Origin of the sequence: Nocardia mexicana NBRC 108244, assembly GCF_001613165.1 — a bacterium.
Lineage (GTDB): Bacteria > Actinomycetota > Actinomycetes > Mycobacteriales > Mycobacteriaceae > Nocardia > Nocardia mexicana.
In genome coordinates this window covers 1-57,024 of sequence record NZ_BDBV01000096.1, presented here as the reverse complement: position 1 = coordinate 57,024, position 57,024 = coordinate 1, and the positions used below count along the sequence as shown (strand labels likewise).

At 68.9% G+C, this 57,024-nt stretch carries 54 protein-coding genes and 1 riboswitch (1 of these 55 only partly in view); of the genes, 32 read left to right on the top strand and 22 right to left on the bottom strand.

What is annotated here, in order from left to right; genetic code table 11:
- The 3 genes from NM1_RS33045 to crcB form a co-directional block, all read left to right on the top strand.
- A protein-coding gene (locus NM1_RS33045) for a tetratricopeptide repeat protein (protein WP_068029184.1) crosses the window boundary here: on the top strand, positions 1-87 show its final stretch. 1,740 nt of this gene lie to the left of the window's left edge; 87 of the gene's 1,827 nt are visible here — the last part of the coding sequence; the start codon falls outside the window, past its left edge; it ends in the stop codon at positions 85-87.
- Positions 88-244: 157 nt separating this feature from the next.
- Positions 245-703 carry a fluoride efflux transporter FluC gene (locus NM1_RS33040; RefSeq protein WP_068029180.1) on the top strand — a complete coding sequence of 153 codons (459 nt, stop codon included), beginning with the start codon at positions 245-247 and terminating at the stop codon, positions 701-703.
- Between the two features lie 103 nt (positions 704-806).
- Positions 807-1,169: a fluoride efflux transporter CrcB gene (gene crcB / locus NM1_RS33035; protein ID WP_068029177.1), complete on the top strand. Its 363-nt coding sequence runs from the start codon at positions 807-809 to the stop codon at positions 1,167-1,169.
- Positions 1,170-1,194: 25 nt separating this feature from the next.
- On the opposite strand, the gene NM1_RS33030 is transcribed toward crcB, so the two are convergent.
- The 3 genes from NM1_RS33030 to NM1_RS33020 are packed head-to-tail and all read right to left on the bottom strand — an operon-like array spanning position 1,195 to position 3,991.
- A complete protein-coding gene (locus tag NM1_RS33030; protein WP_068029174.1) occupies positions 1,195-1,989 on the bottom strand; it encodes an ABC transporter ATP-binding protein in 795 nt (264 codons plus the stop codon).
- Positions 1,986-3,056 (bottom strand): taurine ABC transporter substrate-binding protein, encoded by a 1,071-nt coding sequence (locus tag NM1_RS33025; RefSeq protein ID WP_246010696.1) that lies wholly within the window; start codon positions 3,054-3,056, stop codon positions 1,986-1,988. Before NM1_RS33025 ends, NM1_RS33030 begins: the two co-directional genes overlap by 4 nt.
- Positions 3,053-3,991 carry an ABC transporter permease gene (locus NM1_RS33020; RefSeq protein WP_084520279.1) on the bottom strand — a complete coding sequence of 313 codons (939 nt, stop codon included), beginning with the start codon at positions 3,989-3,991 and terminating at the stop codon, positions 3,053-3,055. The genes NM1_RS33025 and NM1_RS33020 overlap by 4 nt, the downstream gene beginning before the upstream one ends.
- A gap of 843 nt (positions 3,992-4,834) precedes the next feature.
- Between NM1_RS33020 and NM1_RS33015 the strand changes: the two genes are divergently transcribed.
- A complete protein-coding gene (locus NM1_RS33015) occupies positions 4,835-5,170 on the top strand; it encodes a transglycosylase family protein (protein ID WP_068029171.1) in 336 nt (111 codons plus the stop codon).
- Here NM1_RS33015 and NM1_RS33010 read toward each other — a convergent pair.
- Positions 5,161-5,826, bottom strand: a complete 666-nt coding sequence (locus NM1_RS33010) for a TetR/AcrR family transcriptional regulator (RefSeq protein WP_068029168.1) — start codon at positions 5,824-5,826, stop codon at positions 5,161-5,163. The genes NM1_RS33015 and NM1_RS33010 overlap by 10 nt on opposite strands.
- Before the next feature lie 98 nt (positions 5,827-5,924).
- On the opposite strand from NM1_RS33010, the gene NM1_RS33005 reads away from it, so the two are divergent.
- Positions 5,925-6,314, top strand: a complete 390-nt coding sequence (locus NM1_RS33005; RefSeq protein ID WP_084520278.1) for a nuclear transport factor 2 family protein — start codon at positions 5,925-5,927, stop codon at positions 6,312-6,314.
- 47 nt (positions 6,315-6,361) lie between these two features.
- Here NM1_RS33005 and NM1_RS33000 read toward each other — a convergent pair whose 3' ends face one another.
- Positions 6,362-7,090, bottom strand: a complete 729-nt coding sequence (locus NM1_RS33000; RefSeq protein ID WP_246010694.1) for an SDR family NAD(P)-dependent oxidoreductase — start codon at positions 7,088-7,090, stop codon at positions 6,362-6,364.
- Between the two features lie 77 nt (positions 7,091-7,167).
- Between NM1_RS33000 and NM1_RS32995 the strand changes: the two genes are divergently transcribed.
- Together NM1_RS32995 and NM1_RS32990 are read left to right on the top strand one after the other, a co-directional pair.
- Positions 7,168-7,710, top strand: a complete 543-nt coding sequence (locus tag NM1_RS32995) for a MarR family winged helix-turn-helix transcriptional regulator (protein WP_068029163.1) — start codon at positions 7,168-7,170, stop codon at positions 7,708-7,710.
- A 184-nt stretch (positions 7,711-7,894) separates the two neighbouring features.
- Positions 7,895-8,932, top strand: a complete 1,038-nt coding sequence (locus NM1_RS32990) for an alpha/beta hydrolase (protein ID WP_246010692.1) — start codon at positions 7,895-7,897, stop codon at positions 8,930-8,932.
- 5 nt (positions 8,933-8,937) lie between these two features.
- On the opposite strand, the gene NM1_RS32985 is transcribed toward NM1_RS32990, so the two are convergent.
- Complete coding sequence (locus NM1_RS32985; protein ID WP_068029156.1) at positions 8,938-9,789, bottom strand: SDR family oxidoreductase; 852 nt, start codon at positions 9,787-9,789, stop codon at positions 8,938-8,940.
- Between the two features lie 177 nt (positions 9,790-9,966).
- Positions 9,967-10,689 carry a TVP38/TMEM64 family protein gene (locus tag NM1_RS32980; RefSeq protein ID WP_084520272.1) on the bottom strand — a complete coding sequence of 241 codons (723 nt, stop codon included), beginning with the start codon at positions 10,687-10,689 and terminating at the stop codon, positions 9,967-9,969.
- A gap of 286 nt (positions 10,690-10,975) precedes the next feature.
- On the opposite strand from NM1_RS32980, the gene NM1_RS32975 reads away from it, so the two are divergent.
- The 6 genes from NM1_RS32975 to NM1_RS32950 all read left to right on the top strand — a co-directional run bounded on the left by NM1_RS32975 (position 10,976) and on the right by NM1_RS32950 (position 19,818).
- Entirely contained in the window at positions 10,976-12,853 is a 1,878-nt protein-coding gene (locus tag NM1_RS32975; RefSeq protein WP_068029153.1) for a methylmalonyl-CoA mutase family protein, read from the top strand.
- Positions 12,854-15,115, top strand: a complete 2,262-nt coding sequence (gene scpA, locus NM1_RS32970; protein ID WP_068029150.1) for a methylmalonyl-CoA mutase — start codon at positions 12,854-12,856, stop codon at positions 15,113-15,115.
- A 98-nt stretch (positions 15,116-15,213) separates the two neighbouring features.
- Positions 15,214-16,257 carry a methylmalonyl Co-A mutase-associated GTPase MeaB gene (gene meaB, locus NM1_RS32965; RefSeq protein ID WP_068029147.1) on the top strand — a complete coding sequence of 348 codons (1,044 nt, stop codon included), beginning with the start codon at positions 15,214-15,216 and terminating at the stop codon, positions 16,255-16,257.
- A gap of 188 nt (positions 16,258-16,445) precedes the next feature.
- Positions 16,446-17,120: an L-2-amino-thiazoline-4-carboxylic acid hydrolase gene (locus NM1_RS32960; RefSeq protein ID WP_068029143.1), complete on the top strand. Its 675-nt coding sequence runs from the start codon at positions 16,446-16,448 to the stop codon at positions 17,118-17,120.
- Between the two features lie 119 nt (positions 17,121-17,239).
- On the top strand, positions 17,240-18,079 hold the full coding sequence (locus NM1_RS32955) for an oxygenase MpaB family protein (protein WP_068029140.1): 840 nt from the start codon (positions 17,240-17,242) through the stop codon (positions 18,077-18,079).
- A 167-nt stretch (positions 18,080-18,246) separates the two neighbouring features.
- Positions 18,247-19,818, top strand: a complete 1,572-nt coding sequence (locus NM1_RS32950; protein ID WP_246010690.1) for an adenylate/guanylate cyclase domain-containing protein — start codon at positions 18,247-18,249, stop codon at positions 19,816-19,818.
- On the opposite strand, the gene NM1_RS32945 is transcribed toward NM1_RS32950, so the two are convergent.
- The 3 genes from NM1_RS32945 to NM1_RS32935 all read right to left on the bottom strand — a co-directional run bounded on the left by NM1_RS32945 (position 19,815) and on the right by NM1_RS32935 (position 23,039).
- Complete coding sequence (locus NM1_RS32945) at positions 19,815-20,705, bottom strand: amidohydrolase family protein (protein WP_068029135.1); 891 nt, start codon at positions 20,703-20,705, stop codon at positions 19,815-19,817. The genes NM1_RS32950 and NM1_RS32945 overlap by 4 nt on opposite strands.
- A 13-nt stretch (positions 20,706-20,718) precedes the next feature.
- Positions 20,719-21,756, bottom strand: coding sequence for a nucleoside hydrolase (locus tag NM1_RS32940; RefSeq protein WP_068029132.1), 1,038 nt, complete (start codon positions 21,754-21,756; stop codon positions 20,719-20,721).
- A gap of 68 nt (positions 21,757-21,824) precedes the next feature.
- Complete coding sequence (locus NM1_RS32935) at positions 21,825-23,039, bottom strand: FAD-dependent monooxygenase (protein WP_068029128.1); 1,215 nt, start codon at positions 23,037-23,039, stop codon at positions 21,825-21,827.
- A gap of 102 nt (positions 23,040-23,141) precedes the next feature.
- On the opposite strand from NM1_RS32935, the gene NM1_RS32930 reads away from it, so the two are divergent.
- Complete coding sequence (locus NM1_RS32930; RefSeq protein ID WP_068029125.1) at positions 23,142-23,714, top strand: TetR/AcrR family transcriptional regulator; 573 nt, start codon at positions 23,142-23,144, stop codon at positions 23,712-23,714.
- A 67-nt stretch (positions 23,715-23,781) separates the two neighbouring features.
- Positions 23,782-24,537 carry a thioesterase II family protein gene (locus NM1_RS32925; RefSeq protein WP_246010687.1) on the top strand — a complete coding sequence of 252 codons (756 nt, stop codon included), beginning with the start codon at positions 23,782-23,784 and terminating at the stop codon, positions 24,535-24,537.
- Between the two features lie 12 nt (positions 24,538-24,549).
- On the opposite strand, the gene NM1_RS32920 is transcribed toward NM1_RS32925, so the two are convergent.
- From NM1_RS32920 to NM1_RS32910, 3 genes are all read right to left on the bottom strand, one after another.
- The gene (locus tag NM1_RS32920; protein ID WP_373864087.1) at positions 24,550-24,930 is read right to left on the bottom strand and encodes a DUF2784 domain-containing protein; all 381 of its coding nucleotides are present in this window, start codon (positions 24,928-24,930) and stop codon (positions 24,550-24,552) included.
- A 471-nt stretch (positions 24,931-25,401) separates the two neighbouring features.
- Complete coding sequence (locus tag NM1_RS32915; protein WP_068029117.1) at positions 25,402-26,865, bottom strand: SDR family NAD(P)-dependent oxidoreductase; 1,464 nt, start codon at positions 26,863-26,865, stop codon at positions 25,402-25,404.
- Positions 26,866-26,953: 88 nt separating this feature from the next.
- Positions 26,954-27,835: an alpha/beta fold hydrolase gene (locus tag NM1_RS32910; RefSeq protein ID WP_084520271.1), complete on the bottom strand. Its 882-nt coding sequence runs from the start codon at positions 27,833-27,835 to the stop codon at positions 26,954-26,956.
- Positions 27,836-28,009: 174 nt separating this feature from the next.
- On the opposite strand from NM1_RS32910, the gene NM1_RS32905 reads away from it, so the two are divergent.
- From NM1_RS32905 to NM1_RS32895, 3 genes are all read left to right on the top strand, one after another.
- Positions 28,010-28,681, top strand: a complete 672-nt coding sequence (locus tag NM1_RS32905) for a TetR/AcrR family transcriptional regulator (RefSeq protein WP_246010685.1) — start codon at positions 28,010-28,012, stop codon at positions 28,679-28,681.
- Between the two features lie 91 nt (positions 28,682-28,772).
- Positions 28,773-29,918 carry an acyl-CoA dehydrogenase family protein gene (locus NM1_RS32900; protein ID WP_068029217.1) on the top strand — a complete coding sequence of 382 codons (1,146 nt, stop codon included), beginning with the start codon at positions 28,773-28,775 and terminating at the stop codon, positions 29,916-29,918.
- A 70-nt stretch (positions 29,919-29,988) separates the two neighbouring features.
- Positions 29,989-30,627, top strand: coding sequence for a TetR/AcrR family transcriptional regulator (locus tag NM1_RS32895; RefSeq protein WP_068029110.1), 639 nt, complete (start codon positions 29,989-29,991; stop codon positions 30,625-30,627).
- A 3-nt stretch (positions 30,628-30,630) separates the two neighbouring features.
- On the opposite strand, the gene NM1_RS32890 is transcribed toward NM1_RS32895, so the two are convergent.
- The 4 genes from NM1_RS32890 to NM1_RS32875 all read right to left on the bottom strand — a co-directional run bounded on the left by NM1_RS32890 (position 30,631) and on the right by NM1_RS32875 (position 34,983).
- Positions 30,631-31,686, bottom strand: coding sequence for a DNA polymerase domain-containing protein (locus tag NM1_RS32890; RefSeq protein ID WP_068029107.1), 1,056 nt, complete (start codon positions 31,684-31,686; stop codon positions 30,631-30,633).
- Positions 31,683-32,843 (bottom strand): ATP-dependent DNA ligase, encoded by a 1,161-nt coding sequence (locus NM1_RS32885; RefSeq protein WP_211339301.1) that lies wholly within the window; start codon positions 32,841-32,843, stop codon positions 31,683-31,685. The genes NM1_RS32890 and NM1_RS32885 overlap by 4 nt, the downstream gene beginning before the upstream one ends.
- 94 nt (positions 32,844-32,937) lie before the next feature.
- Complete coding sequence (locus NM1_RS32880; RefSeq protein ID WP_068029105.1) at positions 32,938-33,336, bottom strand: cold-shock protein; 399 nt, start codon at positions 33,334-33,336, stop codon at positions 32,938-32,940.
- Between the two features lie 90 nt (positions 33,337-33,426).
- Entirely contained in the window at positions 33,427-34,983 is a 1,557-nt protein-coding gene (locus NM1_RS32875) for an alpha/beta hydrolase (protein ID WP_084520274.1), read from the bottom strand.
- A gap of 194 nt (positions 34,984-35,177) precedes the next feature.
- On the opposite strand from NM1_RS32875, the gene NM1_RS32870 reads away from it, so the two are divergent.
- Complete coding sequence (locus NM1_RS32870; RefSeq protein WP_068029100.1) at positions 35,178-36,743, top strand: DHA2 family efflux MFS transporter permease subunit; 1,566 nt, start codon at positions 35,178-35,180, stop codon at positions 36,741-36,743.
- 59 nt (positions 36,744-36,802) lie between these two features.
- Here the strand turns inward: NM1_RS32870 and NM1_RS32865 are convergent, their stop codons facing one another.
- Together NM1_RS32865 and NM1_RS32860 are read right to left on the bottom strand one after the other, a co-directional pair.
- The gene (locus NM1_RS32865) at positions 36,803-37,351 is read right to left on the bottom strand and encodes a dihydrofolate reductase family protein (protein ID WP_068029097.1); all 549 of its coding nucleotides are present in this window, start codon (positions 37,349-37,351) and stop codon (positions 36,803-36,805) included.
- A gap of 134 nt (positions 37,352-37,485) precedes the next feature.
- Positions 37,486-38,967, bottom strand: a complete 1,482-nt coding sequence (locus NM1_RS32860; protein WP_068029094.1) for an MFS transporter — start codon at positions 38,965-38,967, stop codon at positions 37,486-37,488.
- 53 nt (positions 38,968-39,020) lie between these two features.
- Here NM1_RS32860 and NM1_RS32855 point away from each other — a divergent pair, with 53 nt between their 5' ends.
- Entirely contained in the window at positions 39,021-39,761 is a 741-nt protein-coding gene (locus tag NM1_RS32855) for a TetR/AcrR family transcriptional regulator C-terminal domain-containing protein (RefSeq protein ID WP_068029090.1), read from the top strand.
- 109 nt (positions 39,762-39,870) lie between these two features.
- On the opposite strand, the gene NM1_RS32850 is transcribed toward NM1_RS32855, so the two are convergent.
- From NM1_RS32850 to NM1_RS32840, 3 genes are read right to left on the bottom strand one after another with little or no spacing between them, the layout of a single operon-like run.
- Positions 39,871-41,208 carry an ABC transporter ATP-binding protein gene (locus NM1_RS32850; RefSeq protein WP_068029088.1) on the bottom strand — a complete coding sequence of 446 codons (1,338 nt, stop codon included), beginning with the start codon at positions 41,206-41,208 and terminating at the stop codon, positions 39,871-39,873.
- Between the two features lie 14 nt (positions 41,209-41,222).
- The gene (locus tag NM1_RS32845) at positions 41,223-42,959 is read right to left on the bottom strand and encodes an ABC transporter permease (RefSeq protein ID WP_068029085.1); all 1,737 of its coding nucleotides are present in this window, start codon (positions 42,957-42,959) and stop codon (positions 41,223-41,225) included.
- On the bottom strand, positions 42,956-43,711 hold the full coding sequence (locus NM1_RS32840; protein ID WP_068029082.1) for an MgtC/SapB family protein: 756 nt from the start codon (positions 43,709-43,711) through the stop codon (positions 42,956-42,958). The genes NM1_RS32845 and NM1_RS32840 overlap by 4 nt, the downstream gene beginning before the upstream one ends.
- A gap of 191 nt (positions 43,712-43,902) precedes the next feature.
- Positions 43,903-44,074, bottom strand: a riboswitch (M-box (ykoK) riboswitch).
- 243 nt (positions 44,075-44,317) lie between these two features.
- On the opposite strand from NM1_RS32840, the gene NM1_RS32835 reads away from it, so the two are divergent.
- From NM1_RS32835 to NM1_RS32780, 12 genes are all read left to right on the top strand, one after another.
- A complete protein-coding gene (locus NM1_RS32835; protein WP_211339300.1) occupies positions 44,318-45,286 on the top strand; it encodes a hydroxyacid dehydrogenase in 969 nt (322 codons plus the stop codon).
- Positions 45,280-46,341, top strand: coding sequence for a zinc-dependent alcohol dehydrogenase (locus NM1_RS32830; RefSeq protein WP_211339299.1), 1,062 nt, complete (start codon positions 45,280-45,282; stop codon positions 46,339-46,341). Before NM1_RS32835 ends, NM1_RS32830 begins: the two co-directional genes overlap by 7 nt.
- Positions 46,338-47,426 (top strand): N-acetyl-gamma-glutamyl-phosphate reductase, encoded by a 1,089-nt coding sequence (argC, locus tag NM1_RS32825; protein ID WP_068029077.1) that lies wholly within the window; start codon positions 46,338-46,340, stop codon positions 47,424-47,426. Before NM1_RS32830 ends, argC begins: the two co-directional genes overlap by 4 nt.
- Positions 47,416-48,618, top strand: coding sequence for a phosphoglycerate kinase (pgk, locus tag NM1_RS32820; RefSeq protein WP_068029074.1), 1,203 nt, complete (start codon positions 47,416-47,418; stop codon positions 48,616-48,618). The genes argC and pgk overlap by 11 nt, the downstream gene beginning before the upstream one ends.
- Entirely contained in the window at positions 48,615-49,730 is a 1,116-nt protein-coding gene (locus NM1_RS32815) for an iron-containing alcohol dehydrogenase (RefSeq protein WP_068029071.1), read from the top strand. Before pgk ends, NM1_RS32815 begins: the two co-directional genes overlap by 4 nt.
- A 110-nt stretch (positions 49,731-49,840) precedes the next feature.
- Positions 49,841-51,202, top strand: a complete 1,362-nt coding sequence (locus NM1_RS32810) for a cytochrome P450 (protein WP_068029069.1) — start codon at positions 49,841-49,843, stop codon at positions 51,200-51,202.
- Between the two features lie 12 nt (positions 51,203-51,214).
- Positions 51,215-52,033 (top strand): fatty acid desaturase CarF family protein, encoded by an 819-nt coding sequence (locus NM1_RS32805; RefSeq protein ID WP_084520270.1) that lies wholly within the window; start codon positions 51,215-51,217, stop codon positions 52,031-52,033.
- A gap of 19 nt (positions 52,034-52,052) precedes the next feature.
- On the top strand, positions 52,053-53,273 hold the full coding sequence (locus NM1_RS32800; RefSeq protein WP_068029065.1) for a class I SAM-dependent methyltransferase: 1,221 nt from the start codon (positions 52,053-52,055) through the stop codon (positions 53,271-53,273).
- Positions 53,270-53,989: an alpha/beta hydrolase family protein gene (locus NM1_RS32795; protein ID WP_068029062.1), complete on the top strand. Its 720-nt coding sequence runs from the start codon at positions 53,270-53,272 to the stop codon at positions 53,987-53,989. The genes NM1_RS32800 and NM1_RS32795 overlap by 4 nt, the downstream gene beginning before the upstream one ends.
- A 36-nt stretch (positions 53,990-54,025) precedes the next feature.
- Positions 54,026-54,802 (top strand): thioesterase family protein, encoded by a 777-nt coding sequence (locus NM1_RS32790; protein ID WP_068029060.1) that lies wholly within the window; start codon positions 54,026-54,028, stop codon positions 54,800-54,802.
- Positions 54,803-54,962: 160 nt separating this feature from the next.
- Entirely contained in the window at positions 54,963-56,249 is a 1,287-nt protein-coding gene (locus NM1_RS32785; protein WP_084520269.1) for a class-III pyridoxal-phosphate-dependent aminotransferase, read from the top strand.
- On the top strand, positions 56,246-57,024 hold a 779-nt coding region (locus NM1_RS32780; protein WP_169814358.1), incomplete at its 3' end, for an acyl-CoA dehydrogenase family protein. The genes NM1_RS32785 and NM1_RS32780, both read left to right, overlap by 4 nt.

Genomic DNA, 57,024 nt, shown 5'->3' with positions numbered 1-57,024 from the left:
GAGAACGACAGGATCCGCGCACTGCTGGGCGATCAAGGATCGCGGCGGATCCGGCATTGGCCGGAGACCGGAACCGACGACGGCTAGCGGGTCGTCGAGACGGCGGCGCCGGGTCTGGTTAACTGGACGATGGATGCGGCGGTGGGGCTCGCCGCTCCGGCCAGGTCCGGAACAACCGTGGCGCATGCGCCGCCAACAGTCCCTACCGATGTGAACCCGTGGGTTGATTCGTGTAGGAGCAGCTGTGACCAGCAGACAAACCGACCGTCCGGATCGTCGCGGATCGAACCGTTCGCAGGGAGCGGTGTTGCTCGCTGTCGCCCTCGGCGGTGGTCTGGGCGCGGTCGCCCGCTACGGCCTGGCGCAGTGGTGGCCGACGCCGCCGGGCGGGTTTCCGTGGGCCACGTTCGTCACCAATGTCACCGGCTGCTTTCTCATCGGTGTACTGATGGTGGCCGTCGCCGAAATCTGGATCGCGCACCCGCTGATCCGGCCGTTTCTGGGCGTGGGCGTCCTCGGCGGCTTCACCACCTTCTCCACCTATGCCAACGAGATCGGCGAGCTGCTTCGGCCCGGCGAGGCGATGGTCGCCTGCGTCTATCTCGTGGGGACGCTGGCGAGTGCCCTGCTGGCGACTGTCGCGGCGATGCGCCTCACCCGCGCCTGCTACGACAGTCTGCGGCACCGGCGGGCGGTCCGGTGACCGGCATCGGGCCGGGTCGCGCCGGGAAACGCGGTGCGTCGGAGCGACGCCGGGCGACCGGCGTGGGTCAGGTCGCGGATCGCGCTGGATCCGGGCGGCCGGTATGACTCCACTGCTGGTCTTCGCCGGTGCGATGGTCGGCGCACCGCTGCGGTACCTTGTCGACCGCGCCGTGCAGAAGCGCCACGAAGGCGTTTTCCCGTGGGGCACGCTTCTGGTCAATGTGACCGGCTGCCTGGTGCTCGGCGGCCTGGCCGGTGCGGCGGTCTCGACTCCTGTCTTCGCCGTGCTCGGCACCGGGTTCTGCGGCGCGCTCACCACTTACAGCACCTTCAGCTACGAGACCGTCCGGCTCGCCGAGGAGCGCAGCTACCTCTACGCTGCCGTGAACATCGTTGCCGGTGTCGTCGCCGGACTGGGCACGGCATTGCCGGCCTACGCCGTCGTCCACGCGATGACGGCCTGAACGCATTTCTGCAGGCGCGAGCAGGTCAACCGTGGGCGTCGTAGATCGCCTGTGCGAGTTCGGATTTCACGGCCTGGAACTCCGGCGTCGCGATCACCGCGAGGTCCCGGATGCCGTCACCGTCGCCGGGCAGTTCGATGCGGCGGTCCACGATGACGCGGCCGGGGCGGGCGCTCATCACCAGCACCCGCGTGGACAGGAAGACGGCCTCCTCCACCGAATGCGTCACGAACACGATGGTTTTGCCCGCCCGATGCCACAGCCGCAGCAGTTCGACCTGCAGCCGTTCCCGGGTGAGCTGGTCCAGTGCGCCGAACGGTTCGTCCATGAGGATGATGCGCGGATCGTTGATCAGCACCCGGGCGATCTGGGCGCGCTGCTGCATGCCGCCGGACAGCTCGTAGGGCCGCCGGTCGGCGAACTCGGCCAATCCGACCAGATCCAGCAGCCGATCGGCCTCGGCGCGACGGGTGGCGCGGTCCACGCCCCGGCATTTCGGCCCGAACTCGACATTGCCACGCACCGACAGCCACGGATACAGCGTCGGTGCCTGGAACACCACGCCCCGTTCGGGTCCCGGACCCGCGATGCGGTCGGCCCCGACCGTCAGGCTGCCGTCGCTGGGTTCGAGAAATCCGGCGAGCAGGTTCAGCAGCGTGGATTTGCCGCAGCCCGACGGCCCGACGACGCTGACGAACGCGCCGGGCTCGATGGCCAGATCCGTGGGGGACAGCGCGACGGTCCGTCCGGTCGCGGTGTCGTAGGTTTTCGAGACCCGGCTCAGCACCACGCGGTCCCGCTGATCGACCGCAACCGTCATTGCGCGCTCACTTTCGCCGCGGCCGTGGGATATACGGCTCCGGTATACGCCTCGGGCGCGGCGACGCCCTGGACTTCGCCCTGGTTCAGCAGGAATTCGGCGGTTCCGCGCAGGTCTCGGGCGAGGCTCCCGCCGAGATACGCGCTGCCGGACTGAGTTCCGGCGTCGAGGTATCCGTACCCGTCGAGCTGTTTGCGGGCGGCATCGACGGGAATGCCGAGCTGCGCGGCGATGTGCGTGGCAGCCTGTGCCCGGTCGTCGTTGATCCGGGTCACCGCCCAGTTCTGCGCCGCCGTCCAGATCTCGAGAAAGCTCGGGTTGGCGGCGGCGAAATCGGCGCGCGCACCCTCGAGGTCGTAGGTCGGCCTGCCGGATGCGGCGGTCTCGGCGGCGGAGGTCACCACGTGCCCGTCCCGCAGCAGCTGCGACAGGGTCGGCTCCCAGATGAACGCGGCGTCGATCTGGCCGCCCTTCCACGCGCCGAGTATCGCGTCGGGCGCCAGATTCACCAGCCGCACATCCCGCTCGATGCCGGCCGCCGCGAGCGCGCCGGTGAGGCTGTAGTGCGAGGTGCTGGCGAACGGCACCGCGATCCGCTTACCTCGCAGTCCCGCCACGGTGGTGATCGAAGGGTCCCTGGCGACAAGCGATTCCGCGCCCCGGATGACGTCGTGAATCCAGATCACCCGCATGTCCTGGCGCAGCGGCGCCGACAGTGCGCGGGCGGCCGGGGCGCTGCCCAGCAGCCCGATATCGAGCGACCCCGCGCCGAACGCCTGGATGACATCGCCGCCGGAGGCGAACTTCGACCAGGTGATCTTCCCGTTCGGCAGGCAGGTGTTCAACAGGCCGGTGTCCTTGACGATCAGGTCGCCGTTGGGGATGTCCTGGTAGCCGATGCGGACGCTGCCGGTGAACGATTCGTCGACCGGCGCCGGGCAGGCCACCCGCTCGCCGATGTAGCGCGAGGAATCGGTGCGCCCGGACTCCACGCAGCCGGTGAGCGCCAGGGCGAGCAGCCCGGCGAGCGCGGCGGCGAGAGTCCTTCTCGTCGTTGTGGATCTCACGCCCTGCCCTTCCACGGGGCGACGGCCGTGCCCAGCCCCTTGATCGCCGCGTCCAGGGTGAGCGCGGTCAGTCCGATGACGATGATGCAGGCCAGCGTGAGCGCCGTATCGAGGCGCTGGCCGGCGAAGTAGGCGAGCCCGCCGATTCCGGGGATGCCGTTGTTGAGTTCGGCCGCGACCACGGTCGTCCACGCGAAGCCGACCGCGACCCGGACACCCGAGAGGACTTCCGGCAGCGTGGCGGGCAGCAGCACCCGCGTGGTGACCTGCAGTCGATTCGCGCCGAGCGAGCGGGCGGCATTGACGCGATCGGCCGAGAACCCGTGCACCCCGGCCATCGTCGCGATCACCACCGGCGGGAACGCGGCCAGGAACAGCAGCCAGATCTTCGAGGTGTCGCCGATCCCGAACCACACGATCAGCAGGCCGATATATCCCAGCGGCGGCAGTGCGCGCAGGAAGTTGAGGTACGGCTCCACTATGGCCGCAACGGTTTTCGACGTCCCGAGGACGAATCCCACGATGGGTCCCAGAAGTACGGCGGCGCCGGCCCCGGCGGCGATGCGCTGCAGACTTGCGACCAGGTGCTCCCACAGGAAATAGTTCTGCTCGCCGCGCACCTCGCGCGGCACCCCCGGTGCGAGCCGATGCCAGCTGTTGGCCCGCACGAACGCGTCCCACACCGCGCCGGGCCCCGGCAGGAACTGCGGATCGATGAGCCTCGCCGCCGCGACCAGCCACCACAGCGCAAGGAATGCGGCGAGCGAAAGTACGCGCACCGCAATGCGTGTGAACCGCGTGCTCGGCCGACGGCCGCGCGTGCCGGGCGAAGCAGCCTGCGGCGGTGTGGAATCGGGCGGACTGCCCGATTCGGGCGCGGCCGGAGGTGGCGCGCCGCCCGGATGCGGCTCGACGGCCGTCGGTGGTTGGGGCACGCGATTCACCTTCCTGCTGAACTGATCTCGGCCGATCGGCGATTCCGGGAATCATGGCCACGACCGTCCGGTCCGATCCTGTCCCGCATCGTGCTCGCCGAACAGCGTCACAATCATCGTGATCGAAATGGGGCGGTCCCCGCGCGGCGTCCTCGTCGGACCATTCTGTACCGCAATGAATTTCACGACGCCTCGAAACGGGGGAATGTAATCCCGACTCGGAGTCCCGGGCGAATTGATTTGTTTCGAATGCGCAGCCGCATGATCAATCGTGTGCACGGTCCTTACCGCCGCCGATGTTCGCAGTCCCGGCGTGCCCGTTCTCCCGCGCCGTACACCCAGCAGCAGGGGCTGCCGAACGGCAGACAATGTCCGCGGTCGTTGATGCGTCGACCTGGAAACCAGGCGAGAACGGAGGAGCGCGGGCGTTGTCTGGACCGTAACCAAGATCGAATATGTGAGTCGGTCAAGTCCCCTACTAGGGACGTTGCGCGGCGCCGATCGATTGCCCTAAACGTGACCTGGTTCACAATATCGTAGTGATCTCGACCACATAACGAACGTATAACTACGCTTATGTAATCCATGTCGAGCACTTTTCAGCTGCGTAAACGCCGAGTTCCTCACGTGGTAGTCGAGACTATTTGGTTGTTACCGCAACGTGATCCATCGAGATTTGTTCGTTACCGTCGTCGGCGGCCCGGCAGTCCGGGCTGAAACTCGAATCGCCGAACACCGGCAACCCTGTCCCGCGGTTCGAGTTCGACCCCGACGTTCACTGGGGACAGGGACCCGGTTTCGCTACATCGACCGGGCCGGCTGGGCGCAGGCAGGAATTACTACATGTCTCGGAACCGTAAGTTCAGCACTCGTGCATTCGGTCTCGCCGGTGTCGCCGCCGCGCTCGTCGCGGTGCCGTTCGGCCTGACCTCCACCGCCTCCGCGGACAGCGGCCACAACTGGGACGCCGTCGCCGAGTGCGAGGCCAGCGGCAACTGGGGCGCCAACACCGGCAACGGCTTCTACGGCGGCCTGCAGTTCACCCAGAGCACCTGGAATGCGTACGGCGGCGAGGGCAACGCGGCGAACGCCAGCCGCGAGGAGCAGATCGCGGTCGCGGAGAACGTGCTCGCCGGCCAGGGCGCCGGTGCCTGGCCCACCTGCGGCGCCTACCTGTAAGGCTTCGCGGGTAATCCAGACCTCGACGACCCCGCCACCCCGGACATCGGGTGGCGGGGCCGTTCTGTCGGCGGATACAGGGTGCCGTCGAGGATCGCCTGCAGCCGCGTGCGCAATTCGGCGGCCGTCATGGTGGGGACGACGAACGCGACGGTGCAGACCTGTCGGAGCGCGAGGGTGAGGTCGGCGCACTGCTGCTCGGTGAGGGCCGGATGGACCAGCCGCACGAACTCGATCAGCCCGAGCAGCTCGGTCGTGAGCACCTGGTCCAGTCCCGTCCGGAACCGGTCCCGGCCGAGTTCGATCGCGGCCAGCGCCGACGGCTGTACGTAATGCGTGGCGGCCCAGGTCAGCGTGTCCAGGCTCGCCGCGAGGAGTCGCGCGGGGTCGGACTCGGCGAGGGCGATGTTCCGGTCCCGGAAGTCGGCGCAGATCCGCTGCAGATTGTCGGGGTGCATGCCGAACAGCACCAGCTCGAGCTTCGAGGGAAAGTAGTGGTAGAGGCCGCCTACGGAAAGGTGCGCGCTGCGGGCCGCCCGGGCCATGGAGAGTTCCTTGACCTGCCCGGCCCGCAGCAGCGGCCGGACCGCGGTGAAGATCTCCTGCTGCCGCGCGATCCGGTCCTCGCGCGGGCGCCCGGGTTTTCCGAATCCCATGGCCGGTTCCTCTCCGAAACTGCTTCGACTATGGCACGGTTCGGCCGCCCTGGCGACGATGAACGCACAGTTCGTCGACCGTCATGGAGGAGACCGTCATGTCACAGCAGAACCTGGAGATCATCGGGCAGGTGTACCGCGCCTTCGAGACCCGTGATTTCGGTGTCGTACCAAGGCTTTTCGATCCCGATATCGAGATCCGTCAGACCGACGAACTGCCGTGGGGTGGTCGGTACCTGGGCCACGACGGCGCGATCGCCTTCTTCCGGAAGCTGCTGGCCGTCGTCGACGGCCAGGCGGTGAGCGAGTACATGTTCCCGGCGGGGGACCGCGTGGTGCAGGTCGGCCGCACCAAGGGCGTCACGGTCGACGGCCGGGTGCCCTACGACGTCGCGGAGGTGCACGTGTGGCAACTGCGCGGCGATAAGATCGTCGCCTTCGAGGCCTACATCGACACGCCCGCGATGCTGACGACCCTGGGAAGCTGATCTGTACGGCAGCGCGCTCACCGCGCAGGCCGTCGTCGATGGCCGGGTCAGCGGGTGGTGCGTTCGCCGCCGTTGACCGCGAGTACCTGGCCCGTGATCTGGCGGGCCGCGGGTGAGGCCAGGAAACGCACGGTCGCGGCGATGTCGTCGGGCACACCGGGCCGGCCGGTGAACGTGGCGTCGATCAGGGAGGTGCGCCGCTCATCGGTGAGTTTGTCCCGGAAGAAGTCGGTGTCGGCGATGTAGCCGGGGGAGACGACGTTGGCGGTCAGGCCCAGCGGGCCGACCGTCCGAGCGAGATCGACGTTCCAGGAGGCGACGGCGGCCTTCGCCGCGCCGTAGGATCCGGAACCCTTGTCGGCCGCGATCGAGCCGATCGTGATGATCGATCCGCCCCGCTCCATCTTGTCCAGGCAGGCGACGGTCGGCAGCACCGCCGACATCAGGTTCGCGTCGAGGTTGGCCCGCCAGCTGTCGGCGACCTCCCGCAGTGAGCCGGGGGCGGCGCGGTCGAAGTCCGTCTGGCCGCCCGCGTTGTTGATCAGGATGTCGACCGGTCCGATCGCGGCGGCGAACGCCTCGACCTGCTCCGGATCCGTGGCATCGAAGCGGGCGCCACGGACGGTGTCGCCGAGTTCGGCCGCGGCGTCGTCGAGGACCTGCTGTCGCCGGCCGGTGATCACCACCGTGTCGCCGTCCTGGGAGAAGGCCCGCGCGATCGCCTTGCCGATGCCGGTTCCGCCGCCGGTTACCACCACGGTTCTGCCCACGTTCATCACCTCTCGTCGTGCTTGCGGTACTTTGTATAGGTCTAAACGTAGCAGATGTTTAGACCTAAACAAGGAGCTGTGGTGTGGATCTCGACGTGAACGATCCGGTCGATGCGATCGCCCTGGCGTGGGCGCGCGAACGTCCCGGTACGGAGGTGGAATCCATCGGCATCGTGACGCGCATCTGGCATGCGGCCAAGCTGCTGGGCGAGGAGCGCCGGCGCACGCTGGCGCGAGCGGGGGCCGACGCCGCGACGCTCGATCTGCTGTCGGTGTTGCGTCGCAGCGGCCCGCCGTATCGGCTGACGACGCGGGAACTGGCGGAGGCGACCCTGCTGACCGCGGGCGCGATCTCGCAGCGCGTGAACCGGGCCGTGCGCGAAGGGCTGGTCACCCGGACCACCCGCACCGACGGATCCCGCCGGGTCGATGTCGAATTGACCCCCGCGGGACACGAACTCGTCGAGGAGCTGGTGGACGGTGTGCTGGGCCGCGAGGCGGAACTGGTGTCCCGCCTCGACGAGCGGCAGCAGCGCGAACTCACCGAACTGCTCCGGGTGCTGCTCGCGGGCCTGCACGCCGAACTCGGCGAACAACGCCCGACTCAGGTCGGCGGGCCGGACTAGCGGCCGTCGGCACGGTCGATCCGCGGTGCCGGACCGTGCGTTACGCGATCCCGCCGTGTGATTTGCCACGCCGTCTCTCAGCTGGTCATCAGGTTTGCCGTAGGGCTCTCTTATTCGTCGTGGGCAGGGTGGGGCCGTTGTTGTCTGCCCGATTCGCGGGCAGTGCGGAGTCGAAGGAGACGGTGTGCACCTGCCGAAGACGAGAGCAAGAGCGGCGCTGCTGGTGGCCGCGGCCGTGGCGGTGGCACCGTTGCTGGCGACCGGTCCCGCGGCGGCGGCCACCCTGGCACCGGCCGGGAGCTCCGCCGACGGGTCGTATATCGCCTCGGCCGACGAGGGGGACGGCCGCTCGCTGGTCCTGCAGGTGTATTCGGCGGCGATGGGTAAGCAGATCCAGGTCGATGTGCAGCGCCCCGCCGACACCTCACAGCCGCGCCCGACCCTGTATCTGCTCAACGGCGCGGGCGGCGGGGAGGATTCGGCGACCTGGCAGAAGCAATCCGACGCGCTGCCCTTCCTGGCGACCAAGGATGTGAATGTCGTGCAGCCGGTGGGCGGCAAGTTCAGCTACTACACCGATTGGCGCGCACCGGATCCCGGCCTCGGTGTCAACAAGTGGCAGACGTTCCTCACCCAGGAGCTGCCGCCGCTGATCGACAGGGCGCTGGGCACCGACGGCACCAATGCCATTGCGGGCCTGTCGATGTCGGGCACGTCGGTGCTGCAGCTGCCGATCGCCGCGCCCGGACTGTACAAATCCGTTGCGGCACTGAGCGGTTGCGCGCAGATCAGCGATCCGATCGGCTATGACGCCGTATCCACGGTGATCCGGGCGGGTGGCGGCGATCCCGACAATATGTACGGGCCCAAGGGCGACCCGATGTGGGCGGCCAACGATCCGTACGTGCACGCAGACCAGCTGCGCGGCCTGGACATGTTCATCTCCAGCGGTTCTGGGCTGCCCGGCAAGTGGGACACCCTGGACGGCCCGCGCGCGCTGCCCGGCCCCGGCGGCCTGGCCAATCAGGTCACCGTCGGCGGCGCCCTGGAGGCGGCCACCAACTACTGCACCCACAACCTGCAGACCAAGCTGGACCAGCTCGGCATCCCCGCCACCTATGATTTCGAGCCCAGCGGCACCCATTCCTGGGGTTACTGGGAGGACGAACTGAAGAAGTCGTGGCCGGTACTGGCCCGCGGGCTGGGCCTGCCGGAGAACTGATCGCGCTACCCGAGGCCCTCCGGTGGCCAGCGGCGGAACCCGCCCTCGGAGTCGATGACATTGCCGGTGATCCACTCGGCCTCGTCCGTCGCCAGCCAGGCGATGAGGCGGGCCGGGTCGTCGGGCATGCCCCATCGCCCCGCCGGGAACAGGGATGCGACGTATTCGTAGTCGGCGCCGCTCATGTAGTCGGTGTCGACCGGGCCGGGATTGACGGTATTGACCGTGATGCGGCGGTCTGCCAAAGACGTTGCGAGAGTGCGGGTTATCGACGCGAGCGCGCCCTTCTGCAACGCATACGCGAATTCGCCCGGCATGCCGTCGGCGATGTCCTGCCCGGAGGACATCATGACGACCCGGCCACCCGGCGCTACCGCCCGCGCGCGGGCGAACGCCTGGATCAGCAGGATCACCGAGCGCGTATCGATGGACCAGTGCGCGTCGAGCATATCGGCGTCGACGGTGTCGAGGGTGCCGTCTCCGCCGCTGAGCGCGTGGTTGGCGATCAGAATGTCGATGGGGCCCAACGCCGCTGCCGCCTGGGTCAACAGCCGGGCGGGAGCCTGCGGGTCGGACAGGTCGCCGGGACCGTCCGCGACACGCGCGTTCGGATCGGCCAGTGCCGCACGGACTCCCGCCACGACCTCCTCGGGACGATCCGCGCCCCACGGCTTTTCCGCATCGTGGGGAATGTGGTGATGCAGGTAGATACTCGCGCCGTAGGCGGCCAGCCGCCGCGCCACCGCATATCCGATACCACCGCGCCTGCTGGCGCCGGTGACGAGTGCGGTGCGCCCGCGCAACGGCAGCGGATCGCGGCGGAGTTCCTCGGGGGTGGGGTCGGGAAGCAGGGGCATGGCGCGCATGGTGTCATCGCTCGTGCCGCACGGTCACGCGAATTTCCCGCGAGTCGCCGCACAGCTTCGTAGCACCAGCTCCCACGCACCCATTGCACGTTCCCGCACCCCTTGCGAGAGCCTGCAAGGGGTGCGGGAACGTGCAGAGGGTGCGGGATGCCGGGGTGGGGCCGGGTTTCAGTGTGTGGCGTTGTGGACGGGTGTTGTGTCGGGAGGTGCGGTGGCCTGCGGTTCGGTCGGTGTGGCGGCTACCGCGAATTTGTCTGCGCCCCACCGGGCGTCGACGACCAGGCCCAGTACGCCGATGGTGATGCACACCCCCGACAAGACCAGCAACCCGGGCTCGGTGCGGCCGGTGAGCGCGTCGCCCAGTACAACCACGCCGATCGTGCCGGGGAGGATGCCGACAATGGTTGCCAGCAGGTACGGCAGCATGCGCACCGACGACAGGCCCGCGCAGTAGTTGATCACCGAGAACGGCACCGGTGCGATCAGCCGCAGCGACCCCACCGCCAGCCAGCCGCGGCGTTCGAGCCGACGATCCACGGCCCGTACCGCGGGGTGGGTGAGCCGGGCCGCCACCTGATCCCGATCGAGCGCCCGCACCAGCAGCAGTGCGAGGATGGCGCTGAGGGTCGTCGCCGCCACCGCCACCGTGATGCCGAGGACCGGGCCGAACAGCAGCCCGGCGCTGAGCGTGAACACGGTGCGCGGGAACGGCGCGACCGTCACGATCGCATGCACCGCGAAGAACACCAGGGGGAACAGTGGACCTACCGAATCGGCCCAGTCCCGGACCTGCTGCGGGGCCGGATGCGGCGCCAGCAGCGCGACCGCGATCAGCGCGCCGCCGAGCACCAGCAGCGCCAGTACGCGCGGATCGCGGATTCTCGACAGCACCGCACCTGCACTCCTCAGCACCGAGCCAGGCTACCGGAGCGCCGCGCGAGGTTACCGGTTGGTAGCGGGAGGCTGCGCGAACAACGAGTGGCACTGCGGTTAGCATCAGTGGAAGACGGATGAATGCTCGTTAACTGAAATGCCCGTTGACCTGCTCGGACCGTGCTCGAAGCGCGATGTGAACGATACACACAACGCGCTGCGAAGACGGTGCGAAGGGTTGGGGTTACGCCCAGATATCCGGTACAGCTGAAGTATCGGATCGAGTGGAAGAGGAACAGCAGCGATGCCGACTGGTTCGGATCCGGGCGCAGACGTCGTGCCCGGATATGCCGCATGGCGGAAGGGCGTGGCCGGGGTTCTGGCCAAGGCCCGCAAGGTGGATGCGTCCGAGCTCGGTGACGAGCCGGAGAAGCTGCTCGAGGTCTCGACCTACGACGGGCTGACCGTGGCCCCGCTCTACACCCGGCGCGACGAGCTGCCCGAGCAGCCGCTGCCGGGTGAGTTCCCGTTCGTGCGCGGCTCGGACGGCACCCGCGATGTGCATCGCGGCTGGTATGTCGGCGCCCGGTTCGGCGGTGGGGATGCCGCCGAGGCGAATCGCGAGATCATGGCGGCGCTGGAGAGCGGCGTGAGCGCGGTGTGGCTGGGTGCCGGGGAGCGCGGGGTCGCCGTGGCGGACCTGCCGACGGCGCTGCGGGGGCTGCTGTTCGAGCTGGCGCCGCTGGTGCTGGACGCGGGTGCGGACCTGGACGGCGCTGCGGCGCAGCTGTTCTCGATCCTGGACGGTTATGTCCTTCCGGAGGGCGCCGCGGCGTCGAATCGGGCCGACATCGAGGTCGCCCTCGGGGCGACGCCCCTGACCAGCCGGTTCAATGGCACGCCGCACGTCGAGATGGATGCCGCGGTGTCGTTGGCGCAGCAGGCGATCGCGCGGCCGGAGACGGTGCGCGCCCTCACCGTGTGCGGTGTCGCGTTCCACAACGAGGGTGCCTCCGATGCGCAGGAGCTGGGTGCCGCGGTCGCCGCGGGCCTGGAGTACCTGCGGGTGCTCACCGACGCCGGTGTCGATGTGGCGGATGCGCTGGGACAGCTGATGTTCCGCTTCGCCGCCACCGACGACCAGTTCGAGACCATCGCGAAATTCCGTGCGGGACGGCGGTTGTGGGCGCGGGTGGCGCACGAGCTGGGCGCCCCGGCGTTCGGCAACGCGCCGCAGTACGCGGTGACCTCGGCGGCGATGATGACCCAGCGCGACCCGTGGGTGAACATGCTGCGCACCACGCTCGCCGCCTTCGGCGCGGGTGTCGGCGGCGCCGATTACGTGACGGTGCTGCCCTTCGACTCGGCGCTGCCGCCGGGTGAACTCGACGTGTCGCAGGCGTTCTCGGACCGGATGGCCCGCAACACCCAGCTGTTGCTGCTGGAGGAGTCGCACCTCGGACACGTGCGCGACCCCGGCGCCGGGTCCTGGTTCGTGGAGAGCCTCACCGATGAGCTGGCGCATCGGGCGTGGGAGTTCATGCAGGAGATCGAGCGGGCCGGGGGTTACCTGGCCGCGCTCGAATCGGGACTGCTGGCCGAGCGCATCGCTGCCGTGCGCGAGCGGCGCGAAGCCGATGTGGCACACCGGAAGACGGCCGTCACCGGCGTCAACGAATTCCCGAACCTGGCCGAGGAGCCGCTGTCGGAAGCGGCGCGGCTGCCCGGCGCCGTGGCCCGGTACGGCGCGGCGTTCGAGGCGCTGCGCAACCGGTCCGACGCCTATCTGTCGGCGCACGGCGCGCGCCCGCGGGCGGTGCTGATTCCGCTGGGGCCGGTGGCCGAGCACAATGTGCGGGTCACCTTCACCGCGAACCTGCTCGCCTCCGGAGGCATCGAGGCGGTGAACCCCGGTGCCCTCGAGATCGCCGGAATCGGCGCGGCGGCAAGCGAATCCGCCAGCACGATCGCGGTGCTGTGCGGCACCGACGCGCGCTACGCGGCCGAGGCGGGCGCCGCGGTGGAGCAGCTGCGCAGCGCGGGCGTGGCCACGGTGCTGCTGGCCGGACCGGAGAAGGCGGTCGCCGAACTGTCCGGCACGCAGCGGCCGGACGGATTCCTCACGGCCCGCATGGACGCGGTGGCGGCCCTGTCCGGCCTGCTCGAGAAGGTGGGAGCGTAGATGACTACACGGGAGATCAAGCACCTGATCGGCAGCTTCGCCGAGGTCCCGCTGGACAACCCCGGCGCGGCGGAGGTCGGCGGCGAGCAGGTCGAGGCGTTCGTGCAGGCCGCCGCGGCGGCGAATCACTATGCGCCCGAACAGCTGGTGTGGCCGACGCCCGAAGGTATCGACGTGCCACCGGTGTTCACCAAGGCCGACCGCGATCGGATTGCGGCCGAAGGGTATCCGCTGGATTCGGTCCCGGGTATCGCGCCGTTCCTGCGCGGCCCCTACCCGACGATGTACGTCAACCAGCCGTGGACGATCCGCCAGTACGCAGGCTTCTCCACCGCGGCGGATTCCAACGCCTTCTATCGCCGCAACCTCGCCGCCGGGCAGAAGGGCCTGTCGGTCGCGTTCGACCTGGCGACGCACCGCGGCTACGACTCCGATCACCCACGCGTGACCGGTGACGTCGGCATGGCCGGTGTGGCCATCGATTCCATCCTGGACATGCGGGAGCTGTTCGACCACATCCCGCTGGATCAGGTGTCGGTATCGATGACCATGAACGGTGCGGTGCTGCCGATCCTGGCGCTGTACGTGGTCGCGGCGGAGGAGCAGGGCGTCAAGCCCGAACAGCTGGCCGGAACCATTCAGAACGACATTCTGAAGGAGTTCATGGTCCGCAACACCTACATCTATCCGCCGAAGCCGTCGATGCGGATCATCTCCGACATCTTCGCCTACACCTCGGCGAAGATGCCGAAATTCAACTCGATCTCGATCTCCGGCTATCACATCCAGGAGGCCGGTGCGACGGCGGATCTGGAGCTGGCCTACACCCTCGCCGACGGCGTCGAATACATTCGCGCCGGGCTGGACGCGGGGATGGAGATCGACCAGTTCGCACCCCGGCTGTCGTTCTTCTGGGCGATCGGCATGAACTTCTTCATGGAGGTCGCGAAACTCCGTGCGGGACGGCTGCTCTGGAGCGAGCTGGTGTCGAAGTTCGAGCCGAAGAGCCAGAAATCGCTGTCGCTGCGCACCCACTCGCAGACCTCGGGCTGGTCGCTGACCGCGCAGGACGTGTTCAACAATGTCGCCCGCACCTGCGTGGAGGCGATGGCCGCGACGCAGGGCCACACCCAGTCGCTGCACACCAACGCGCTCGACGAGGCGCTGGCGCTGCCGACGGACTTCTCCGCCCGTATCGCCCGCAACACCCAGCTGCTGATCCAGCAGGAGTCCAATACGACCCGCCCGATCGATCCGTGGGGCGGCTCGTACTACCTGGAGTGGCTGACCCACCAGCTCGCCGAGCGGGCCCGCGCGCACATCGCCGAGGTGGAGGCGCACGGCGGTATGGCGCAGGCGATTTCGGAGGGCATCCCGAAGCTGCGCATCGAGGAGGCCGCCGCCCGCACCCAGGCCCGCATCGATACCGGCCAGCAGCCGGTCATCGGCGTGAACAAATACCAGGTCGAAGAGGATCAGCAGATCGAGGTCCTCAAGGTCGAGAACTCGCGGGTGCGCGCCGAACAGGAGGCCAAGCTGCAGCGGCTGCGCGCCGAGCGCGATGCCACCGAGGTGGAGCGGGCGCTGGGCGAGTTGAGCCGGGCTGCGGCGGCTTCCGGCGGCGGCATGGAGAACAACCTGCTCGCCTTGGCCATCGACGCCGCCCGCGCCAAGGCCACCGTTGGCGAGATCTCCGACGCGCTGGAAAAGGTGTACGGGCGCCATCAGGCCGAAATCCGTACTCTCTCAGGCGTTTACCGCGAGGAGGCCGGGAAGGTGACCAACATCAGCAGGGCCATCGACCTGGTGGAGGAATTCGCCGAGGCCGAGGGCCGCCGCCCCCGCATCCTGGTGGCCAAGATGGGCCAGGACGGCCACGACCGGGGCCAGAAGGTGATCGCCACGGCCTTCGCCGATCTCGGCTTCGACGTCGACGTGGGCCCGCTGTTCCAGACCCCGGACGAGGTGGCGCGACAGGCGACCGACAACGATGTGCACGTGGTGGGCGTGTCGTCGCTGGCGGCCGGTCACCTCACGCTGGTGCCCGCCCTGCGGCAGGCGCTGGCCGACGTCGGACGGCCCGACATCATGGTGATCGTCGGCGGCGTCATCCCGCCCGGCGACTTCGAGGAGCTGTACCAGGCGGGCGCCGCGGCGATCTTCCCGCCCGGCACGGTGATCGCCGATGCGGCGGTGGACCTGCTGAAGAAGCTGGCGGGCGAGCTGGGCCACGAGATCGGCGAGCCTTCCGGAGCGGAATGAGCACGGGCGCACGAGCGAGTGACGATGCCGGGCCACCGGTATCGGGCGGAGGTGCGGTGAATATCCCTGGCACGCAGGCGCTTTCCACCGAACGCGGAATGGCACCGGCGGGCCGGGGTGCATCGCCGGGTTCCGGCGGCAAGGCGGCGCGGCGTCGTGAGGTCGACGTCGAGCAGCTCGCACAGGCCGTGCGGGGCGGCGAACGGGCCGCGCTGGCACGAGCCATCACGCTGGTCGAATCGACCCGCGCCGATCATCGGGATGCGGCGCAGCGGCTGCTGCTGGCGCTGGGCACCGATACCGCGCAGGTCGAGTCGAACCGGGTGGGCATCACCGGCGTTCCGGGCGTGGGCAAGTCGACGTTCATCGACGCGCTGGGCATGTCGCTGATCGAGGCGGGGCATCGGGTCGCGGTGCTGGCCGTGGACCCCTCCTCGACGCGGACGGGCGGTTCGATCCTCGGCGACAAGACCCGGATGGCGAAGCTCTCGCTGGAGCGCGACGCCTATATCCGGCCGTCGCCGACCGCGGGCACCCTCGGCGGGGTGGCGAAGGCGACGCGCGAGACGATCGTGCTGCTGGAGTCGGCGGGCTACGACGTGATCCTGGTGGAGACCGTCGGCGTCGGGCAGTCGGAGGTGACCGTCGCCAATATGGTCGACGTGTTCTGCTTCCTCACCCTGGCGCGCACCGGAGATCAGTTGCAGGGCATCAAGAAAGGCGTGCTGGAGCTGGCGGACCTGGTCGCGGTGAACAAGGCCGACGGCAGGCACGAGATCGAGGCGAAGGCGGCGGCGCGCGAGCTGCAGGGCGCCATGCGGCTCATCCACCCGCGCGAATCACTGTGGCGGCCACCGGTTCTCACCATGAGCGGCCTGAACGGCACGGGCCTGGACCAGTTCTGGGACACGGTGCTCGAACATCGCCGGGTGCTCACCGAGGCGGGCGAGTTCGCCGAGAAGCGCCGCCGCCAGCAGGTGGACTGGACCTGGACCATGGTGCACGACCACCTGCTGCGCCGCCTCGCCGAGAACCCGGGCGTGAAATCGATTCGGGGACAGGTGGAGAAGGCGGTCCGCGACGGATCGCTCACCCCCGCCCTGGCCGCCGAGGAGATCCTGCGCGCCTTCGACGAGCGCTGAACCGGGTGGACGCGGCGGGTGCGCGTATGGCATCCTGCCGTCGTCAGTAATGATCTGCATCGTTGACGCCAGGTAGGTCGGTGGAGTGCGTCGGCGTGCTCGTTCGGTTGCGAGCACGGCGGCTTGCCTCCTCGGGCGTAGTGGCTGTGTTTTCGGGACCGGACACGTCTCGAAAGGACAGCACTTCCATGAACACCGACCAATTCGGGCTCTCCACGGGCGAATACGTGCCCGACCCCGAGCGCGACACCGCGCTGATCGTCGACGGATTCTTCGACAGCATCGCCGCCACGGCCCGCGACCACGGCATCGACGGCGACCCGATCGCCTCGATGCGCACGGCACTCGCGGAATCGGAGGCCGCCGACGCCGATCGGATCGTCGACGAGCCCGCGCGCCACAACCTGCGCATGACCCTCGCGCTGGTCGTCGCCTACCGTCACCTCACCCCGCTCATCGGGCGCGACGCCGCGATCGAGGCGGTGCACCGGGCCTTCGTCGAGCCGCTGAACGAATCACTGCAGGCGGCCACCAGGTCCATGCTCGACAATGCCGCCGACCCGTTCGCGGCCATGGTCGAGGTCAGCAAGACACGCGAGAATCAGGCGTTCGGAACGGGTTTCGGCTTCGAACGCGCGGCCGACGACGCGGACCGCTACCACCTGAACGTGATGCGCTGCTTCTACTACGACGTGCTCGCCGCACACTCGGCCACGGAACTCGCGCCGGTGATGTGCGCCTTCGACGGCAACTGGATCGAGGGCATCGATCCGGACCGGCACGGCTTCCGCTTCGACCGGAGCACGACCATCGGGCTGGGCGGAACACACTGCCCGTTCCATTTCGATCGGGTTCCGGAGTAACACAGAGATAAGCGACTGGGACAGTGGTTGATTCACTGTCTCAGTCACTCTATCGTGGAAGGAGGCGGTCGTCGCCGCCTCCCGGCACCGGCCGGGATCGAAGACCCGGAGGTTCGACGATGAACTCCGATTCCCTGTTGCGGCACTACGCCGCCGACGCCCGTTCGCTGCTACCCGGCGCCACCGCCGGTGTCCTGCAGTTGATGTACCCGCAGCTCGGTGCCGGGGTGGAGGAGCATTCCGACTTCTTCGCCGAACCGTTCGGGCGCATCGTGCGCTCGGTGCCCCAGATCTGGGCGACCATTCTGGAACCGGACGCCGCGGCGCGCGGCCGGCACATCCGGGACCTGCACCGCGATATCGGCGGCGTGGACCGGCAGGGCCGCAGATATCATGCGCTGCAACCGGATACGTTCTGGTGGGCGCATGCCACGTTCACCTGGGAGATCTTCCGCGCGGTCGAGCTGTTCCATCCCGAAACGCTCACCCGCGCCGACGAGGAACGCCTCTATCGCGACACGGTGCGGTGGTACGAGGGCTACGGCCTGAGCATGCGTCCCGTGCCCCCGGACTACCGGTCGTTCCGGATACGTTTCGACGAGATCTGTTCCGGCACCCTCGAACTCACGCCTACCGCGGCGCGTGCGCTGGACATCGGAGCGCGCGGGAGCGCGGCGGATCTGCTCCCGGTGCTGCCGCGGCCCCTGGTGCGCGCGGCCGACGGCCTGATCACCCCGCCCGCGCGAATCCTGCTGTTCGGCTGCCTGCCGGACCCGGTCCGGACGCGTTTCGCCATCCCGTGGACCCGCGCCGACCGCGTTCGGTTCGCGGCGCTCACGGCCGCCGTCCGGGGCGGCGCCCGACTCGTCCCGCACCCGGTCAATCGCTGGGGCGTTCGTACGGCGCTGCGGTACGTCGGCGCGTACACCCGCCCGGACCGCTACCGGCCCGCGGCATAGCTCGCCGCGCATCCACGTGACCGCTACCTGGCCCGCCGCACAGCTCGGTTCGCGGCACGCATCGTCTCGCGCTGACCTGTGTCCGGACCGCCGTCGGTTGGTCACCGGTGAGGCCGCCGAGGTTGTGCCTCCGGCGGGTATGTCACTTTCCCCCCTAAGCTGCACCCGTGGTCGATGGTGAGGTGACGCCCGCGGCGCTGGGACCCGCGCCGTGGGGTTCGAGGCTGCTCGGATCCGCGGACGAGACCTCCGGCAGGCGGCGGGTGCGGGTGCAGCTGCTGCTGACGGTGCCGCTGCTCGCCGCGAATCTGACCGGAATCGCCGTCGTGATCGCCCTCGTCGGTTTCGTACTCCCCGGGCCGTCGGTGTTCAGCCGCACCCTGATACTGCAGAATTTCGTCGCGACACCGCTGTACTCCGCCGCGGCCGTGCTGATCGGGACCGTCTGGGGCACGGCGTCGGGCCTGCGGGCGTTGCGCTGGGCGACGGCGGATCCCGACCGCGTGCCGACCGAGGCGGAACAGGCCGCGGCGGCCGCGGTGCCCCGTCGGCTGGTGATGCTGCAGGCGGCGCTCTGGGCCGGGGGCGCGGCCGTGCTGACCCCGCTGTACGGCCTGGCGGACCCGGCGCTGATTCCGAAGATTCTGCTGGGCCTGGGATTCACGCTGGTGGTCGTGTGCGCCTTCAGCTACCTGGTCGCCGAGTTCGCCCTGCGGCCGGTCACGACGCGGGTACTCGAGGCGGCCCCGTCGCGGCGGCGCCGCGGCAGCGGCGTATTCGGGCGGTCGATCGTGGTGTGGGTGGTCGGCACGGGCGTACCCGTCGCCGTCATGATGGTCCTCGCGGTCCTCGCGCTCACGCCGATGGATATCAGCACCCAGCGGCTCGCGATCTGCGTGCTGTCGCTGGGCGGATCGACGCTGGTGTTCGGGCTGCTGCTGATGATGCAGACGCTGGCGGCGAGCCTCGCGCCGATCCGCAGCGTGCGCCGCGCGCTGCGGCGGGTCGAGGACGGCGATCTCGACGTCGCGGTCACGGTGTTCGACGGCACCGAATTGGGCGAGCTGCAGAGCGGATTCAACCGCATGGTGGACGGCCTGCGGGAGCGGGAGCGGCTGCGGGATCTGTTCGGCCGCCACGTCGGCGACGATGTGGCCGCCGCCGCGCTGGCCCGCAACCCGGAACTGGGCGGCGAGGAGGTCGAGGCGGCGGCGCTGTTCATCGACATCATCGGATCCACGACGATGGCGGCCGCCCGCCCCGCGAACGAGATCGTCGCGCTCCTGAACGACTTCTTCGGCGTCGTGGTGGACGAGGTGGAGCGGCACGGCGGCCTGATCAACAAGTTCGAGGGCGACGCCGCCCTCGCGATCTTCGGCACCCCCGCGCCGCTGTCCGATGCGGCGGGCTCAGCGCTGGCCGCGGCCCGGGCGATCCGGTCCCGGCTGTCCGGCGCCGCAATGGAATTCGATGCCGGCATCGGGGTGGCCGCCGGCCCGGTGGTGGCGGGCAACGTCGGTGCGCATCGGCGCTACGAGTTCACCGTCATCGGCGACCCGGTCAACCAGGCGGCGCGGTTGTGCGAGCTGTCCAAGCAGGAACCCGGCCGGGTGCTGGCGTCCGGCGCCACCCTCGCCGCGGCCGACGAGAGCGAGCGAAAGCATTGGCGGCTCGGGGAATCGGTGACGTTGCGCGGCCGATCCGAGCCGACCCCGCTGGCCCGGCCGCTGCCGGACTAGCCGATCTCGAACAGCCGGGCCGCGTTGCGGTAGCAGACGTTCTGCAGCCAATTCTCGCCCAGGTCCAGGCGTTCCAGCGCGTAGAGCGCATGTCCGTAGGAGTACGGGATATTGGGGAAGTCGCTGCCGAACAGGATGCGATCGCCGAAATACCGCAGGCGGCCGCGCTCGCTGGTGGGGAATGGATCGTCGGATTCGAAGAAGTCGGTGAAGTTCATGGTGGTGTCCAGGTGGACGCCGTCGAATCGCTGGGCGATGTCCAGGAATTCGGAGTATTCGGGGGCGCCCATGTGCGCGACGATCAAGCGCAGCCGCGGATACCGCTGCAGCAGTTCGGCGATGGGGCCGGGCCCGGTGAACTCGCCCGGCGCGGGGCCCGATCCGCAGTGGACGAGCACCGGAATCCCGGCGTCGGCAAGCATCCCCCACACCTCGTTGAGCCGCGGATCGCGCGGATGGAAATCGCCGACCTGGATGTGCACCTTGAAGATCCGCGCGCCCGCCTCGATCGCGGCCTCCACATAGCTGTCGGCGTGTGGTTCCGGAAAGAACGTCGCGGTGTGCAGGCAGTCCGGGGTGCGGGCGGCGAAGTCGGCCGCCCACTCGTTGAGCCAGGCCGCCATGTCCGGCTTGTGCGGGTACACCAGCGACGTGAAGGCGTGAACACCGAAGCCGCGCAGCGTCTTCAGCCGCACCTGCTCGTCGTCGCGGTAGGTGATCGGCCAGGGTCGCCCGATGAGCGGCCCGGCCGAGTCGAAGTACGACCACACCTTGCGCAGGACTCGCTCGGGCATGAAATGCGTATGCACATCGATGAGCCCGGGCAGCCGGAGCCGCTGCCGGAACTCGGCGATGTACGCCGTGTCGTCGTCACCGTTGACGCTCAACGAGCCTCCTGTCCTACGCCGGCGGATAGGCGTTGCGTGCGAAGTCCCCGACCCGCTCGACGAGCCGATCGAAGAATGCGGGCGGATCGGTGCCGATCGCGATGTCCGCGTTGGGTTCCCGGCCCCACATCCCGGCCCAGTCCGCGATGGTGGCGCCCCGGGTGAGCGTCCCGCCCAGCTCGACGTCGACGGTGGCGGGTCGGGTCACCGCGAGGGTGGGGTCGAGCGCGAGCGCGGCAGCGAACGGATCGTGCATATGCGCCAGGTACGGCTGCCCGTGGTCGCGATGGAACTCGAAATAGAATCGGACGGCATCGGTGACGAACCGGACGACGGGGTTACCGGCCTGCGAGCGGACTCCCCGGGTATCGGATTCGGAAAGATGTTCCACCGGAACGCTTTCCGCTCGTTCGGCCAGGCGAACCACGTGTTCGGGATACATCTCGATGGTCTCGGTGATGTCGAGCCCGCAGACCAGCGGCCTGCGGTCGGCGGGAGCCGCGGCGAAGGCGTCGAAGACCTCCTTCCACGCCTCGGGATCGACATGCACGTTCCACTCGTTGGTCGGCGTGGTGTTGCCGGGCCGCTGAAACGCTCCGCCCATCACGACCAGCCGTCGAAGCAGCTGCGGCAGTTGCGGTTCCAGGCGCAGTGCCAGCGCCAGGTTGGTGAGCGGACCCGTGCACAGTCCGATGATCTCGCCGGGATGCGCCCGCGCGAGATCCACCCACAGCCGCGCCGCGGACCGGTCGGACAGCGTGCGCGCCGACGGCGGGAACTCCGCGTAGCCGATGCCCTGCGGCCCGTGGGTGTCCTCGGTGGTGCGCAACGGAATCGCCAGCGGGGATTCGACGCCGAGAGCCACCTCGATATCCGGTGCCCGGCACAGGTCCAGCAACGCGAGATTGTTCGCCGCCACCTGCGGCGCCGGGACGTTTCCCGCGGTGGAGGCGATCCCGACGATCTCGGCCTCCGGGCTGGCCAGGAGATACAGCAGCGCCAGCGCATCGTCGATACCGGTATCGACATCGGTGATGATCTTCTGCCGCACGGTCCGAGCGTAGCGAGCGCCCGGAACGCCGAAGTTCCCGGCCGGGTGCCCGGCCGGGAACCGACCGTTCAGTACGTCGGCAGCTCGTAGCTGTCGGTCTTGCCGAAGAAGATCTTCTTCGTCACCGGCCTCATGAGCCGCGACATCATGGCCCGATTCGCCGTGCGGCGCAGCGCGGTCCCGAAGTTCGTCGGCGACAGCATCATCTTGATACCGCCGCCCGGCAGCTCCTTGGCCTTGTCCAGGAACGGCGTGACCCGGTCCTCGTAGCGGCGCAGCGCCGCGGGCAGATCGCCCGGGGTGGCGGCGATTTCGCCCGCGAGGATGTACGCGCCCACGATGGCCATCGCGGTGCCCATACCGGTCATCGGCGACCCGCAGTACCCGGCGTCACCCGCCAGCGTCACCCGACCGGCGGCGAGGCTCGGCATATCGATGCGCGCCAACTCGTCGAAGTAGAAGTCGGGGGTGGTGGCCATGGCGGCGAGGATGGCGGGGGAGTGCCACCCGGCGTCGCCCAGCATCCCGTGAATGAGCCGCTGCTGTGCCGCGGTATCGCGACGCAGCGCCGGATCGGGCTCGGCCAGCAGCGTGAGGATGGCCTTCGAGGTGCTGGGATCGTGGTCGGGCCGGATGCCGACGGCCGCGCTGGGCACCAACTGCATGGCGAACCAGCCGGGTTTCACACCCGGCGGGGTCGGGATCGTGAAGAACGAGGCGTACCCGCCGAGGTAGGTGCTGAACTGCTCCTCGGGGCCGAAGGCGAGACGCCGCGTCGCCGAATGCACGCCGTCCGCGCCGACGACCAGGTCGAAACGCTCCGTGCGGCCGGTCGAGAAGGTCACGTCCACGCCGTCGGCATCCTGGGCGAGAGCCTCGATCCACTCGCCGTAGCGATAGTCGAGTTCGCCCCCGGCCGCCGCCACCTCGTCCAGCAGCACCTGATTCAGGTCACCGCGCGTGATCTCGATTTCCGCGACCGGGCCCTGGCCGTCGAAGTCCTCCATCGTCATGTTGGCGTAATTGCGGCCCCGGGAGTCGATGTAGGAGATGCCGAGCTCCTCGAGCTGATACTTCCGGATGCCGGGCATCAGGCCCATGCGCTCGGCCACCTCGCGGCTGGGACCGCGCAGATCGACGGCCTGGCCGCCGGGCCGGGGAGCGGCCGCCCGCTCGACCACGGTGACCCGGATTCCGGACCGAAGCAGTTGCAGCGCAACGGCATTACCGGCGATGCCGCCGCCGGAGACGAGGATGTGCGGGGAGGGTGCGGAGCTGTTCACGATGTCGTCCTGTTCCTTGGTTCGAACGTCTTAGACAAATGTCTAACAGAGAGTGGCACAGATGTCTAGTACAAATGTCTAAGACGCTGGTAGGGTGGGGTCATGGGAAATCGGGAAGACCTCTTGGCCGGTGCTCGCAAGGCGATTCTCGAGCGGGGCCTGGCGAAGGTGACCGCGCGCGATATCGCCGCCGCCGCGGGCGTCAGCCTGGCCGCCATCGGCTATCACTTCGGATCCAAGGACCGGCTGGTGTCGGAGGCCGTCACCGAAGGGGTCGGCAGCGACATCGGCGACGGCGTCGAGGAGGCGATCCGGGATGCGGGGGAGGGGCGCTCGCTGTGGGACTCCATTGGGCCCACGTGGAACGGCATGCTCGACGTCGTCCAGAAGAACCACGAGCAGCTGCTGCTGAGCCTCGAGAACGGGGTACGGATCGCCCGCTCCGAGGAACTGCAGGCCTATCTGTCCGAGGCGACCGCGGGTGCCTACGCCGATATGGCCGCGGCCCTGCGCGACGTGCACCCGGAGCTGTCGGCCGAGGAGGCGCGCGCCGTGGCGAAGCTGTACTTCGTGTTGTTCCAGGGTTTCGCGCTTCTCCACCTGCTCGCCCCGGCGGGTGATCTGCTGCACGGTGAGGATGTGGAACTGGCGGTGAAGACGCTGCGCGCGAAGTAAGCTCGCGATCGGTCACCGATCCGGGTTCCCGGCAGGTCGAGAGATGTGTACGGAAGGAGGCCCGAGCGTGGCGCGATCCATCGAGGGTGCCGAGTGGCTGCGAGAGCTGCGGGGTGCGGCACAACCGCGTGTGGTGCTGGTGTGTTTCCCGCCGGGTGGCGGCTCGGCGAGCGCGTATCACGCACTGGCACAGCATCTCTGCGACGGCGTCACCGTGGTCGCGGTGCAATACCCGGGGCGGCAGGACCGGCTCGGCGAACCGATGGTCGCCGATATCGGAGCACTGGCCGACCGGGTCACGTGCGATCTGCGGGCCTGGCGCCCCGGCGCGGATCTGGCGCTGTTCGGGCACAGCATGGGCGCCACCGTGGCCTTCGAGACCGCCCGGCGCCTGGAGGCCGAGGGGCGCAACCCGATTCGGCTGTTCGCCTCCGGCCGGATCGCGCCGTCGGACCCCTATCCGGGGCGGCTGCACGAGGCGCCGGATACGGATCTGATCGCCGAATTGGAGCGGCTGGCCAACGATCCCGCGTCGGTGGCCGTGCTGCGCAGCGAGCCCGGGCTGGCCGAGCTGGTGCTGCCCGCCGTGCGCAACGACTACCGGGCCGTCGAGACCTACACCTGCCCGCCGGGAGAGCCGCTGCGCTGCAACGTTTCCGCGTTGCTCGGCGACGCCGACCCCACCCTGACCCCGGAACAGGCCGACCGCTGGCGCAAACACACCGCGGGCGATTTCGAGCTGGCGATCTTCCCGGGCCGGCACTTCTACCTGGACGAACGGGTGCCGGAGCTGGCGGAGTTCATCGCTGCCCGCCTGCCCTGACGGGTCCCGGGCTCACACCGGAGATCGGGGAACCCTGGCCGTCGTCGGCCGCGACCGCCAGTACAGCCCCGCCCACGACGCCAGCACCACGATCACCACGAGCAACCGCACCAGATCCAGTGCGTCGCGGGGGTAGAGGACTCCGGTGATGTAGTGGTCGATGAAGCCGCTCGGCGGCAACCCCTCCTGGCCTGCGCGATGCCGGGCCCAGTTCTCCAGATGAGTGAGCGGGCAGTCGACTCCGACCAGAACCGTGCTGAAGCCCCAGAGGACCGCCACCAGGTGCGTCCAGATCGTCCAGCGCCACCGCCACGCCAGAAATCCGCCCGTCACCAGATAGATGACGAACAGGAAGTGCACTCCCGCGGTGGCGTCGGCCAGCAGCCGGTACATCACAGTTACCAGCGTAACCGCAGGTAGTCCGGGTGCGCACGCAGTCAGCCCAGGTAATGGGACTCCAGTACGAGATCTTTCGGCAGGAAGGCGCGCCGCGAATCCTCTTGGCCCCCTGGTGATTGCGCCTACGGACAATACCAATACTCTGATATGCGCATTAACGAATGAGTACGCCGACGTGTCGGCACGCGCCAGGGGGAGCGGCCACGGTGTGTCGGGAGCAATGGCTGGGGAAGGGGAGGGTGGGGTCATGGCGACGTGAGTCTCGCTCCCCGCTGAAGTTTCGACCTGAAGCTGCAGGATATCGGGCGTGTGAGGGTTCCAGACGCCGCTTGGGCAATATTTAGATACCGTTATCTACCTATGCGAATTTATGCATGAGTGCCACAAATGCGAGTCTCGAATAGAACTCGCCCAAAAGAACAGACCAAGAGGGAAGGGCCCGAACGGGTTTCGTGGAACCGGACCTCACCAGTTGGAGGGCTGGTAGTCCTTGAGGAAGCAGCCGAACAGGTCGTCGCCGCCTTCGCCGCGGATGATCGGGTCGTAGACGCGGGCGGCGCCGTCGACGAGGTCGAGGGGCGCGTGGAAGCCCTCGTCGGCGAGGCGGAGCTTGGTGTAGTGCGGGCGCTCGTCGGTGATCCAGCCGGTGTCGACGGCGGTCATCAGGATGCGGTCGGTGTCGAACATTTCCCGAGCGCTGGTGCGGGTGAGCATGTTCAGCGCCGCCTTGGCCATATTGGTGTGCGGGTGGCCGGGGCCCTTGTAGCCGCGGCTGAAGACGCCCTCCATGGCCGAGACGTTCACGACGTACTTGCGGCGCGCGGGGGCGGCGGCCATGGCGGGGCGCAGTCGCGAGACGAGGATGAAGGGGGCCACCGAGTTGCACAGCTGCACCTCGAGCAGCTCGGTGGCGTCCACCTCGGCGACGTTCTGCACCCAGCTGTTGGTGTGTGCGAGGTCGGGGACGAGGCCGCCCGCATCGATGGCGACGCCGCGGGAAATCCGTTCGGGCGTGGCCGATCCCGCGACGAGCGCGAGCTCGGTGACCTCGGTCGCCGACAGCGCCGAACCGAGGGATGCGGTGAGCGCGGTCGGGTGGGCCTGCATGGTCTTGCCGAAGCTGATCATGTCCGGGAGCGCGCCCGCGGGCAGCGGTCCGGTCTCGGCCTCCACCAGCGCGCCGTACGCGCCGGGGGAGCGGCGGACGGTCTGGGCGGCGTTGTTGATGAGGATGTCGAGCGGGCCCTGCGCCGCGACGTCGTCGGCGAGGGCCACCACCTGCGCCGGGTCGCGCAGATCGATGCCGACGATGCGGAGGCGGTGCAGCCAGTCGGCGCTGTCGGGCTGCGCGGCGAATCGGCGGATGGCGTCGTTGGGGAAGCGCGTGGTGATGGTGGTGTGGGCGCCGTCGCGCAGCAGCCGCAGGGCGATGTACATGCCGATCTTGGCGCGGCCGCCGGTGAGCAGGGCGCGGCGGCCGCGCAGGTCGGTGCGGGCGTCGCGTTTGGCGTGGCTGGTGGCGGCGCAGTCGGGGCAGAGCTGGTGGTAGAAGGCGTCGACGCGGGTGTAGCGCTGCTTGCAGATGTAGCAGGGCCGCGGGCGGATGAGTTCGCCGGCGGTGCCTCCGGTGGTGTTGGAGGACAACGGGATTCCGGCCGTCTCGTCGTCGATGCGGTTCGGGGAGCCGGTGGCGGTGCCGGCGACGACGGCGCGGTCGGCGGCGGCCTTGGCGTCGCGGGTCTCGATCCGTCGCCGGCGTTTGAGCTGCTTGAACAGGTGGCCCACGGCCCGCTGCACGGTGAGCGAGTCGGGGTGGTCCTTGTGGAGCTGCCCGGCCTGGTCGAGTACGCGCAGGCAGACTGCGAGTTCGTCGGGGTCGATGGCGGTGTCCGGCGATACCGCGGCGGTCGTCGGGTCGTGGTCGGCCATCGTGCTGGGATTCGGTCCTTCGTGCGCTGGTGGGTTGCCGACCCATTCTCGCATCCTGCGCATGGCGGGCAGCGCGGCGGTCGGCCGACTAGCGGGGCGAGTACTCGATCGGCGAGTTGTCGGCGCGCAGGTCATCGATGAAGTTGGCGATCGCCTCGACCACGAGGAGGGGTTCGGTGATGGGCAGCCAGTGGTCGGCGGGGAGTTGGTAGCACCAGAGCCGGTCCACGCCGCGGCGGACGTGTGCCGCGGCGGCCGGGAGGGCGGCGGCGTCGGCGCGGTCGACGATGAGCTGGACCGGGACGGCGGTGTGTCGTTCGCGTGGTCGCAGCAGGTGGTGGGCGAGGTTGGCGTGTACGAGGCGCGCGCCCGCGAGCAGGTCGGTCGTCCAGGTGCGGGACGGCAGCGGGGCGCCGCGCAGTATCCGGGCGCGCAGGCGCGGCCAGCGCAGCAGTCGGCGGCCCAGGACGAGCCAGCTCAGCCCGGGAAGCTTCCACCAGCGAGTATTCGGCAGTCGTGGCTCGCGCAGGGCGAGCGCGAGGCGGTCCAGGTCGGGGGCGCACAGGGCGGTGCCGGAGGCGATGCGGATGTTGGCGCGCGGATCGCCGATCGCCTCCCATACCTGGAATGCGCCCCAGCCGTGCCCGGCGACGTGTGCGGGCCGATCCGGGCTGACCGCGTCGAGGACCGCGTACAGGTCCTCGGCGAGCCGGTCGAGCCGATAGTCTTGGGAGCGACGGGATTTGGCGGAACGGCCGTGGCCGCGGACGTCGTAGGTGACGACATGGAAGCTGTCGGCGAGCATATGTGCCACGTCGTTCCAGACGCGGTGCGTGTCGGTGGCGCCGTGTACCAGGACCAATGTCTCGGCGTTGGGATTGCCGCGTTCGTAGACGGCGAGGGGGAGGCCGCCGCCGCGTACGGTGCGTCGGCGCGGCCGGGCGAAGTCGGTGTCGGGCAAATGGGTCATGGTGCCTACCTCGTGGGGCGGGGTGTTCGCACCCCGATCGTACCGCCGGTACGGAGCACCATACTGTGAGTGTGAGCATGCCGGTGGAGAGGGTCGTACCGGTGGTACGTTGAGTGCCAGCCGCAAGCCCAGGGAGTGGAGCCCGCCGTGCCCCGTTCGAGGAGCAGAGCCGCCGTGCCGCGCATCGGCCGCGACGAGATCGTGGATGCGGCCGTGCGGGTGATCGATCGCCACGGCCCGCGCCCGAGCATGGACGACATCGCCCGCGAGGCGGGGATCACCAAGCCGAGGCTGTACCGGCAGTTCGCGGACAAGGCGGATCTGTATGCCGAGATCGCGAACCGCATGTCGCGCAACGCTTTCGACGCGACGGGCAACGATATGACCCTGTTGCTGCAGCCGCCGCGTCCGGCGCTGCGCCGGGTCTTCGAGGCCTACATGCAGGGCATCCTGGAGCATCCCGATGTGTTCCGGTTCCTGGCGCAGGCGCCGATGATGCGTTCGGCGGGCGGGGATTCGGATGGTTCTGTGCTGCAGTTCGATCTGGGCCGGGATGCCGCTCGCCGGTTCGCGAAGCTGGCGCGCGCGGTCGCGGAGGCGGTGCCGATCGACAATGCCGGGATCGACTACCTGTCGCGTGCGGTGGTCGGCGTGGTGGTGGCGACGACCGACCTGTGGTTGGAGGGTCCGCCGGAGCAGGGTGCGGGCGAATTCGTGGAGCAGGTGACCGAACTGGTGTGGGGCCTGATCGACGGATTCCTGCGGCGGCAGGACATCGTCGCCGATCCGGAGCTCCCGATCTTCACCACGCTGGCCGAGGTGAATCAGGCGCGCGGCGCGGACTGAGCCGCTTTGTTGACATAGCGCCAATAGTGGTTCACGCTGGTCCCGGAGGGCCGGTGGCGCCGGCCTGGGCACGAGACGAAGGACGATGACGATGGTGCGCGCCGCGTGGAGCGACGACGAGGTCGAGGCCGTACGGGAGCTGGCGAGGAACTTCTTCGACAAAGAGGTGATCCCGCACGAGGAGAAGTTCGTCGAGCAGGGTCATCCCGATCGCGAGCTGTACAACCGGGCGGGTGAGCTGGGGCTGCTGTGTGCCGCGATCCCGGCCGAATACGGCGGTGGCGGTGGCACTTTCGCGCACGAGGCGGCCATCATCGAGGAGCAGGCCTTCCTCGGCGACGGCGCGCTCGGGATGCCGGTGCATTCCACGATCATCGCCCCCTATCTGCACGAGTTCGGTTCCGAGGAGCTGAAGCGGCGGGTGCTGCCGAAGGCGGCGAGCGGCGAGATGGTGCTGTCGATCGGCATGACCGAACCGGGCACCGGATCGGACCTGCAGAACATCAAGACCCGCGCGGTGCGCGAGGGCGACGAGTACGTCATCACCGGCTCGAAGATCTTCATCTCCAACGGCTGGCTGTGCGACGGCATCATCATCGCGGCCAAGACCGATCCCACGAAGGGCGCGGCGGGCGTCTCGCTGATCTTCGCCGAGGTCGGCGACGACACGCCGGGCTTCACCCGCGGCCGGATCCTGTCCAAGATCGGCGGCAAGGGTCAGGACACCGCGGAGCTGTTCTTCGACGGTCTGCGGGTGCCGGCGGCGAATCTGCTGGGCGAGGCCGAGGGTCAGGGCTTCTATCAGATGATGCAGCTGCTGGCGCAGGAGCGGCTGGTCACCGCGGTGATGGCGGTGGCGATGATGGAGAAGGCGGTCGATCTGACCGTCGAGTACACCAAGGGGCGCGAGGCGTTCGGCAAGCCGCTGTTCGCGATGCAGAACACGAAGTTCGAGCTGGCCGAGTGCGCGACGATCGCCCGGGTGAGCCGCACCTTCCTGGACGACTCGATCGTCAAGCATCTGCGCGGCGAGCTGGACATTCCCACGGCCGCGATGTCGAAATATTGGCTGACCGACCAGTTGGGTATTGTGGTGGACCGCTGCCTGCAACTGTTCGGCGGCTACGGGTACATGACGGAATACCCGATCTCCCAGCTGTACACGGGTGCCCGGGTGCTGCGCATCCTGGCCGGATCGAACGAGGTGATGAAGGATCTCATTGCCCGCTCACTCTGAAAAGGCGACATCCGCTGCCGGGGCGGCCGAGAAGGATCTCATTGCCCGGCAGCGTCGTTCTGATATGTCTATGTCGACTCCCCGCCTGTCGCCCGCCGACTCCCTGGCGCGGCGGCGCCGCCTCGAACCCGACGAGCGGCGCGCCCAGATCCTGGAGTGCGCGATCGCGATGTTCGGGGAGCGGCCGTATGCGGCCGTGTCCACGGCGGAGCTCGCGCAGCAGGCCGGTGTGGCCCGCGGTCTGATCAATCATTATTTCGGCAACAAGCGCGATCTGTATCTGGCGGTCGTGCGCCGGATGGTGACGCTGCCGCGGGCCGATCACATGGTGGTGCCCACCGGCACGGACCGGGAGCGGGTCGATGCGAGCGTGGCGTGGCTGCTCGACACCATCGGCGAGCACGGCAGCACCTGGGTGAAGGTGACCGGTCACGAGGGCATCGGCGACGATCCGGAGGTGCAGCGCATCCTCGACGAGGCCGACGATGCGGCGGCCGAGCGCCTGCTGCAGATGGTCGGGCTGGCGGGTTCGCGGCGCAGTGCCGAGTTGCGGGCGCTGGTGCGTGCCTACGGTGGTCTGGTGAAAGCGGCTGGGCGCGAATGGATCACGCGGGAGAGCCTGACCCGCGAGCAGGTGCACGAGTTGCTCGCGGACATGTTGCTCACGTTGGTCACGCAGTCGTTCCCGAAGATCGAGCAGGGTGCGTAGGACCTATTCCTTGCGGGCCTTGCTGGGTTGGACGCGCGGGGGCTCGTTGGGCATCTTCGGGTAGACCGGGGGCCACGGGGCGTCCATGAGGCCCGAATCCATGTCCTGGGCGGACATTTTCAGCAGTGGTTCGATGGACTGGGGGGTGCGGTCGGCCCACGGGTCGCCGAGCCGGGCGACGCGGGCGGGGACGGTGGCGATGGTGAGGTCCTCGGGGACGATGGCGTCGAGTTCGTCCCAGGCGATGGGTGTCGACACCTGCGCGCCGACCTTGGGGCGCACGCACCAGGCGCCGAAAACCGTGCGGTGCGGGGCGTTCTGGTTGTAGTCGATGAACACGCGGCTGCCGCGCTCCTCCTTCCACCAGCTCGCGGTGATGAGGTCGCCGTGGCGGCGTTCGAGTTCGCGGGCCAGGGCGATGGATGCGGCGCGGACCTGATAGCCGTCCCAGCGCGGCTCGAGCAGTATGTAGATGTGCAAGCCGCGCGAGCCGGAGGTCTTGATGCGGGCGTCGATGCCGAGTTCGGCGCACAGTTCACGGGTCCGCACCGCGGCCGCGCGCAGTTCGTCGAAGCCGATGCCAGGGGAGGGGTCCAGGTCGATGCGCAGTTCGTCGGTGACGCCGGTGGGCGGCAGCAGTTGTCCGGCGGCGTCGAAGACGTCGGGGGCCGTGCTCTGTTCGGCGGCGCCGGCGTGGGTGGGCCAGACGTGAAAACCCAAGCAGCCCAGGTTGACCGCCCACAGGATGTGGGCGAGGTCGGCGGCGACGAGCGCATCGCTGGTGGTGCCGTTGGGGGTGGAGACGACGGTGGTCTGCAGCCAGTCGGGCACCGATTTCGGTACTCGCTTCTGAAACCAGGACTTTCCGCTCGCGCCGTCCGGATAGCGTTCCAGGAGAACGGGTCTGTCGCGGGCGGTGCGCAGGAACGGTTCGGCGACGGCCTGGTAGTAGTGCACCAGGTCGAGCTTCGTCTCGCCGCGCTTGCTGAAGTAGACCTTGTCGGGGTTGCTGATCTGGACGGCTTTGCCGTCGATGTCCAATTCGATTGCGGTGCTCATGACGTCGCCTCGCTGGCGCTCGGCGACGTCATAGCACCAGTGCGCTGTGTCGATGACTCGGTCGCAAGCTCCCTCGTGGTTTTGGCCTCCGCGAAGATATCGGCCAGTTCGGCCGGGGCGACCTCGTCGAGCTGGGCGTAGGTGCACGAGGCGGGGGTGCGGTCGTCGCGGAAGCGGACCAGCCGCCCGCCGTGCCGTAGCCGCCCGGCCATCACGTGTTCGTAGCGGACCTCGGCGACCAGCTCGGGCCGCAGCGCTTCCCAGGACAGGTCCTTGCCGCCGGTCCAGCGGCTGAGGCCGCCGGGCATCTTGCCGTCGGCCTTGGCCTGGGCGGCGGCGTCGGCCCACTGCCGCCACGGATGGTTGTCGAGCGCGTTCTCGCGCAGCGGGGCCAGCTCGTCGACCAGTTCCTTGCGGCGGGCGGCGGTGAAGCTCGAGGCCACGCCGACGTGGTGCAGGTTGCCCTCGTCGTCGAACAGCCCCAGCAGCAGCGATCCGACGCCCTGCCCGTCCTTGTGCCAGCGGAATCCGGCGATCACGCAGTCGGCGGTGCGTTCGTGTTTGACCTTGACCATGACCCGTTTGTCCTGCTGGTAAGGCACGTCCTTGGCCTTGACCATCACGCCGTCGAACCCGGCGCCCTCGAAGCGGGTGAACCAGTCCTGGGCGATCCGGGGATCGGAGGTCAGCGGGGTGAGGTGCAGCCGCTCGTGCGAATTGTCGATGACCGTTTCCAGGATGCGGCGGCGCTCGGCGAAGGGTTGTTCGGTCAGGTCGTCGTCGCCGAGGGCCAGCAGGTCGAAGGCGACGAAACTGGCGGGGGTCTCGGCGGCCAGCTTGTTCACCCGGGAGGCCGCGGGATGCAGGCGCTGCTGCAGGGTGTCGAAGTCCAGGCCCTGTTCGGTGACCATGACGATCTCGCCGTCGATGACGCATTTGTCCGGCAGTGCCTTGCTCAGCAATTCCACCAGTTCCGGGAAGTACCGGGTCAGTGGCCGGTCGTTGCGCGACCCGAGTTCCACCTCGTCGCCGTCACGGAAGACGATGCAGCGGAATCCGTCCCATTTGGGTTCGTAGTACAGGCCCGGATCGTGGGGCAGCGCCGACGCCGATTTGGCCAGCATCGGTTTGACGGGTGGCATGACGGGCAGGTCCACACGATCCTCCTCGGGTCGGTCTCACCCATACCGACGGTGCGGGGCGGTCGAATTCATCGCCCGCAACCGTCCAGCAAGATCGTAATCCGATTCGTCAGTTCTCCAGCCATCCGTGCTGATCGGCGAAGCTCGTCAGGCGATCGCGGATGGTGAGTATTTCCCCGGCCGTCAGCGCCGGGCTGGCGTCCAGCAGCAGTTCGGTGATCAACCGGCGATGTTCCGCGGCGGTGAGTGGGCCGGAATTGCGTTCGCGATTGCGATGCCGCACCGGCGCCGCGGGCGCGGGCTGGCCGCCCACCGCGGTGAGATTGACGGCCTTCGGCCCGCGATCGCCCTCGGTCACCTCGAACTCGAACACGCGGCCCTGCCGCAATTCGTCCTCATCCAATCCGATGTCGTTGACGTGCACGAACACATCAGGGCCACCGTCTTCCGGGCGGATGAAACCGAACCCCCGAGAACTATCGAAGGACACCAATTTCCCGATGGACACCTACACCCGCTCCTCGTCGCCGTCCCTGTGCCGGTCACTCTATCCGTCCCGATGGTCGTTGTCGGGAGGAAAGAACTTTTTGCCTCGTGCTCAACAGACCACGTCCTGTGCGGGCAACCGCAGTGTCACGAGATAGTCGATCACCGGCTGGTCGACGCATTTGGATTTGTCCAGCAGTGCGATCGTGTGCCGGGTGCCCTGATAGGTGATCAGGCGGGCGCGCAGTTGCCGTGCGAGGTCGATCCCGGCCTGGTGGGGGGTGGCCGGGTCGTAGGTTGTGGAGACGACCAGCACGGTGGGCAGGTCGGGGATGTTCAGGGTGTGCGGGCGGCCGGTCGGGGGCACCGGCCAGAACGCGCACAGGTCCAGTGGGGCGTGGCCGGTGCCGCGGCCGTCGTCCTCGAACGGGGCGGCCCGGCGCACCTCCACCTCGAGCCGGTCGTTCTCGGCGCGGTCGGTGATGGGTGGCTGGTCGACGCAGGTGATCGCGTTGTAGGCGTCGTCGCTGGCGACGAGTTCGGGGTTCGGATCGCTGCCGAGGTGGTCGGCGAGGTCGAGCATCGGATCGGGGTTGCGGTCGCGCAGTGCGCGCAGGGCGGCGATCAGGCCGTCCCAGGACTCGGACTTGTAGAGCGCGACGGCGGTGCGGTTGTAGACGTCGGTGTAGAACAGCTCGGCGGCCGGGTCGCGGGGTGAGCGCATCGGTTCGGTTTGCAACGGCACGGTGAGTTCGCGCAGGCGCGCGGGTGCCTGTGTGGGATCGGTGCCGAGGGGACAGTCCGACCGGCGGGCGCATTCCATGGCGAAGGAGTCGAAGGCCTTCTGGAATGCGCTCTCCTGGTTCAGGGTTCGGGTGAAGGTGTTCTCCTGCGGTGCGACGGCGCCGTCGAGCACCATGGCGCGCACCCGGTGTGGGTAGCGCTCGGCGTAGGCCCAGCCGAGCCGGGTGCCGTAGGAGTAGCCGATGTAGTTCATCCGCCGGTCGCCGGTCACCGCGCGGATGATGTCCATGTCGCGGACCACCTCGCGCGTGCCGACGTGTGCGAGAAGGTCTGCGCCGCTGTGCTTTTCGCACTGGGCGGCCTGGGTCCGGTTCATCTGCTCGTATTCGGCGATGCCCTCGGGGCTGGTGTCGAATCGGGGTGCGAAGGGGTCGAAGTAGTCCTTGGGGTCGCCGCAGGACACGCGGGGCAGGGAGGCGCCGACGCCGCGGGGGTCGAATCCGATGCGGTCGAAGCTCTGCGCCAGCGGGGTGCCGTCGACGCTGTCGACCAGCGACAGCCCGCGCGAGCCGGGACCGCCCGGGTTGAACAGCAGCGCGCCGACCCGCACACCGGCGGCCTGCTTGCGGGAGACGGCCAGTTCGACGGTGCGTCCCGCCGGGTGGTCGTAGTCCAGGGGCGCGAGGATCCGGGCGCAGCGGGCCTCCGGGCCGATCTGCGGTTCGTCCATCCGCTCGCACGAGCCCCAGTGGGGTTTCTGGGTGTAGAACCGGGCCAGTTCGGCCGGGTAGAAGTCGGGCGGCTGCACCACCGGGAGCAGGCCGCAGGCGGTGGCCGTCAGCAGCAGCACCGCGGCCAGCACGCCGGTTCGTCCGAGGGAGAATGCGCGAGATCGACCGAATCCGCGCGCAGTTTGCTCTACCACGCGCACCTCCCCTCATCCCGGTGCCCGATTCGAGTGTATTTGCGGCCGGGCGGCGGTATCGCGGTTTCCGGGTACCCCAGTTGCCGGGGCGGTCCGGTGATTGCGAAACAGTTGCTTTCCGTGGAGGTTTCGCGGGCCGCCGGGCCCGGAAAATGGATCTGGTCATTCGGTAGAACAGGTGGCAGGCTGAAGCGGTGACTTCACCTCCGGATACACACACCGGGGCGGATCCGGATCCGACCTCCGACAAGCTCGACGCCGCCGTTTTCAAGGTGGCGGGCGTCGTGGTGCTGGGCGCGATCATGTCGATTCTCGACATCACCGTGGTGATCATCGCCCTGCCCAAGTTCCAGACCGAATTCCATGCCAGCTACGCCGTCGCCGCCTGGTCGATGACGGGGTACACGCTGGCGCTGGCGAGCGTCATCCCCGTGACGGGGTGGGCCGCGGATCGGTTCGGCACCAAGCGGCTGTACATGATGGCGCTGCTGTTCTTCGTGCTCGGCTCGATCCTGTGCGCCACCGCCTGGAATATGCAGGCGCTCATCGCGTTCCGGGTGATCCAGGGCCTCGGCGGCGGCATGCTGATGCCGCTGGGCATGACGATCATGACGCATGCGGCGGGGCCGCACCGGGTCGGCCGGGTGATGGCGGTGCTCGGGGTGCCGATGCTGCTCGGGCCGATTCTCGGGCCCATTCTGGGCGGCTGGCTGATCGGCATCGATATCGACGGGTTCGTCCATCTCGCCGGATGGCGGCTGATCTTCCTGATCAACGTCCCGATCGGCATCCTGTCGCTGGCGTTGGCCTTCCTGATGTTCCCGAAGGACCGCCCGGAGCCCTCGCAGTCGTTCGACTTCCTCGGCATGGCGCTGGCCTCGCCGGGTCTGGCGCTGTTCCTCTACGGCGTGTCCACCATCCCGGAGGAGCAGACGGTGCTGGCGGGGAAGGTGCTCATCCCGGCCGCGATCGGACTGGTGCTGATGGTGGCGTTCGTATTCCACGCGCTGCGCACCGAACATCCGCTCATCGATCTGCATCTGTTCCGGAACCGGGCGCTGACCTTCTCGGTGCTGACGATGCTGCTGTTCGCGATCGCCTTCATGGGGTCGGGGCTGCTGCTGCCGAGCTATCTGCAGCAGGTGCGCGGCGAGTCGGCGCTCGATGCCGGACTGCTGCTGGCGCCACAGGGTCTCGGCGCGATGCTGACGATGCCGATCGCCGGACGCCTGGTCGACAAGATCGGTCCCGGCAAGATCGTGCTGACCGGTGTCGTGGTGATGGCGGTGAGCCTGACGTTCTTCACGCAACTGGACGCCGACACGTCGTATCTGCTGATGGGCGGGGCGCTGTTCGTGATGGGTCTCGGCATGGGCTGCACCATGATGCCGACCATGACCGCCGCCATCCAGACGCTGACCCACCAGCAGGTGGCGCGCGGGTCGACGCTGATGAACATCGTGAATCAGGCGGCCGGTTCGATCGGCACCGCGATCATGTCGGTGGTGCTGACGAACCTGTTGAACAACAACGAACTCGCCGGTGCGGCCATCGCGTCGAGCAGCCAGCCGCAGATCGCCGCGCAGCTGCCGCCCGGCGCCCTGGAGGCCGGGTTCGACCAGGCCGCCGGGGCGTTCGCCGACACCTACATCATCGCGGTCGTGCTGCTCGTCGCGACCCTGATCCCGGCGGCGTTCCTGCCGCGGACCAGGCCGCAGGCCCCCGAGGGGGCCGATGCCCCGGTCATGATGGGGCACTGAGGGTTTCGGGTGGCCCTCCCGTCGTCGCGGCGGGAGAGCCACCCGGTCGCAGGACCGGCCTACGCCCGATAGCGCAGCAGCACGACGCCGTTGCGGAATGCGCGGGACTCGACGAGGTTGAGCCGGGGTATCGCTGTCTCCTCGAAAAGTCTTGCGCCGCTGCCGACTACGACCGGGTACACGAACAACCGGTATTCGTCGACCAGTCCGGCGGCGATCAGGCCGTGCACCAGCATGATGCTGCCGGTGGTCACGATGTCCTTGCCGGGCAGCGACTTCAGCGACCGGATGTCGTGGTCGAGGGGGCCGCGCAGGACCGTGCTGTGCTCCCATTTCGGGTCGCCGAGGGTGCTGGACACGACGTACTTGTCGACCTCGTTCAGGTAGTCGCGCACCCCGGTGGTGTCGTCGTCCCGCAGCGGCCAGTACCCGCGCATGTCCTCGAAGGTCCGGCGGCCGACGAGGAACGCATCGGCCGCGGCGCTCTGCTCCCGCAGTGCGGCAACCAGATCCGCCTGATCTCCGTCGTCGGCGACCTGGAACCAGCCGCCGGTCGCGTCGATGACCCCGTCGAGCGTGATGTTCTCGGTGACAATCAGATCTCGCATACGAATGGAGACCGACCGCGGCGGCGGAAATCATCGTTCCGCCCTACTCCCTATTTCCGGCACGCTTTTGGCCGGAATCTCTCGCCGTTGGATTCCGGCCAAAAGCGTGCCGGAAATAGGGGTGGGTGCCGGACCTACGCGACCGGGACCGTCTCGGGCTCTTTCGCCGCGCTGGGCTTGCGGGCACGCAGCAGGATCAGACCGAGTAGGGCGGCGGCGACGGCGAATCCGGCGCTGATCCACGAACCGTAGGACATGGCGGCGGTGAAGGCCGTCTTGGCCGGTTCGACGAAGCCGAGCCCGAACGCGGCACCGATACTGTCGCGGGCGGCCGCGGGGACATCGGCGGGCATGTTCTCGGTGAACACCCCGGCCAGCACGCTACCCAGCACGGCGATGGAGATCGCCTGGCCGACCTGCTGCAGGGTGTCGTTCATGGCCGAGCCGACACCCGCGTGCTCGAGCGGGATGGCGCTCATGATCGAGGCGTAGGCGGCGGGACCGGCCAAGCCGCCGCCGATGCCCATCACCAGCATCGCGGCCAGCACCCACGGGTAGCTGTCGGCATTGGCCAGGATCGCGAAGGCGCCGCCCATCACCAGCAGGCCCGTGACGATGAGCGTCTTGTTGCTGAGCTTCTTGCCGAGCGTGGCACCGAGCCCGTTGAACACCGCGGCGGCCACGGCGTACGGGAACAGCGCCCAGCCCGCCTTCATCGGCCCGTAGCCGAGCACGAACTGCAGGTACTGGGTGAGCATCAGCAGCACCGCGCCCATGCCGAACATCATCAGCAGCAGCGTCAGGCAGGCGCCGGTGAAGTCGCGGTTGCGGAAGACCACCAGCGGCAGCATCGGATGCGGCGAGCGGTACTCCCACCACGCGAATCCGGCCCCGGCGACGACGGCCAGCGCGATCACGGGGATGTTCCACTCCCGCTCGATGATGACGTATACCGTCGAGGTCAGCGCCACGATCGACAGCACCACGCCGACCAGGTCGATCGGTCGCTGCTGACCGTAGGTCTCGGGCATCAGCGCCAGCGCGGCCGCGATCGCGATGATCGCGACGGGGATGTTGAGCAGGAACACCGAGCCCCACCAGAAGTGCTCGAGCAGGAGCCCGCCCAGGGTCGGGCCGAGCACGATGCCGACCATCGACACCGTCGACCAGGCGGCGAACGCCTTGCGCCGCTCGTCCTCGGCGAACGACGTCATCAGGATGGACAGGGTCGAGGGCATCAGCAGCGAGCCACCCACGCCCATGGCCACGCGGGCGGCGATCACCTGCCACGGCTCGGTGGCCAGCACCGCCAGCAGCGACGCCGCGCCGAAGACGGCCAGGCCGGTGATCAGCATCCGGCGGCGGCCGAATCGGTCCGACAGCGCACCGGCGGTGAGCAACAGGCCCGCGAACACGAGGATGTAGCCGTCGAGGATCCACTGCACATCCGACGGGGTGGCGTCGAGCTCTCGGATCAGTGCGGGGATGGCGATATTGAGCACGGTGCCGTCGATCATCAGCACCAGCAGGGACAGGCAGAGCACTCCGAGGATCCACCAGCGCCGCGGGTCGCGGGTGATGTCCTCGGACGATTCTCGTACATCGTTCGATTCCACTCGCACAGCGTACGATAGTCTCGAACACTGTGCCAGTGAATTATGGTGACCCTGTGCCCAAACAGTTCTCCTCGGTGTGGACCCGACCGCCACGGCAACCCAAGAGCGCGGGGCTGGGACGCGACCAGATCGTCGCGGCGGCGCTGGAACTGCTGGACGCCGAGGGGATGGAGGCGCTGAGCATGCGCAAACTCGGCGCCAAGCTGAACGCCGGGGCCACCAGCCTGTACTGGCACGTCGCGAACAAGAACGAGCTGCTCGAGCTCACGCTCGACGAGTTCTGGGGCTGGGTCGAGGTGCCCGAACCCGAGCAGGAGTCGTGGCGTCAGGTGATCACGACCTTCGCCTACAGCCTGCGCGCGACCATGCTGGAACATCCCTGGGTGGCCGCGCTAGTCGGTCAGATGCCGATGGTGGGGCCCAAGGCGTTCGAGCTCAGCGACCGGCTGCGGCGGGCGTTCGTGCAGGCCGGATTCACCGGGCTGGACATCTACCTCGCCTCCGGTGCGGTGATCAGTTTCGTACTGGGCCAGGTCCTTCCGGAGATCAGCCTCAAACGCGCCTCCGGGGGCGAGGAGTGGGACTACGAGAGCGCGATGACCACGTTGGACGAACTGGCCGCCGACTATCCCGAACTGCTCGCGGACTACCACCGCAACATGCCCACCAATCCGGACGCCGCGCGCATGATCGCCTACGACTTCGGCCTGCTGTGCGTATTGGACGGTTTGGAGGCGCGGTTGCGCGGCGGCCGTCCCGCGATCGAGACGTGGCCGCGTACCGAATCATCTTGAGCGAACGGGATTCCGGCCGAGAGCATGCCGGAAATAATCGGAGGGACCGCCGGAGCCGGAAATATGTGGAGGACCGCCGGAGCCGGAAATATGTGTCAGGCGGCCACGCTCAGGTCCAGTTGTCGCGGACTCCCGCGAACTCCTCCGACGCCGGGTCGGCGGTGATCATGTCGTCGTCGGCGTCGTAGTCGTAGAGTTCGGCGTAGCGGCCCCAGTCGATGGCGATGTCGAGCTGGCGGCGAGCGTCGTCGGGGGAGAAGCCGCGGCGCAGCAGGTCCAGGAAGAACGAGGCGCGGAGTTTGCCGTCGGCGCTGCCTGCCAGGCCCTTGCAGATGGTGCGCACCAGCGGCGCGCGGTGGCGGGCCTGTTCGGCGAAGATCTCCTTGGACCGCTGGATATCGGCGGTGGTGATGCCGGTGCCGATCTCGGTGAGGGTGATGTCGCCGGATTCGACGGTGACGAATCCGAGCATGGCGGCGGCGTCGACGAGGGGCAGCAGATCGTCGATCTCGAAGTTCAGCTCGTCGGCGATATCGGGCAGATCGGCGCGGCCGCCGGAGGCGTAGACCAGTTCGACCAGACCGGCGAGCCCGCCCACCGAGGCGTCGGGCAGCGGGGTCGCGGTCGGGGTCGCCTTATCCGGTTCCGGTTGGGCGCGCTGGGTGTCGCGGCCGGTGAGCAGGCCGTAGATCTCGTCGACCAGCAGCTCGAAACCCGGGGTGCGGCGGTCGCGCGGGCGCGGCCCGGTGACCGGGATGTCGGCGATGATGCGGCCCGGATTGGCGCCCAGCACCACCACCCGGTCGGCCAGCAGCACCGCCTCCTCGATGTTGTGGGTGACGATGCAGATGGACTTGGTGGGGAAATCCGGTGTGTCCCACAGGTTCACGATCTCGGTGCGCAGGTTCTCCGCGGTCAGCACGTCCAGGGCGGAGAACGGCTCGTCCATCAGCAGCAGGTCCGGGCGCAGTACCAGCGCGCGGGCGAATCCGACGCGCTGGCGCATACCGCCGGAAAGCTCCTTGGGATAGGCGGTTTCGAAGCCGTCGAGGCCGATCATGTCGATCGCGTCGAGGGCCTGCTGGCGGCGTTCGGCCGGGGGCACGCCGCGCGCGGCAAGTCCCAGTTCGACATTGTCCTGCACGGTCAGCCACGGCATCAGCGCGAAGGACTGGAAGACCAGGGCCGCACCGGGATTGGCGCCGTCGAGTTCGGTGCCGCGGTAGCGCACGTGCCCCGAGGTGGGGGCTATGAGACCGGCGATGGTGCGCAGCAGCGTGGACTTGCCGGAGCCGGAACGTCCCAGCAGGGCGACGATTTCGCCGCTGTGCAGGGTGAGGTCGATGTGGTCGAGCACCTGCAGGCGGTCGCCGGCGGCGCCGCGGAAGGACATGCCGACGTCGTCGACCTCGAGCAGCACCTGGCCGGTGGTTGTGGTGGTGGTCATCGAATTCTCTCCTGTCACAACGAGTACCGGCGTTCGGCCAGCGCGTAGAGGCGGCGCCAGAACAGGCGGTTGATGCCGACGACGTAGACGCTCATCACCACAACGCCGACGAGCAGCCGCGGCCAGTCCCCGCCCGAGGTGGCCTCGGAGATGTAGGCGCCCAGGCCGACCGCGGTCAGTTCGGTGTCGCGGTAGCTGACCACCTCGACGACGATGGAGGCGTTCCAGGCGCCGCCCGCGGCGGTCAGGGCGCCGGTGACGTAGCTGGGGAAGATGGCGGGCAGAATCAGCTTGCGCCACCACAGGTTTCGCGGCAGTCGCAGGTTGGCGGCGGCCTCGCGCAGATCGTTGGGCACCGCGGAGGCGCCCGCGATGACGTTGAACAGGATGTACCACTGCGAACCCAGCGCCATCAGCAGGATCCCGGCCCAGTTCAGGCTCGCGCCGGTCGCCACCAGCACGGCGGTGACCAAGGGGAACAGGAAGTTGGCGGGGAAGCTGGCCAGCACCTGCACGACCGGCTGGGCGAAGCGGGACACCCTGGGGTTCAACCCGATCCACACGCCGACCGGCACCCATATGAGGCTGCACACGATGAGCAGCACGATCACCCGCAGCAGCGTGACCGCGCCGAGGCCGAACGCGTGCGCCACCTCGCCGAAGCCGACGGTGTCGGCGATATACCGCACGACGTGGTAGCAGCCGTAGGCGATGATCGCCAGCCAGACCACCGCGAACACCGCGTCCCCGGCGCGGCGGCGGCCCAGCGGCACGTGCAGCGGATGCTCGGCCAGCCCGAAGACCCGCATCGCCCGGTCCAGCGGATACACCAGCGGCCCGAGGACCCTGCCGAGCAGATCGGGAATGTGGCTGCGCCGCAACAGGTTCAGCATGACACTGCGCGGCGCCTCGGCCGGTTCGGAGTCCTCGAACCGGAAGCGTTCGGCGAAGGCGGTGAGCGGCCGCCAGAACAGCACGTTCACCCCGATGACCATGACGATCATGACGCCGATGGCGATGAGCACCTTGCCGGTCGCGCCCTCGGCGGTGGCGGCGGCGACGTAGGAGCCGATGCCGGGCAGCGCGTAGTCGTGGTTGTCGACGCTGATCGCCTCCGACGCGGTGAGGAAGAACCAGCCGCCGCCGAAGCTCATCATCGCGTTCCACACCAGCGGCACCATGCCGCTGGGCACGTCGACGCGCCAGAACCGTTGCCAGCGCGACAGTCTCAGGTTGCGGGCGGCCTCGTCGAGTTCGCGCGGCTGCGACACCAGCGAGTGGTAGAAGGCGAAGGTCATGTTCCAGGCCTGCGAGGTGAAGATCGCGAAGATCGACGCGCATTCCAGGCCCAGCTGGGAGCCGGGGAACAGGGCGATGAACGCGGTCACCGTCACCGACAGGAAACCCAGGATCGGCACCGACTGCAGGATGTCGAGCAGCGGCAGCAGCACCGTGCGGGCGCGGCGCAGCCGGGCGGCGGCGGTCGCGTAGACGAAGGTGAACGCGATCGCCAGGCCCAGCGCGAGGAACATCCGCAGCAGCGAGCGGGCCGCGTAGTAGGGGAGCCGATCGGCGTCGGTGGAGATGTTCGCGCTGGACTGGTTCGGGTGGAACGGCACGTTCAGCCCGGCCGACAGGCGCACGATCACCCAGATCAGCACCGCGGCTCCGGCGAAGACCGCGGCGTCGGCCCACCGCGAGCGCGGGCGGTCGAGGGTGCCGCGGGCGGGGAAGGAGCGCAGGGCGGTCATCGGTGCTGCCCCTCCGCCGGTTCCGGAATGCTCCATCCGACGCTGGTGACCGACGGCTCCAGGCTCAGGCGGCTGACCGCGGATTCCATCTGCCGGTCGTCGCGCTGGTCGCCGACCAGTTCGGCGCGGACCTCCACCTGCCCGCGCGGCGGCGCGGTGATCGGTTCGCCGGGTGGTCCGGTGTCGGGCGGGGCGATATTGCGGCTCGAGATCGAGACCAGCCGGAAGTCGGTGCGCGTCAGCGCCTGCACCAGCAGCGCCCGCACGTGCGCCTCGCCCGCGTCGTCGGTGACGGCGGTGAACAGGTACTCCGCCGCCTGCTCGCTGCCCGATTCGGGCTGCCGGTCGACCGCGCGGCCCGCCCAGCGCAGCGCGGTGTTGACCATGACCACCGCGACGGTTCCGGCCGCGGCGGTGTCGTACATACCGGCACCGGCGAGCGCGCCGACCGCGGCCGAACACCACAGCGTGGCGGCGGTATTGAGCCCGCGCACACTGAGACCCTCACGCATGATCACCCCGGCGCCCAGGAAGCCGATGCCCGAGACGATCTGCGCCGCAACGCGTGTCGGATCGGCGGTGCCGCCGGAGAAGCCGTGCGCGGACAGCAGCACGAACAGCGTCGCACCCGCGGACACCAGCGCGTTGGTCCGCAATCCGGCCATCCGGGCGCGGTACTGGCGCTCCAGGCCGATCACCACGCCCAAGCCGACGCCGGTGGCCAGCCGGAGCAGCATTTCCACAGTCGTCATGACAGCCCTTCCGGAGCTCGTGGCGACCACGTGCCGCAGCAGGCTACCGGGAAATGCCGGGAAAACCGTGGATTGCGGGGTGGTCGCCAGATGAAGATTCAGCAAACGTGTAGCAATGACTGTCACTGTCGGGCACGACGACCACCTCCCTTCTCACGCGCCAGGGAGTGGTCCGGCTCGGATCGCCGGACGGTTGCCACTCCTCGTAAGACCTTTGGCACTTCGCGGCGTGAACCCAGTGGGCTGGGAGCCGGTCGGAGTCAACCCTTAATCCGGGAAGACCTGTCCTGACCCGGGGCGTCTCTCGACGTTCGGGGTCGCCGGCCTGTTTCCGCGAAGGAGCCTCAGCGAACGACGGCACCTTGCGTCGGCCAGTAAACACCCGGATGGAAGAACTTGGCAACCGGAGTGTGAGGTGGATCGCCGGAATAGGTAGAACGACCGATGCCGGGAGATTCGGGCGTTTGGAATTCTGGGCCGTGCTGGGGCCTGCCGATTCGACAGGTCCCCAAGGTCGACAAACGCCCAGGCCGGGACCTGCCGCCGGGCGGGATCAGGCGAGGGCGGATGCTGAGTCCGTGGCGACAGGATCGCGGCGGAAACGCCGTGGCACCAAGCGATTTCAGGAGAACCCGCGACCGGGTTCTCGTGCTGGACCCGATCGACGAGGGCGCGCTGGCCCATCTCGCGCGGCATTACGATCTCACCGTCCGGTACGGGCCGTCCGCGGGTGAACTCGTCGAATTGATCTGCGATGCCGATGCGGTCGTGCTGCGCAGTGGCGCCCGCCTGCCCGCCGAGGTGCTCGCGGCCGCCGCCCGGCTGCGGGTGATCGTGCGGGCCGGATCCGGAACCGACAATATCGACCTGAACACCGCCCGCCGCAGGGGGATCGGCGTCTTCGGCGTTCCGGGCGAATCGGCCTCGGCGGTGGCCGAACTCGGCATCGGACTGCTGCTCGCGGTCGCCCGCAAGATCGCCGTGGCCGACCGGCGGCTGCGCGCCGGAGTGTGGGACAAACCGAACCTGGCGGGAATCGAGCTCGGCGGCAAGACCATCGGTATCGTCGGCCAGGGCCACATCGGCGTGGCCCTGGCCCGACTGGCATCCGGGTTCTCCATGAATATCCTTGCCGCAGTGGATAACCCGACCGACGAGCGACGAGACCGCCTCGCCGGACAGGGTATCGGCCTGGTCGGGCTTCCCGAACTGCTCGCGGAATCCGATATCGTCGCCCTGGCCGTCCCGCTGACCCCGGCCACCCGGCATCTCATCGGTGCGCCACAGCTGCGGCGGATGCGGCCGACGGCCCTGCTGGTCAATGTGTCGCGCGGGGGCGTCGTCGACGAGACGGCGCTGCTGGAGGGGCTGGTTCGCGGCGACATCGCCGGAGCGGCACTGGATGTCGTCACCGCCGAGGGCACGCGCCCCGCACTGGCCGACCTCGACCAGGTCGTGCTCACCCCGCATATCGGCGCCATGACCGCCGAAGCGCAGCGCCGCATCGGCGAAACGGTGATCCGCACCCTCGCCACCGCGCTGTCGGGTGGCGAACCGGAGAACCGGATATGTTGAGCGTCCCCTCGGCGATGACGGCCGCGGTGCTCGTGGCCGATCGCGAGATCGTCGTCCGGCAGCTGCCCGTACCGTCGCCCGCCGACGATCAGGTGCTGGTGCGCGTCGCGGTGTCGGGGGTCTGCGGGTCCGACGTGGCCACCTACCGCGGACTGCATCCGTACAAACGGCCGCCGATCGTGCTCGGCCACGAGTTGTGCGGGCGCGTCGCGGCCGTCGGCGGTGCGGTGACCGATATCGCGGTGGGCGAGCGGGTCACCTCGGCGGCGTTCTCCTGGTGCGGTGACTGCCCGCACTGCCGCCGGGGTGCGGTGAATCTGTGCCGTGCCCGCCGCAACCTCTGTCATCTCGGCTGGCACGGATCGTTCGCCGACTACGTCGTCCTCGATCGCACCATGGTCTTCCGGCTGCCCGGCGGCCTCGACGCCGAGGCCGGGGCGCTGGCCGAACCGCTGTCGATCGCCACCCACGCGATCCGGATGATCGACGCACCCGCGGGCAAATCCCTGGTGGTGCTGGGGTCGGGCAGCATCGGCCTGTGCTGTGTGCTGGTGGCCCGGACGCTCGGGATCGGCGACACGGTCTGCGTCGACATCGGTGCACCGAAACGCCGGCTGGCCGTCCGGGCGGGTGCGGACGTCTTCGTCGACGCGCGCACCGGACCGCCCGCGGCATCGGTGCCCGGAGCACCGCCGGGCGGCGCCGACGTGACGGTCGTCGCGGCGGGCTATCCGGGTGTGTTGGCCGACGCCCGTGCCGTCACGAAACCGGGCGGGCTCGTCGTGGTGGTCAGCTACTTCGACACCGCGCAGGAGTTCGACCTCAACGCCATGGTCTCCGCCGAGCTGACCGTGCGCTTCTCGGCCCTGTCGACGCCCGCCGACTTCCACGACGTCGTCTCGTGGCTCGCCGGTGGTGTGATCGACCCGACTTCACTGGTGACCCACCGCTTTCCGCTGACACGCGCCGGTGAAGCCATGGAACTGGCCGACCGGGCGGCGGGACTGGCGGGGAAGGTCACCATCCACTGCGCCGAGACCGAGGAGATCCCGTGAGTGCCGACCGCCTGACCGTCGGAATCGTGGGCGGCACCGGGCATACGGGCCGGGAGCTGTGCCGACTGTTGGCGAATCATCCACGGGTTGCGGCGATCCTGCCGACGTCGAGATCCGGTGAACCGTTCGAGCGCGTACACCCCAACCTCCTGGGCAGCGGCCTGCGCTTCGTCACCGTCGGCGAATTGTCCGCGCGCGCAGGCGAACTCGACGTGGTCTTCTTCAGTACGCCGACGGGCGAGGCGATGCGGGCCGCGGGGGCGTTCCATGAGCGCGGGGTCAAGGTCGTCGACCTGAGCGCGGATTTCCGCTTCCCCGACCCGCACCTGTACGAACGGGTGCACGGCCCGCGGCACGAGAACCCGGACCTGCTGGCGGCCGCGACCTACGGCATCCCCGAACTGCACCGCGAGCAGATCGCGGCGAGCAGCATGATCGCCAATCCCGGCTGTTACGCCATCACCGCGGTGCTGGCCGCGGCGCCGCTGCTCGACAGCGGATGGGCGGACCTCACCCGGCCCCTGTCGATCCACGCCGTCAACGGGACCACCGGCGCGGGCGCCACCCCGAATCCGCCGACCATGCACGCCGCCATGGCCGAGTCCATGCTCGCCTACAACCTCGACGGCCACCGCCACGGTCCGGAAATCGAACTCGCGCTGACCGAGCGCACGGGCCTGCCGATCACCGTCGACCTCAACACCACGCACGGCCCGTTCGCCCGCGGCATCCACCTGCAGGCCAATATCGCGCTGGCGGCGCCGCGGACGCGCGCCGAACTGACCGGCCTCTACCGGCAACGCTACGGCCGCGGTCACGACGGCGAATACTTCGTCCTGGTCAACGACGAGCCGCGGCGAAAGAGCCGCAATGCCAAGGAATACGAGCTCTATCCGAGCATCGGCGCGGTACGCGGGTCGAACTTCTGCCACCTCGGCCTCGATGTCGACGCGGCGCGCGGCATCGCCAAGGTGGTCGCGGTCACCGACAACCTCGTCAAAGGCGCGGCGGGCACCGCCATCCAGAACATGAACCTCATGATCGGCATCGACGAGACGACGGGACTGCGCCACTATGGGATCTGACCGCGCGCACCCCACGGTGCCACGGCTGTCGGAACAGTCGATCGCACCGGGTGAGCGGTGGATCTACTCGGCGGGCTTCAACGTCGAACCCGATCTGCGCAGCACCGGGCGCATCGACTGCGAGCTCGCCGATCTGGACCGGCTGGCCACCGCGGGCGCGCGCATCGCGATCCTGGCCCATCAGGGCAGCCACCGCGACGCGACGGCCGGCTCGCTCGAGTTCGCCGCCCGCTACCTGTCCCGGCGGCTCGGCCGACCGGTCGACTATGTGGCCGAGAACGACACCGGCGCCGCCGCTGCCCGGTCGCACTCGCTCGCCCCGGGCGGCATCGTGCTGTTCGGCAACGCTCGCGTGCACGCGGGCGAGGAACGCAACGACCCCGAGCTGGCGCGGCGCTATGCGCGGCTGGGCGATCGCATCGCGGTGGGCGGCTTCTCGAAAGCGCATCGCGCACATGCCTCCAACGTCGGCCTCATCGATCTCCTGCCCGCCGTCGCCGCCGACAATCTCCTCGACGAGATCGACGCGCTGACACCGTGGACCGGCACCCGCGACGACCTGTTGTCCGTCGCGGTCCTCGGCGGGACGAAACCGGAGAAGACCGTGCACGGACTCGAAATCCTCACCCGCAGCTACGATCTCGTGATTCCCGGCGGTGTGGTGCTCAATACGCTGTTGCGGGTGCGCGGGTGCGCGATCGGGGCCTCCGAGCTGGGCCCGGCGCCCGATCGGTGTGCCCGGGTCGCGGCCGCGGTGCTGTCGCGGCGCAATCGGGCCGCGATACACCTGCCCGAATACGTGCTGGCGGCCGATCCGCGCGCGCCGGGCGGCCCGCCCGTCCCCTTGCCGGTCGACGACGGCGTGCCGCGGGAGCTGGCCATCGTCGATTACGTTGTGCGGCCGTCGATTCTGCGGCGACTCGAGGCGCCCGGCCGCGCGGGACGCGCCGTCGTCGCGGGGACACCGAGCCGATACCGCGACGGCCACGGCCGCGCGGCCGCCGTCATCCTGCGGGCGCTGGGTGGTTCGCGGTGGCACACCGTGCTGATGGGCGGCGACACCGTGGCCGACCTGCCGTGGGGTGGCGCCAAGTGCACCGGCGGCGGTTCGGCGCTGGAATATCTGGTCACCGGGACGTGCGCCGTCATCCGGGCATTCGAGCGAAACCTCACCCGGGGAGCCGGTCGATGATCCTCGATCTCCACATTCCGACCCGAATCCTGTTCGGGCGCGGGCGAATCGCCGAAATCGGCGCTCGCACCGCCGATATCGGCGGCACCGCGCTGCTGGTGTGCGGCCGCCACTCCGCGCGGGCGAGCGGACTGCTGGGCACCGTCGAGACGTCCCTGCGCGCCGCCGGTGTCACGCCGGTGCTGTTCGACCGCGTGACACCCGATCCTCGCTCCGACGATATCGACGACGCGGTGGCACTGGCCTCGGACCGGCGCTGCGATGTGGTGATCGGGCTGGGCGGCGGCAGCGCCGTCGATGCCGCCAAGGCCGTATCGGCCGGACTGCGCCACGGACCCGTCGGACCGCTCGTCGCCACCACGATCACGGAGGAACCGCTCGTTCCCGTCATCGCCGTGCCGACCACCGCGGGCAGCGGCGCGGAGGTCACCAAGGGCGCCATCATCACCGATGTCGGCCGCGGACTGAAGGCGGGCATCCGGGGCGCGGCCCTGTTCCCGCATACCGCGGTCATCGATCCGAGGGTATTGCGCACCGGCACAACGGTATTGGCCCGCGACGCGGGCTTCGACGCCCTGGCCCACGCGGTCGAGGGGTACGTGTCGCGGCGCGCCAACCCGGTGACGCGCCGCTACGCCGAACACGCGCTCGTCCTGCTCGCCGATCACCTGCCGAGGTTCGTGGCCGGCGACACCGGCCCCGACATACTCGACAACCTCGCCCTGGCGGCGCTGCTCGGCGGATTCAACGTCGCCACCGCGAGCACGTGCCTGCCGCATCGGCTGCAGCAGGCCATGGGTTCGGTGCCCGCCGTGCCGATCACCCACGGTCGCGGCCTGGCCATGGTCTACCCGGAATGGCTGCGGCGCGCATACCCGTTCGCGCAGCAGCAATTCGACGCGATCGGGGAGATCCTGGGAGCCGACGACGCGAGGGCCGCCGTCGCCCGCGTGATGTCCGAGGCGGGCATTCGCGGGCGGCTGCGCGATCACGGCTTCGACGCCCGGCACCTCGACACGATGGTCGGCGCGGTGACCGGCGATATCGACAACGATCCCATACCCGATGCCGATCGGGAGACCTTCCGGTCGATACTGCGGGCGTCGCTGTGAGCGCGCCGGGACGCGAGTTCCGTTGCGGGATTAGGTCATTCGACCGATGTGGGTGCATCGGGGGTCACGGATCATGGAGCCATTCACCCGTTGTCCGCGAAAGGGCCGAAATGGTGTACCTGCAGTACCTGGAACGACCGCCCGCCGGGTCGGCCCTGAAACAGATCAGCGGCCCCGCCACCAACAGCGTGGTGCAGATGCTGCGGCGGCGACGCGATCCACTGGGGTGCGCGCGCGACAGCGAGGCCCGATTCGGTCCGGTCCATGTCGTGAACCTGTTCGGGGACAAGTGGATTGCGGCGTGCGGCCCGGAGGCCGCCGAACGGATCCTGATGAACAAGGACAGGGCGTTCGCCAACGGCCCCGGCTGGAGCCCGCTGATCAGCCCGTTCTTCGAGCGCGGGCTGATGCTGCTCGACGCGGCCGAACATCGACGGCATCGGACACTGATGCAGCAGGCCTTCACCCCCGCCGCGCTGAAGGGTTACCTGCAGCTGATGCAGCCGGTGGTCCGACGCCATATCGACGCGCTGCCGACCGGCAGCGTGGAGGCGGGCACGCCGGTGCGCATCTACTCCCATCTCAAACAGCTGACGCTGGACGTGGCCCTGGAGGTCTTCATGGGCGCCCGGCTGTCGCGGGCGGAGGCGGACCGCATCAACTCGGCGTTCATCGACAACCTGCGCGCCGTGGGATCGATCGTGCGCGGCCCCGTGCCGGGAGGCCGATGGCGCAAGGGATTACGCGGCCGGAAGATTCTCGAGGAGTTCCTCGCCGAGCGCATCCCTGTCGCCCGTCGCCGCGAAACCGCCGATCTGCTGTCGGTGCTGTGCCGGGCGGCGGACGACGACGGCGGCGGCTGCACCGACGCCGACGTGATCAACCACATGATCTTCCTGCTGATGGCGGCACACGACACCACCACGACGACGCTGGCGAACATGGTCTACCACATGGCCGCCGCGCCGGACTGGCAGCAGCGCGCCCGGCGCCAATCCCTCGCCCGAAATCCGGACCTGTCCTACGACGACCTGGCCGAACTCGGCGACCTGGAGCTGATCTTCAAGGAATCGGCGCGGCTGTGCCCGCCGCTGCAGGTCCAGCTGCGCAAATCGGTGCGTGACACCGAGGTGTGCGGATACTTCGTCCCGGCGGGCTACACCGTCTACATTCCCACCGACGCCAATCACCGGCGCGGTGAAATCTGGTCCCACCCCGATGTATTCGACCCCGGCCGATTCGGTGCGGAACGCGCCGAGCACAAGGCGCACCGGCTCGCGTGGGCGCCCTTCGGCGCCGGGGTGCACAAATGCATCGGACTCTACTTCGCGCAGATCGAAATCAAAATTATTCTGCACCACCTGCTGCGGGACTACGAATGGACGGTGCCCGCCACCTACGAGCTGCCCCTGGACGTGAGCGCATTGCCCGCGCCCAAGGACAAATTGCCGATCACCCTGCACTACCGCTGAACGATACGAGCGATGACCGAATCAAGGGAAAAGACGGCGGTGCCGGATACCATTCCCGCCGGACCCAAGTGGACCGGACCGGACGATCCCGCACCGGGCAGCGAATACTTCGCCCAGCCGTCCTACAGCCGCCGCGAGATCGCCACGCACGTCGCGGGGGCGGTGCTCAATGCGGGGGCGTGTGTCGCGGTCGCCGTCGAACTCGTCCGGGCCGGTGGCACACCGAGCTCGCGGATTCCGTCCGCGGTGGCGGGTCTGCTCGCGGGCGGGTACGCCGCCGATCTCGCCAGCGGCGTACTGCACTGGGCATTCGACACCTGGTTCGACGAGAACACCCCGGGTGTGCGGCGCGTCGTGCTGATCGTCCGCGAACACCACATCTACCCGCAGCGGATCTTCAATCACGGTCTGGCGCAGGATGTCGGGATCATGTCGTGGTTCGGCCTGGCCGGTGTGGCGCCGTCCCTGCTGACGGCGCGCTCGCGCGGTATGGTCGCCGACCTCACGAGGGTGGCGGGACTGAGTTTTTCGGTACTGCTGACGCTGTCGCTCGAATTCCACAAGATCGGGCACCGCACCGAATCCCCTCGCGCGATCGCGGCGCTCCAGCATGCGGGCATCCTGCTGTCGGTGAAGCATCATATGAAACATCATGCGCGGGAACATGATTCGCACTACTGCCTGGTGAACGGCGTCGGCGACCGGACGCTGGGACGGCTCGGACTGTTCCGCCTGCTGGAGCGGGCCGTCCGCGCATCGAGCGGTATCGATCCCCGCACCGACGACCGGCTCTGGCGCCGCCGATTCGGGCGCTGGGTCTCCGGATCCTGATGGCAAGAAGGACTTTTCGATGACAATCCACACCTATGGCACCACAGATCTGCTCTCCGCCGGGAGAGCCGACTCCCCGATCCTGAAGTTCCTGTCCGACAAACTCGTCGACTGCCGGGTCATCCTGCCCGACGGCACCGAAATGACCTTCGGGGCAGGACAACCGCGATTCACCGCGACGTTCGAGACCGAGAAGGCGCTGGCGATGCCGCCGAACCAATTCGCCATCGGCACCGCCTACGTCAACGGCGAGATCGATGTCGAGGGCGATATGGACGCCGTCATGGAACTGCGCTCGCACCTGTCCGGCGGCCTCACCGCACCGGCGGCCCTCGCCCTCGCCCGCGATCTCCTCGCGCCGGCCACGCGAGTCAACAAGCGCGCCATCGACTTTCACTACACCCTCGGCGACGACTTCTACCACACCTTCATCGACACCCGGTGGCGGTTCTACTCCCAGGGGCTGTTCGAGTCGCACGAGGACACCCTCGAGGAGGCGTCGGAGCACAAGCTGGAGCGCATGTGGAACGCGCTGGGTCTGGAACCGGGAATGCGGCTGCTCGATATCGGCGGCGGGTGGGGCGGCGTCGGGCGGTACTGCGCCGCGCGCGGCGTCCACGTCACGGCCGTGACCCTGGCGCCGGATTCGGCGATCTACATGCGCCGGGTGAATGCGCAGGAGGGCCTCGACGTCGAGGTCGTGCACACCGACTTCCTCGCCTACGAGCCGCCGCGTGCATTCGATCACGTGGTCATCTACGGCGTGATCGAACATCTGCCCAACTACCGGCGGTTCGCGGCGAAGGCGTGGGACATGCTGGCGCCGGGCGGCAAGATGTACCTCGACGGGTCGGCGACCAGGGAGAAGTTCGCCATGACCGCGTTCACCCGCAAATACATCTGGCCCGGCCACCACACCTTCATGTCGTTGCCGGACGTGACCCGCGAGCTGCTGCTGCACGGCTTCGAGATCGTCGAGGTCGAACGCGAGACCGCCGACTACGAGCGGACGATGTATCACTGGGCGCGGCGATTCGACGCCGCGCGCGAGCAGGTGGTCGCCCGCTGGGGTGAGGACACCTACCGGAGGTTCCGGGTCTACCTCTGGGCGGGGGCGCATGCCTTCAAGGTCAACCGTCTGCAGGCGTATCACGTTGTCGCACAGAAGCGTACCGATCGGGGACCGCGCCCCCGGCTGCTGCGGCGGCTGGCCGGACAGGCAGTCGCGCTGATCTCATGAGCGCGCAGCCGTTCGTGCTCATCGTCGGCGGCTTCTCCACGCCGCGCGCCGCCCTGCTGCCGTTGCGCGCGCAGCTGCGCGCGGCGGGATGGGCCGCCGGGATCTTCGTGCACCGGTTCGGAATGGATTGCGGCGAAGCAACTTTCCGGCAGCTCCGCGACCACGTCGCCGCGCTGCGCACCCGACATCCGGACGTGGTGGCGCTGGCCCACAGTCGGGGCGGCCAATTCGTGAAGGTGCTGGCGGTGCGCCACCCGGACCTCATCGCCGCAACGGTGGCGCTGGGCGTGCCGACGGTCCGCGGCGTGGACAACCTCGGCCCCGGCACGCGTCGGCGCGTACTGGGTGTGTCGCGCATCGGTGATATCGGCGTTCCGGGCCTGGTCACCGGTTCCTGCCTCCGCGGCGCCTGCTGCGGTGGGTTCTGGGACGATCTCGAACGGCCGTGGCCCGACTCGGTGACCGTGCACAGCGTCTTCGGACTCGACGATACGGTCGTCGACGGCGCCGTCCACGCGAACGGACTGTCGTCGGTGACCTGGGTACCGGGCAATCATCGGGAACTGGTGACCGCGAGGATATCCCGTTCGCACGCGGTGGAACTCGTCCGCGACGTCCTCACGCATCGGCGAGCGGCGGCCCGCGGCAGCGATTCGTGCTACCCCGCACGCCCGGCGTGTCCGATACTTGCTGTGCGGCAGAACGGATTTCGATAGCATCCGCCGCTCCGTGCGGATGCCGGAGGAGGGACCATGGCCGACGCCTTCTATACGCGGACAGGCGAGCACACCTTCACTCCCTCTTCCGCGACCGGGAGCCCGTGGGGGCCCGACACCCAGCACGCTGGACCGCCCGCGGCCCTGCTGGTGCGCGCGCTCGAACAGCACGAGTCGCCCGCACCGCGACGGCTGCGCCGGATCTGCCTCGATATCCTCGCCCCGGTCCTGATGGGCGCGGTCGATATCGAGGTAGACACCGTCAAACCGGGAAAGCGGGCCGAACTCGTCGAAGCCCGCGCCACCGTCGGCGGCCGCACCGTCCTCGCGGCCCGGGGATGGGCGCTGACCGGCGTGTCCGACGGGTTCCCCGCCCCGCCGACCGACGACTCGCCCGCCGAACCACCCGCCCCCGCCGGGACGGTCGACCTCCCCGGCGCCTACATGGCCGGATACATGTCGGCGATCGACTGGCGGTTCGAATCCGGCAGCTTCGACTCCTTCGGACCGGCCGTGGCGTGGGCGCGGCCGAGGATTCCGCTGCTGGCCGGTGAGGAACTCACGCCCTGGCAGCGGACGGTGATCCTCGTCGACTCGGCCAGCGGCGTCAGCCTGCTCGCCCACCCCCGCGAGAACCCGCTCGTCAACTGCGATCTGAACGTCGTCCTGCACCGCGACCCCACCGGGGAATGGATCCGCATGGATGCGGTCACCCACGTATCCGCCGGGCACGGCGCCTCGACCCACGCCGCGCTGTCCGACCGGCACGGCCCGGTCGGCGATTCGATACAGACACTGTTCTCGATCCGATAATTCGGCCTGCCCCGCCAATAGGTTGATCGACCGATGCGGTCATACATCGGCCCCGGCAATTATGTGTTTCAGCAGAAACGATTCACCGAACGTTCATCTCGAACGCCGGATATGAATCTCTTTGCGAATCAGTTGTAGAGACTTTTCGGAGTGCTGTCGCATGCGTACAGAAATACGGGTCGAACCGCCGGAAACGACGGCGCGCGCCATACCGGACGCCGCCGAGACTTTCAGAATCGCGCGCACACGCATGGCACCCGGACTGGCGCTGGCGCAGAAGCTGGCGGGCGGAAGCGCGCTCGAGGCGTCGGCCGACGGCGTGACGGTGACACTGTCGAACGGGCGGACACTGCTGGACTTCGGCTCCTACGGCGTCACCCTGCTCGGGCACCGGAATCCCGCCGTGATCGCGGCGGTGCAGCGGCAACTGGCAACCCTTCCGGCGAGTACCCGCATCCTGGCCAACGCCGCCGCGCCCGCGCTGTGCCGCCGCCTGGTCGAACTCACCGGCGCCCCCTCCCTGACCCGAGTCTGGCTGGGGCAGAACGGAACCGATGCGGTCGAAGCCGCGCTGAAGCTCGCCCGCATGGCCACCGGCCGCCGCCGGGTGGTCGCGCTCGCCGGCGGATTCCACGGCAAGACCCTGGGCGCGCTGTCGGTGACGAGCGGGCACCGCTACCGCGGCACGCTCGAGCCGCTACTGACACCCGGCGTACACCTGGCCGCCGATCTCACCGACGCCGAACACGCGGTGCGCCGACCCGATACCGCCGCGGTGATCATCGAACCGATCCAGGGCGAGGCCGGCATCCGCCCCCTGGACCAGGCCGCGCTGCGGCGGGTCGTCACCGCGGCCAAGATCTCGGGTGTCTTCGTCATCTCCGACGAGATCCAGGTCGGCCTGCGGCGCTGCGGACCCGTCTCCCTCGCGATCTCGGCGAATCTCGAACCGGACGCCGTGCTGTACGGCAAACACCTCGGCGGCGGGATCATGCCGGTCTCGGCCGTGGTGTGCGGCGAGGAGATGTTCGCCCCGATGCTGAGCGACCCGTTCGTGCACACCGCCACCTTCTCCGGTCACCCGCTCGGATGCGCGGCGGCGTCGGCCGCGATCGAGGAGATCGAGGCACGCGCCGCGCACGGCACCCGCCTCGCCGACCACCTGCGCCACGAACTCGGCGACCTCGCGGCCCGATGGCCGCACGTGGTCACACAGATCCGCGGCCGCGGGCTCGCGTGGGCCATCGAATTCACCGACGCCGAGACGGCAGGCCGGATCTTCGCCGATCTGAGCACCGCCGGCCTGCTGGTCAGCCCGTGCCTGGGACGACCGGAGGCACTGCGGTTGCTGCCGCCGATCGTGGCCACCGCCGCACACGTCGAGCGTGCCGTGGCGATCTTCGACGAGGTGATCGGCCGGGTCGTCGCCGAGGGAGCCGCCCGATGAGAGCCGTGCACGAGACGACCCGCGCCGAGGACGCCGCGACAGCGTTCCTCGACCAGGGCTGGTCCGCGCCGACAGTGATACCGGCGCTCGGCCACAACGACCCCGCCGAACGGATAAAAGCCGTGGCGCGCAGCGACTTCGGCGCACTCGCCATACCCGAGCAGCTCGGCGGAGCGGGCCTCGCGCTCGTCGACGTCGCCTCCGCGCAACGGGCACTGGCCCGAGTCGACCCCGCCACCGCCATCGCGCTCAACATGCATTCGCTGAGCATCGGGGTGATGGTCGACTACTGGCGGCGTCATCACGACGACAGCTGGATGCTGCTCGAGGGGATCGCCACCAGCAGAGCGCTGGTCGCCTCCGCCTTCGCGGAACCGGGCGGCAGCCCGAACTTCATGAAGAGCGCCGCGCAGGCGATACCGACGCCGACCGGATATGCGATCACCGGCACCAAATTCCCGTGCTCGCTGGCGACCACGGCCGAAATCTATTGCCTCAGCGCCACGGTCACCGGTACCGCCGACAGCGTCGTGGGTTTGTGCCCGGCCAAGTCGCCCGGCATCACCGTGGGCGCGCCCTGGGATTCGCTGGGTATGCGCGGATCCGACACCGCGCGCGTCGATTTCGACAATGTCGAGCTGGACGACCGCCTCGTGTTCCACCGGGCCCCGCCCGACGACTTCGACGAGGTCGTGGTCTCGGGCATCGTGTGGTTCGTCGTTCTCGTCACCGCCACCTATCACGGCGTGCTCACCGGCCTGCTCGAACGTGCCGT

What these genes read in the sequence shown, in the direction of transcription:
- crcB (WP_068029177.1), top strand. Translation starts at nt 807, where the DNA reads ATGACTCCACTGCTGGTCTTCGCCGGTGCGATGGTCGGCGCACCGCTG.
- NM1_RS33030 (WP_068029174.1), bottom strand. Translation starts at nt 1,989, where the DNA reads ATGACGGTTGCGGTCGATCAGCGGGACCGCGTGGTGCTGAGCCGGGTC.
- NM1_RS33015 (WP_068029171.1), top strand. Translation starts at nt 4,835, where the DNA reads ATGTCTCGGAACCGTAAGTTCAGCACTCGTGCATTCGGTCTCGCCGGT.
- NM1_RS33010 (WP_068029168.1), bottom strand. Translation starts at nt 5,826, where the DNA reads ATGGGATTCGGAAAACCCGGGCGCCCGCGCGAGGACCGGATCGCGCGG.
- NM1_RS33005 (WP_084520278.1), top strand. Translation starts at nt 5,925, where the DNA reads ATGTCACAGCAGAACCTGGAGATCATCGGGCAGGTGTACCGCGCCTTC.
- NM1_RS33000 (WP_246010694.1), bottom strand. Translation starts at nt 7,090, where the DNA reads ATGAACGTGGGCAGAACCGTGGTGGTAACCGGCGGCGGAACCGGCATC.
- NM1_RS32985 (WP_068029156.1), bottom strand. Translation starts at nt 9,789, where the DNA reads ATGCCCCTGCTTCCCGACCCCACCCCCGAGGAACTCCGCCGCGATCCG.
- NM1_RS32975 (WP_068029153.1), top strand. Translation starts at nt 10,976, where the DNA reads ATGCCGACTGGTTCGGATCCGGGCGCAGACGTCGTGCCCGGATATGCC.
- scpA (WP_068029150.1), top strand. Translation starts at nt 12,854, where the DNA reads ATGACTACACGGGAGATCAAGCACCTGATCGGCAGCTTCGCCGAGGTC.
- meaB (WP_068029147.1), top strand. Translation starts at nt 15,214, where the DNA reads ATGGCACCGGCGGGCCGGGGTGCATCGCCGGGTTCCGGCGGCAAGGCG.
- NM1_RS32960 (WP_068029143.1), top strand. Translation starts at nt 16,446, where the DNA reads ATGAACACCGACCAATTCGGGCTCTCCACGGGCGAATACGTGCCCGAC.
- NM1_RS32955 (WP_068029140.1), top strand. Translation starts at nt 17,240, where the DNA reads ATGAACTCCGATTCCCTGTTGCGGCACTACGCCGCCGACGCCCGTTCG.
- NM1_RS32930 (WP_068029125.1), top strand. Translation starts at nt 23,142, where the DNA reads ATGGGAAATCGGGAAGACCTCTTGGCCGGTGCTCGCAAGGCGATTCTC.
- NM1_RS32920 (WP_373864087.1), bottom strand. Translation starts at nt 24,930, where the DNA reads ATGTACCGGCTGCTGGCCGACGCCACCGCGGGAGTGCACTTCCTGTTC.
- NM1_RS32915 (WP_068029117.1), bottom strand. Translation starts at nt 26,865, where the DNA reads ATGGCCGACCACGACCCGACGACCGCCGCGGTATCGCCGGACACCGCC.
- NM1_RS32910 (WP_084520271.1), bottom strand. Translation starts at nt 27,835, where the DNA reads ATGACCCATTTGCCCGACACCGACTTCGCCCGGCCGCGCCGACGCACC.
- NM1_RS32900 (WP_068029217.1), top strand. Translation starts at nt 28,773, where the DNA reads ATGGTGCGCGCCGCGTGGAGCGACGACGAGGTCGAGGCCGTACGGGAG.
- NM1_RS32895 (WP_068029110.1), top strand. Translation starts at nt 29,989, where the DNA reads ATGTCGACTCCCCGCCTGTCGCCCGCCGACTCCCTGGCGCGGCGGCGC.
- NM1_RS32890 (WP_068029107.1), bottom strand. Translation starts at nt 31,686, where the DNA reads ATGAGCACCGCAATCGAATTGGACATCGACGGCAAAGCCGTCCAGATC.
- NM1_RS32865 (WP_068029097.1), bottom strand. Translation starts at nt 37,351, where the DNA reads ATGCGAGATCTGATTGTCACCGAGAACATCACGCTCGACGGGGTCATC.
- NM1_RS32850 (WP_068029088.1), bottom strand. Translation starts at nt 41,208, where the DNA reads ATGACCACCACCACAACCACCGGCCAGGTGCTGCTCGAGGTCGACGAC.
- NM1_RS32845 (WP_068029085.1), bottom strand. Translation starts at nt 42,959, where the DNA reads ATGACCGCCCTGCGCTCCTTCCCCGCCCGCGGCACCCTCGACCGCCCG.
- NM1_RS32840 (WP_068029082.1), bottom strand. Translation starts at nt 43,711, where the DNA reads ATGACGACTGTGGAAATGCTGCTCCGGCTGGCCACCGGCGTCGGCTTG.
- NM1_RS32830 (WP_211339299.1), top strand. Translation starts at nt 45,280, where the DNA reads ATGTTGAGCGTCCCCTCGGCGATGACGGCCGCGGTGCTCGTGGCCGAT.
- pgk (WP_068029074.1), top strand. Translation starts at nt 47,416, where the DNA reads ATGGGATCTGACCGCGCGCACCCCACGGTGCCACGGCTGTCGGAACAG.
- NM1_RS32815 (WP_068029071.1), top strand. Translation starts at nt 48,615, where the DNA reads ATGATCCTCGATCTCCACATTCCGACCCGAATCCTGTTCGGGCGCGGG.
- NM1_RS32810 (WP_068029069.1), top strand. Translation starts at nt 49,841, where the DNA reads ATGGTGTACCTGCAGTACCTGGAACGACCGCCCGCCGGGTCGGCCCTG.
- NM1_RS32805 (WP_084520270.1), top strand. Translation starts at nt 51,215, where the DNA reads ATGACCGAATCAAGGGAAAAGACGGCGGTGCCGGATACCATTCCCGCC.
- NM1_RS32800 (WP_068029065.1), top strand. Translation starts at nt 52,053, where the DNA reads ATGACAATCCACACCTATGGCACCACAGATCTGCTCTCCGCCGGGAGA.
- NM1_RS32795 (WP_068029062.1), top strand. Translation starts at nt 53,270, where the DNA reads ATGAGCGCGCAGCCGTTCGTGCTCATCGTCGGCGGCTTCTCCACGCCG.
- NM1_RS32790 (WP_068029060.1), top strand. Translation starts at nt 54,026, where the DNA reads ATGGCCGACGCCTTCTATACGCGGACAGGCGAGCACACCTTCACTCCC.
- NM1_RS32785 (WP_084520269.1), top strand. Translation starts at nt 54,963, where the DNA reads ATGCGTACAGAAATACGGGTCGAACCGCCGGAAACGACGGCGCGCGCC.